58 protein-coding genes and 1 tRNA gene (2 of these 59 only partly in view) are annotated in these 55,945 nt (G+C 70.7%); 25 read left to right on the forward strand and 34 right to left on the reverse strand.

Annotated elements, in window-relative coordinates; genetic code table 11:
• The 3 genes from fbaA to NW895_RS24945 form a co-directional block, all read right to left on the reverse strand.
• On the reverse strand, positions 1–28 hold the 5' portion of the coding sequence (gene fbaA, locus NW895_RS24935; RefSeq protein WP_289938174.1) for a class II fructose-bisphosphate aldolase. It extends 1,004 nt beyond the left edge of the window; only the first 28 of its 1,032 coding nucleotides appear in the window; it begins with the start codon at positions 26–28; its stop codon lies off the left edge, out of view.
• Positions 29–164: 136 nt separating this feature from the next.
• Positions 165–713: an orotate phosphoribosyltransferase gene (gene pyrE, locus NW895_RS24940; RefSeq protein WP_289938175.1), complete on the reverse strand. Its 549-nt coding sequence runs from the start codon at positions 711–713 to the stop codon at positions 165–167.
• Between the two features lie 57 nt (positions 714–770).
• Complete coding sequence (locus NW895_RS24945; protein WP_289938176.1) at positions 771–1,559, reverse strand: aldose 1-epimerase; 789 nt, start codon at positions 1,557–1,559, stop codon at positions 771–773.
• A 130-nt stretch (positions 1,560–1,689) separates the two neighbouring features.
• On the opposite strand from NW895_RS24945, the gene NW895_RS24950 reads away from it, so the two are divergent.
• Entirely contained in the window at positions 1,690–2,148 is a 459-nt protein-coding gene (locus tag NW895_RS24950; RefSeq protein ID WP_289938177.1) for a MarR family winged helix-turn-helix transcriptional regulator, read from the forward strand.
• Between the two features lie 21 nt (positions 2,149–2,169).
• Here NW895_RS24950 and NW895_RS24955 read toward each other — a convergent pair whose 3' ends face one another.
• From NW895_RS24955 to NW895_RS24970, 4 genes are all read right to left on the reverse strand, one after another.
• Positions 2,170–2,376 carry a hypothetical protein gene (locus tag NW895_RS24955; protein WP_289938178.1) on the reverse strand — a complete coding sequence of 69 codons (207 nt, stop codon included), beginning with the start codon at positions 2,374–2,376 and terminating at the stop codon, positions 2,170–2,172.
• Positions 2,377–2,397: 21 nt separating this feature from the next.
• On the reverse strand, positions 2,398–3,720 hold the full coding sequence (locus tag NW895_RS24960) for a diaminopimelate decarboxylase (protein WP_289938179.1): 1,323 nt from the start codon (positions 3,718–3,720) through the stop codon (positions 2,398–2,400).
• Between the two features lie 370 nt (positions 3,721–4,090).
• The gene (locus NW895_RS24965) at positions 4,091–5,761 is read right to left on the reverse strand and encodes a helix-turn-helix domain-containing protein (RefSeq protein WP_289938180.1); all 1,671 of its coding nucleotides are present in this window, start codon (positions 5,759–5,761) and stop codon (positions 4,091–4,093) included.
• Between the two features lie 40 nt (positions 5,762–5,801).
• Positions 5,802–6,992 carry a pyridoxal phosphate-dependent aminotransferase gene (locus tag NW895_RS24970; RefSeq protein WP_289938181.1) on the reverse strand — a complete coding sequence of 397 codons (1,191 nt, stop codon included), beginning with the start codon at positions 6,990–6,992 and terminating at the stop codon, positions 5,802–5,804.
• Between the two features lie 173 nt (positions 6,993–7,165).
• Between NW895_RS24970 and NW895_RS24975 the strand changes: the two genes are divergently transcribed.
• Positions 7,166–7,903 (forward strand): VOC family protein, encoded by a 738-nt coding sequence (locus NW895_RS24975; protein WP_289938182.1) that lies wholly within the window; start codon positions 7,166–7,168, stop codon positions 7,901–7,903.
• Positions 7,904–7,989: 86 nt separating this feature from the next.
• Here NW895_RS24975 and NW895_RS24980 read toward each other — a convergent pair whose 3' ends face one another.
• Positions 7,990–8,514, reverse strand: coding sequence for a VOC family protein (locus NW895_RS24980; RefSeq protein WP_289938183.1), 525 nt, complete (start codon positions 8,512–8,514; stop codon positions 7,990–7,992).
• Between the two features lie 267 nt (positions 8,515–8,781).
• Between NW895_RS24980 and NW895_RS24985 the strand changes: the two genes are divergently transcribed.
• From NW895_RS24985 to NW895_RS25005, 5 genes are all read left to right on the forward strand, one after another.
• Complete coding sequence (locus tag NW895_RS24985) at positions 8,782–9,138, forward strand: hypothetical protein (RefSeq protein ID WP_289938184.1); 357 nt, start codon at positions 8,782–8,784, stop codon at positions 9,136–9,138.
• 439 nt (positions 9,139–9,577) lie between these two features.
• Positions 9,578–10,183, forward strand: a complete 606-nt coding sequence (locus NW895_RS24990; RefSeq protein ID WP_289938185.1) for a DUF2617 family protein — start codon at positions 9,578–9,580, stop codon at positions 10,181–10,183.
• A gap of 61 nt (positions 10,184–10,244) precedes the next feature.
• Complete coding sequence (locus NW895_RS24995) at positions 10,245–11,900, forward strand: polyamine aminopropyltransferase (RefSeq protein WP_289938186.1); 1,656 nt, start codon at positions 10,245–10,247, stop codon at positions 11,898–11,900.
• A gap of 67 nt (positions 11,901–11,967) precedes the next feature.
• Complete coding sequence (locus NW895_RS25000) at positions 11,968–12,819, forward strand: SRPBCC domain-containing protein (protein ID WP_289938187.1); 852 nt, start codon at positions 11,968–11,970, stop codon at positions 12,817–12,819.
• A 332-nt stretch (positions 12,820–13,151) separates the two neighbouring features.
• The gene (locus NW895_RS25005) at positions 13,152–13,454 is read left to right on the forward strand and encodes a hypothetical protein (RefSeq protein WP_289938188.1); all 303 of its coding nucleotides are present in this window, start codon (positions 13,152–13,154) and stop codon (positions 13,452–13,454) included.
• Positions 13,455–13,465: 11 nt separating this feature from the next.
• On the opposite strand, the gene NW895_RS25010 is transcribed toward NW895_RS25005, so the two are convergent.
• The 4 genes from NW895_RS25010 to NW895_RS25025 form a co-directional block, all read right to left on the reverse strand.
• The gene (locus NW895_RS25010) at positions 13,466–13,996 is read right to left on the reverse strand and encodes a YbjN domain-containing protein (RefSeq protein WP_289938189.1); all 531 of its coding nucleotides are present in this window, start codon (positions 13,994–13,996) and stop codon (positions 13,466–13,468) included.
• Between the two features lie 323 nt (positions 13,997–14,319).
• The gene (clpB, locus tag NW895_RS25015) at positions 14,320–16,917 is read right to left on the reverse strand and encodes an ATP-dependent chaperone ClpB (protein ID WP_289938190.1); all 2,598 of its coding nucleotides are present in this window, start codon (positions 16,915–16,917) and stop codon (positions 14,320–14,322) included.
• A 469-nt stretch (positions 16,918–17,386) separates the two neighbouring features.
• On the reverse strand, positions 17,387–17,722 hold the full coding sequence (locus NW895_RS25020) for a hypothetical protein (protein WP_289938191.1): 336 nt from the start codon (positions 17,720–17,722) through the stop codon (positions 17,387–17,389).
• Between the two features lies 1 nt (position 17,723).
• Positions 17,724–17,924, reverse strand: a complete 201-nt coding sequence (locus NW895_RS25025) for a hypothetical protein (RefSeq protein ID WP_289938192.1) — start codon at positions 17,922–17,924, stop codon at positions 17,724–17,726.
• A gap of 134 nt (positions 17,925–18,058) precedes the next feature.
• Here NW895_RS25025 and NW895_RS25030 point away from each other — a divergent pair, with 134 nt between their 5' ends.
• Positions 18,059–19,042, forward strand: a complete 984-nt coding sequence (locus tag NW895_RS25030) for a helix-turn-helix transcriptional regulator (protein WP_289938193.1) — start codon at positions 18,059–18,061, stop codon at positions 19,040–19,042.
• Here the strand turns inward: NW895_RS25030 and NW895_RS25035 are convergent.
• Entirely contained in the window at positions 19,005–20,045 is a 1,041-nt protein-coding gene (locus tag NW895_RS25035) for a helix-turn-helix transcriptional regulator (RefSeq protein ID WP_289938194.1), read from the reverse strand. The two genes, NW895_RS25030 and NW895_RS25035, sit on opposite strands and share 38 nt — an antisense overlap.
• A gap of 336 nt (positions 20,046–20,381) precedes the next feature.
• Between NW895_RS25035 and NW895_RS25040 the strand changes: the two genes are divergently transcribed.
• From NW895_RS25040 to NW895_RS25050, 3 genes are read left to right on the forward strand one after another with little or no spacing between them, the layout of a single operon-like run.
• Positions 20,382–21,923: a circularly permuted type 2 ATP-grasp protein gene (locus NW895_RS25040; protein ID WP_289938195.1), complete on the forward strand. Its 1,542-nt coding sequence runs from the start codon at positions 20,382–20,384 to the stop codon at positions 21,921–21,923.
• Entirely contained in the window at positions 21,920–22,852 is a 933-nt protein-coding gene (locus tag NW895_RS25045; protein WP_289938196.1) for an alpha-E domain-containing protein, read from the forward strand. The genes NW895_RS25040 and NW895_RS25045 overlap by 4 nt, the downstream gene beginning before the upstream one ends.
• 1 nt (position 22,853) lies before the next feature.
• A complete protein-coding gene (locus tag NW895_RS25050; RefSeq protein ID WP_289938197.1) occupies positions 22,854–23,696 on the forward strand; it encodes a transglutaminase family protein in 843 nt (280 codons plus the stop codon).
• 48 nt (positions 23,697–23,744) lie between these two features.
• On the opposite strand, the gene NW895_RS25055 is transcribed toward NW895_RS25050, so the two are convergent.
• On the reverse strand, positions 23,745–24,848 hold the full coding sequence (locus tag NW895_RS25055; RefSeq protein WP_289938198.1) for a substrate-binding domain-containing protein: 1,104 nt from the start codon (positions 24,846–24,848) through the stop codon (positions 23,745–23,747).
• A 292-nt stretch (positions 24,849–25,140) separates the two neighbouring features.
• On the opposite strand from NW895_RS25055, the gene NW895_RS25060 reads away from it, so the two are divergent.
• A complete protein-coding gene (locus NW895_RS25060) occupies positions 25,141–26,862 on the forward strand; it encodes a PA14 domain-containing protein (RefSeq protein ID WP_289938199.1) in 1,722 nt (573 codons plus the stop codon).
• A 61-nt stretch (positions 26,863–26,923) separates the two neighbouring features.
• On the opposite strand, the gene NW895_RS25065 is transcribed toward NW895_RS25060, so the two are convergent.
• From NW895_RS25065 to NW895_RS25085, 5 genes are all read right to left on the reverse strand, one after another.
• Positions 26,924–27,373 (reverse strand): helix-turn-helix domain-containing protein, encoded by a 450-nt coding sequence (locus NW895_RS25065; protein ID WP_289938200.1) that lies wholly within the window; start codon positions 27,371–27,373, stop codon positions 26,924–26,926.
• 5 nt (positions 27,374–27,378) lie between these two features.
• Positions 27,379–28,551, reverse strand: coding sequence for a molecular chaperone DnaJ (gene dnaJ / locus NW895_RS25070; protein ID WP_289938201.1), 1,173 nt, complete (start codon positions 28,549–28,551; stop codon positions 27,379–27,381).
• Between the two features lie 36 nt (positions 28,552–28,587).
• Positions 28,588–29,259: a nucleotide exchange factor GrpE gene (gene grpE, locus NW895_RS25075; RefSeq protein ID WP_289938202.1), complete on the reverse strand. Its 672-nt coding sequence runs from the start codon at positions 29,257–29,259 to the stop codon at positions 28,588–28,590.
• On the reverse strand, positions 29,256–31,100 hold the full coding sequence (dnaK, locus tag NW895_RS25080; protein ID WP_289938204.1) for a molecular chaperone DnaK: 1,845 nt from the start codon (positions 31,098–31,100) through the stop codon (positions 29,256–29,258). The genes grpE and dnaK overlap by 4 nt, the downstream gene beginning before the upstream one ends.
• Positions 31,101–31,194: 94 nt before the next feature.
• Positions 31,195–32,259 carry an MraY family glycosyltransferase gene (locus NW895_RS25085; protein ID WP_289938206.1) on the reverse strand — a complete coding sequence of 355 codons (1,065 nt, stop codon included), beginning with the start codon at positions 32,257–32,259 and terminating at the stop codon, positions 31,195–31,197.
• A 239-nt stretch (positions 32,260–32,498) separates the two neighbouring features.
• Between NW895_RS25085 and NW895_RS25090 the strand changes: the two genes are divergently transcribed.
• Positions 32,499–34,781 (forward strand): (Fe-S)-binding protein, encoded by a 2,283-nt coding sequence (locus tag NW895_RS25090; RefSeq protein WP_289938207.1) that lies wholly within the window; start codon positions 32,499–32,501, stop codon positions 34,779–34,781.
• Positions 34,782–34,892: 111 nt separating this feature from the next.
• Here the strand turns inward: NW895_RS25090 and NW895_RS25095 are convergent, their stop codons facing one another.
• Positions 34,893–35,471, reverse strand: a complete 579-nt coding sequence (locus NW895_RS25095) for a TetR/AcrR family transcriptional regulator (RefSeq protein WP_289938209.1) — start codon at positions 35,469–35,471, stop codon at positions 34,893–34,895.
• A 71-nt stretch (positions 35,472–35,542) separates the two neighbouring features.
• On the opposite strand from NW895_RS25095, the gene NW895_RS25100 reads away from it, so the two are divergent.
• Entirely contained in the window at positions 35,543–36,136 is a 594-nt protein-coding gene (locus NW895_RS25100; RefSeq protein ID WP_289938210.1) for a dihydrofolate reductase family protein, read from the forward strand.
• A gap of 135 nt (positions 36,137–36,271) precedes the next feature.
• Complete coding sequence (locus NW895_RS25105) at positions 36,272–37,465, forward strand: serine/threonine-protein kinase (protein ID WP_289938211.1); 1,194 nt, start codon at positions 36,272–36,274, stop codon at positions 37,463–37,465.
• A gap of 65 nt (positions 37,466–37,530) precedes the next feature.
• Here the strand turns inward: NW895_RS25105 and NW895_RS25110 are convergent, their stop codons facing one another.
• Positions 37,531–37,857: an antibiotic biosynthesis monooxygenase gene (locus tag NW895_RS25110; RefSeq protein WP_289938213.1), complete on the reverse strand. Its 327-nt coding sequence runs from the start codon at positions 37,855–37,857 to the stop codon at positions 37,531–37,533.
• A 193-nt stretch (positions 37,858–38,050) separates the two neighbouring features.
• On the opposite strand from NW895_RS25110, the gene NW895_RS25115 reads away from it, so the two are divergent.
• From NW895_RS25115 to NW895_RS25135, 5 genes are all read left to right on the forward strand, one after another.
• Positions 38,051–39,283: an FG-GAP-like repeat-containing protein gene (locus NW895_RS25115; RefSeq protein WP_289938330.1), complete on the forward strand. Its 1,233-nt coding sequence runs from the start codon at positions 38,051–38,053 to the stop codon at positions 39,281–39,283.
• A 190-nt stretch (positions 39,284–39,473) separates the two neighbouring features.
• Positions 39,474–40,952, forward strand: a complete 1,479-nt coding sequence (locus tag NW895_RS25120; RefSeq protein ID WP_289938215.1) for a VCBS repeat-containing protein — start codon at positions 39,474–39,476, stop codon at positions 40,950–40,952.
• A gap of 99 nt (positions 40,953–41,051) precedes the next feature.
• Entirely contained in the window at positions 41,052–42,488 is a 1,437-nt protein-coding gene (locus tag NW895_RS25125) for an FG-GAP-like repeat-containing protein (protein WP_289938217.1), read from the forward strand.
• A 35-nt stretch (positions 42,489–42,523) separates the two neighbouring features.
• A complete protein-coding gene (locus NW895_RS25130; RefSeq protein ID WP_289938219.1) occupies positions 42,524–43,951 on the forward strand; it encodes an FG-GAP repeat protein in 1,428 nt (475 codons plus the stop codon).
• A gap of 90 nt (positions 43,952–44,041) precedes the next feature.
• On the forward strand, positions 44,042–45,049 hold the full coding sequence (locus NW895_RS25135; protein ID WP_289938221.1) for a Yip1 family protein: 1,008 nt from the start codon (positions 44,042–44,044) through the stop codon (positions 45,047–45,049).
• A 78-nt stretch (positions 45,050–45,127) separates the two neighbouring features.
• Here the strand turns inward: NW895_RS25135 and NW895_RS25140 are convergent, their stop codons facing one another.
• On the reverse strand, positions 45,128–45,631 hold the full coding sequence (locus NW895_RS25140) for a phosphoribosyltransferase (protein ID WP_289938223.1): 504 nt from the start codon (positions 45,629–45,631) through the stop codon (positions 45,128–45,130).
• Positions 45,628–46,203: a dCTP deaminase gene (gene dcd / locus NW895_RS25145; protein ID WP_289938225.1), complete on the reverse strand. Its 576-nt coding sequence runs from the start codon at positions 46,201–46,203 to the stop codon at positions 45,628–45,630. The genes NW895_RS25140 and dcd overlap by 4 nt, the downstream gene beginning before the upstream one ends.
• A 560-nt stretch (positions 46,204–46,763) precedes the next feature.
• Between dcd and NW895_RS25150 the strand changes: the two genes are divergently transcribed.
• Positions 46,764–46,837: transfer RNA gene (locus NW895_RS25150), tRNA-Gly, on the forward strand.
• Between the two features lie 49 nt (positions 46,838–46,886).
• Here the strand turns inward: NW895_RS25150 and NW895_RS25155 are convergent.
• From NW895_RS25155 to NW895_RS25200, 10 genes are all read right to left on the reverse strand, one after another.
• A complete protein-coding gene (locus NW895_RS25155; protein WP_289938226.1) occupies positions 46,887–48,044 on the reverse strand; it encodes a tyrosine-type recombinase/integrase in 1,158 nt (385 codons plus the stop codon).
• The gene (locus NW895_RS25160) at positions 48,044–48,256 is read right to left on the reverse strand and encodes an excisionase family DNA-binding protein (protein ID WP_289938227.1); all 213 of its coding nucleotides are present in this window, start codon (positions 48,254–48,256) and stop codon (positions 48,044–48,046) included. The genes NW895_RS25155 and NW895_RS25160 overlap by 1 nt, the downstream gene beginning before the upstream one ends.
• Positions 48,253–49,554 carry a replication initiator gene (locus NW895_RS25165; protein WP_289938228.1) on the reverse strand — a complete coding sequence of 434 codons (1,302 nt, stop codon included), beginning with the start codon at positions 49,552–49,554 and terminating at the stop codon, positions 48,253–48,255. Before NW895_RS25165 ends, NW895_RS25160 begins: the two co-directional genes overlap by 4 nt.
• 141 nt (positions 49,555–49,695) lie before the next feature.
• Complete coding sequence (locus NW895_RS25170; RefSeq protein ID WP_289938230.1) at positions 49,696–49,941, reverse strand: SpdD protein; 246 nt, start codon at positions 49,939–49,941, stop codon at positions 49,696–49,698.
• A 25-nt stretch (positions 49,942–49,966) separates the two neighbouring features.
• A complete protein-coding gene (locus tag NW895_RS25175; RefSeq protein ID WP_289933436.1) occupies positions 49,967–50,161 on the reverse strand; it encodes a hypothetical protein in 195 nt (64 codons plus the stop codon).
• A 15-nt stretch (positions 50,162–50,176) separates the two neighbouring features.
• The gene (locus NW895_RS25180; RefSeq protein WP_289938231.1) at positions 50,177–50,368 is read right to left on the reverse strand and encodes a mobile element transfer protein; all 192 of its coding nucleotides are present in this window, start codon (positions 50,366–50,368) and stop codon (positions 50,177–50,179) included.
• 12 nt (positions 50,369–50,380) lie between these two features.
• Positions 50,381–51,052, reverse strand: a complete 672-nt coding sequence (locus NW895_RS25185) for a DUF2637 domain-containing protein (RefSeq protein ID WP_289938233.1) — start codon at positions 51,050–51,052, stop codon at positions 50,381–50,383.
• A gap of 84 nt (positions 51,053–51,136) precedes the next feature.
• Positions 51,137–52,513, reverse strand: a complete 1,377-nt coding sequence (locus NW895_RS25190; RefSeq protein WP_289938235.1) for an FtsK/SpoIIIE domain-containing protein — start codon at positions 52,511–52,513, stop codon at positions 51,137–51,139.
• Positions 52,513–52,869 carry a hypothetical protein gene (locus NW895_RS25195; RefSeq protein ID WP_289938236.1) on the reverse strand — a complete coding sequence of 119 codons (357 nt, stop codon included), beginning with the start codon at positions 52,867–52,869 and terminating at the stop codon, positions 52,513–52,515. The genes NW895_RS25190 and NW895_RS25195 overlap by 1 nt, the downstream gene beginning before the upstream one ends.
• 166 nt (positions 52,870–53,035) lie before the next feature.
• A complete protein-coding gene (locus tag NW895_RS25200) occupies positions 53,036–53,755 on the reverse strand; it encodes a GntR family transcriptional regulator (protein ID WP_289938331.1) in 720 nt (239 codons plus the stop codon).
• Between NW895_RS25200 and NW895_RS25205 the strand changes: the two genes are divergently transcribed.
• From NW895_RS25205 to NW895_RS25220, 4 genes are read left to right on the forward strand one after another with little or no spacing between them, the layout of a single operon-like run.
• On the forward strand, positions 53,669–53,911 hold the full coding sequence (locus tag NW895_RS25205; RefSeq protein WP_289938338.1) for a hypothetical protein: 243 nt from the start codon (positions 53,669–53,671) through the stop codon (positions 53,909–53,911). The genes NW895_RS25200 and NW895_RS25205 overlap by 87 nt on opposite strands.
• Positions 53,908–54,339, forward strand: a complete 432-nt coding sequence (locus NW895_RS25210; RefSeq protein WP_289938238.1) for an NUDIX hydrolase — start codon at positions 53,908–53,910, stop codon at positions 54,337–54,339. The genes NW895_RS25205 and NW895_RS25210 overlap by 4 nt, the downstream gene beginning before the upstream one ends.
• Positions 54,340–54,385: 46 nt before the next feature.
• Positions 54,386–54,817: an ATP-binding protein gene (locus NW895_RS25215; RefSeq protein WP_289938239.1), complete on the forward strand. Its 432-nt coding sequence runs from the start codon at positions 54,386–54,388 to the stop codon at positions 54,815–54,817.
• Positions 54,814–55,191, forward strand: a complete 378-nt coding sequence (locus tag NW895_RS25220; RefSeq protein ID WP_289938241.1) for a hypothetical protein — start codon at positions 54,814–54,816, stop codon at positions 55,189–55,191. Before NW895_RS25215 ends, NW895_RS25220 begins: the two co-directional genes overlap by 4 nt.
• Before the next feature lie 327 nt (positions 55,192–55,518).
• On the opposite strand, the gene NW895_RS25225 is transcribed toward NW895_RS25220, so the two are convergent.
• Positions 55,519–55,945 carry the end of an AAA family ATPase gene (locus tag NW895_RS25225; protein WP_289938242.1) on the reverse strand. It continues 1,652 nt past the right edge of the window, so 427 of the gene's 2,079 nt are visible here — the last part of the coding sequence; its start codon lies off the right edge, out of view; the stop codon is at positions 55,519–55,521.

Raw genomic sequence — 55,945 nt, forward strand, 5'->3', positions numbered from 1 at the left:
TGTAGACCTCGGGAGTTGCGATGGGCATCTGTCCGCTCCTCGTATGTGCGGGTTGGCGTACTGCGTTCTTTACGGCCCTGACCTAGACCTTGGGGTGCGACGTCATCGTCGGCCCCATCTTTCCAGACTCGGCCGGAAGGTCCATGCCGCCGTCCAGTCCCTGGTCAGTCGAGGCCCAGGTCGTCCTTGGAGTACGCGTAGAGGTACGGCACCCCGGCCCGCTCGGCGACCGCCTCGGCCGCGCCCGTCGCGCGGTCCACGATCGTCGCGACCGCGACGACCTCGGCGCCGGCCTCGCGCAGCGCCTCCACGGCGGTCAGCACCGAGCCGCCGGTGGTGGAGGTGTCCTCCACGGCGAGGACGCGGCGGCCCTTGACCTCCGCGCCCTCGATGCGCCGCTGCAGCCCGTGCGCCTTGCCCGCCTTGCGCACCACGAAGGCGTCGAGCACCTTCCCGCGGGCGGCGGAGGCGTGCAGCATCGCGGTCGCCACCGGGTCGGCGCCGAGCGTCAGACCACCGACGGCCTCGAAGTCCAGGTCGGCGGTCAGGTCGAGCATGACCTGACCGACCAGGGGGGCGGCCACGCCGTCGAGGGTGACGCGGCGGAGGTCCACGTAGTAGTCGGCTTCCTTGCCCGACGACAGGGTCACCTTGCCGTGCACCACGGCCTTGTCCTTGATCTGCTGCAGCAGCGCGCCGCGTACGTCACTCATGCCCGCCAGCTTAGGGGTCCTTTCACTATGAGCGTCCGATCAGAGTGAAAGGACCCCTTAGAGGCGCCGCCAGCTCCAGGTCGTCGTGGCCTCCAGCGGCTCCAGGAGCGTGACCAGGCGCGGCAGGGTGTTCAGCCCGTTGGGCGGGCCGGTCTGCGGCTCCACGCACACGGCGGCGTCCTGCTCGTCGTACACCACGACCCACTGCTCGGGGCTGGTCACCGTCAGCGCCAGCTGCCCCGGCCAGGTGAGGGTGACGTCCACCCCGCCCGGCATGCCGAAGCAGTCGTCCCAGGGGCCGGGCCGGGGGTCGACGCGGTTGCCGGTGGGCAGGTGGTCGTCGCCGCGTTCCTCCTGCCAGGAGGGGCTGAAGTCGATCCGCACGTCCTCCCCTCCCAGGTTCCGGTTGAACCACGGGTGCCAGCCGATCTGGGCCGGGAAGGAGGACTCGGACGTCTCCACGGACATCGTCAGCGTCACGGAGTCCTCGGTGAGGCCGACGACCTGGGTGACACGGCCGGGGTAGGGCCAGGGGTCGGCCAGGTCGTACGTGATCACCGCCTCGTCCGCCGTCGTGCGGGCGATGTTCCAGGCACCGTCGCGCGCGGTGCCGTGGATGGCGTGCGGTGGGGAGTTGAGCGGCATCTGGTGGACGACGGCACCGTCCATGAAGCGGCCCTCACGGATGCGGCCGCACCAGGGGACCATCGGAAAACAGCCGTAGCGGTCGCCCTGGCGGAGCAGTTCGACTCCGCCGACGCGGAGTCCTCCCAGGCGTCCGCCGTTGCCCGGCAGCACGGTCAGCTCCGCGTCACCCGCGGTCAGCGTGATGGTTTCGTCACTCACGTTCATCGACCCTACTGGGGTGATCAAGAGGGCGCCGTCGATCCGGCCGACCCGGCCTTGACCTCAAGTGAGGTTGAGTTTCTACGGTCGGCCTCGTCGAACCAGCGCAAGCCAAGACGGAGGACCGGCCATGGAGTACTCGCACAGCGACGCCGAACTGCTCCGGCAGCCCATCGGCTACTGGAGCTGGGCGGCCTACAAGGCCGTCGTCACCCGCACCCGGAACGCCCTCGCCGACATCGGCACCACCCAGCCGCAGTGGTGGGTCCTCGCGCAGGTCGCACGCGCCGAGACCGCCAGAACCCGCGACGAGGTGTCCCGCCTCCTGCGCAACTACCTCGACACGGGCCCGGACACCATGGAGGCGGAGATCGACCGGACGATCGCCCAGGGCTGGATCACCGAGGACGCCGGCGGACGCCTGGCCCTCACGGCCGAGGGCCGGGCGTTCTACGACAAAGCCGCGGCCTTGCAGGACGAGCTGTGGGCGGAACGGCACGCGGGCGTCTCCGACGAGGAGTACCTGACCACCCTCAAGGTGCTGCAGCGATTCATCCACAACACGGGCGGCCGTGCCTGGCACCACTAGCCCCCCGGGAGCCGCTGCCGCCTAGTCGATGATCTGGTTGAAGAACAGGACGGCCATGGCGCTCGCGCCGCTGCCGACGCTGACCGCGAGGGGCCAGGCGTTGCCGGCCAGCGCCGACAGGACGGCGGCACCGATGCCGACCAGGGCGGCCAGCAGGAAGACCATGGCGGCACGCTGGCTGAGCAGTGGGCCGTTGCCGTCCCGTCCCGGGCGGTTCTGCTGGGCCACCTCAGTGCTCCTTGCGGCGGGTCAGCGGTGCACGAGGTCGCCGTGCCGGAGAGCGGGCACGGTCCCGTCGTACGGCTCCTGCGCGGGACGGACCAGCTCGAAGCGCACCTCGTCCCCGTCGGTCCGGACCCCGTACACGGCCGGCTCGGGCAGGCTGTTGTAGTGGAACGGCGTCGAGAAGTAGTACGCGCCGGTGTCCGGGAGGACGACGATGTCGCCGGGCTCCAGCGACGGCAGCGCACGGTCGCGGGCCAGCAGGTCGCCCGCGAAGCAGGCCGGGCCGGCGATGTCCTGCCGTACCGGGGTGCCGTGCTTGACGCCGCCGTCCGGCCCGTGGGCGGTGATCCGCAGCGGCCAGGCGTCGGGGTTGAACACGGTACGGGTGGCGACCTGCACCCCGGCGTGGGTGACGGCGATGGAGCGGCCGCCCGCGCTCTTGGTGTACTCGACGTGTGCGGCGGTGAAGCCGTTCTTGGCCAGGACCGAGCGGCCGAACTCGGTGACGATCTCGTACCTGCCGGAGAACAGGTCGGGCACGTGCTCGTTCAACTGGTCGACGTACGCGTCGAAGCCGGGAGTGACCTCGTCGCCGGCGAAGTTGACGGGCAGCCCGCCGCCGATGTCGATGCCGGTCACCTGGGGCTCCTCGCGCCCGCGGTTGACCTCCTCGGCGAACTCCACCGCCTGCGCCACCGCCTGGGCCATCAGCTCCAGCGGGCAGCCCTGTGAGCCGGCGTGCGTGTGCACCCAGGTCAGCCACGGGCGCTCCCGGTACGCCTCGATCAGCCGGTGACGGCTGCCCGGATCCGCCAGGGGGATGCCGAACTTCGACGTCTGCGTGGCCGTGCTCATCGCGGCGATCGTCCCGCCGCCCAGCTGGGGGTTGACACGCACGCCGATCCGCGAGCGGGGCGTGTCCCCGGCGAGGAGGGTGTCGATCCGGGACAGTTCCTGGAAGTTGTCCACGTTGATCATGACGCCGAGGCTCAGGGCCCGCTCCAGCTCCGCGCGGGTCTTGGCCGGTGAGTCGAACACGATGCGGTCCGGCTCGAACCCCGCCGCCCGTGCCCGGTCCAGCTCGCCGCCGGTCGCCACCTCGCAGCCCATGCCGAGGCTCCGCAGCTCCGCCAGCACGGGCACGAGACTGTTCGCCTTCGCCGCGAAGGCGTGCAGGACGCGGGGCCCGCCGGGGAACGCCCGGTGCAGCGCCCCGACGGTGTCCGCGAGGCCGTCGAGGTCGACGAACCCGGCCAGCGCGGACCGCTCGGGGTCCAGCACCCCCTGCCGTACGGCGGCCCGCAGGATGCGCTCACGTCGCGCGGCGGCTTCGGTGACGTCGGTCATGGTGTTCCCCCTGGTGGCGGTTTGGCGTGAACGGAACCCCAGGCTGCCCGGCCCCGCCTCGGGGCGTCTTCGTGGAGTACGGAGAAGTCGGAACCGCGGGGAGCCCCTCCGGGCCAACGCCCCCGGCCGCACGCTCCGGTCGTTGTGCGCGGCGACGAAGAAGGGACGGTTCCGTGGTACCGACGGCCAAAGGACTGGCGAACCCGGCCCCGTCGGCGGCGGCCGTCAAGCCCTGCACCACCCGCCGTGGCGAACGCGGCCCGCCGGACGTAGACCCCGGTTTCGGCGCCCCCGGCCGGCGCCGGGCGCAAGGCGGCGTCGGCCATCTCGGCGTGCCGGCGGCCGGAGGGCGTGGCGCGGTGGCGTCCTGTCAGGGCTGGGTCGGGCAGGGAGTTCCCTCCCCGTTCTCGCGGTCGCGCAGGCGTAGCTGGATCTGGGCGAGCAGCCGGGCGTCGGGGTCGTCGAGGTCGATGCCCGACAGGGCGGTGATGCGGCGCAGCCGGTACCGCAGGCTGTTGGGGTGTACGCCCAGGGCGCGGGAAGCGGCGGGCACGTCGCCGAAGTGGTCGAGGTACGCCCGCAGTGTCTGCACCAGGCAGCTCCCGCTGTGCTCGGCGTCGAAGGCCGCCAGCCGGGCCACGGGCGTCCGCGGTGGCAGCGTCACCTCGCGCAACGCGTCCAGGACCTGGAGCATGCCCACCGTCTCCACGACGTCCTCGGTGCTCGCGACGGCACGGGAGCCCCCGGCCGCCAGCAGCGCGTCGAGGGCCAGCTCGGCCGACCTGCGGGACTCGGGCAGCCGGGCCAGGCCCGGGACCACGTCGCCCAGACCGACCCGCACGGTCGCCCGCAGTGTGACCGAGAGGCGTTTCGCCAGCGCCGCCCCCAGCTCCGCCAGCCGGGCGCCGGCCCGCTGCGGATCCTGGTCCAGCGGGCCCAGCACCACCAGCGCCCTGTCCCTCACCGGCACGACGACGGCCTCGTGGCCGTGGGCGGAGCAGTGCAGCGCGAGCAGGCCGGGCAGCCGCAGGGCGTCGTCGCCGCCCCGGGACCCGTGGTGCACCGCGAGGACGGCACAGGCGTCCCGCACCGGCAGCGAAGCACGTTCCGCCAGGACCTCGGGCGACCCGCGCCCCTCCAGTACCGCGCGTGCCGCGTCCTCCACGAGCCGGGTGTCCACACCGCGCGTACGGTGCCTCAGCAGATGCGGTGCCGCCGCCCGGGCCGCCGTACGCAGGGCCTCGGACGCGTCCGGGGCGAGCGGCCGGCCCGCGACCGCGGCCACCCAGATGGACCCCAGTACCTCACCGCCCGCCCGCACGGCCGCCACCAGGCGCTCCGGGTCGTCGCCCTTGGCCGGCCGGTACAGGACGTCGTCCGCGCCCCACAACGCCCGGAAGAAGCCGGCCTCCCGCATCGCCGCGACCCGCGACGGCGGCACGCGGCGCCCGAGGATGGTCAGCCGGCGCTGTTCGTCCACGTCCTGCTCGGTCGAGGAGTAGGCCAGCACCCGGGACTCCGGGTCCTCGATCGTCACCGAGCCCCCCGTGAGCGCCGCCACCGCCTCGGCCAGCCGCTCCAGGTCCCCGAGCGCGACGGCCTGTGCCGTGGGGCCGGGAGGTACCCCCGCCGAGGCCAGCCCGGCCCGCACCACCCCCACCAGCTGCTCCCAGGTGCACCACGCCGTACGGAACAGGACCGCGGTACCGGCCTCCGTGGCGGCCGTCCGCAGCCCGGAGCCGGCGGGACCCGGCCCACCCGGGCCGAAAACCACCCCCGCCGCGTTCCCCTCGCCCGCTCGGCGCAGGACGTCCACGGCGTGCGCCGACCGCGCGTCGACGCCCACCGCGAGCAGCAGCTCCCCGGGCCGGATCCCGGGGTCCAGCGGATCCAGCACGGTGACACCGGTGACGGCCCCCGCCAGACCGGCGGGAGCCATGTGCAGCTCCAGCGCTCCCGCACCCACCACGGACAGCAGCCGCTCCAGCGTCACCTGCGCCGGCGAGGCGGCACCCCAGTCCGGTAAGACATGCCCGCCCATCGGCGTTCCCCCTCCGCCCTCGGCCCTCCGCGCCGGCAGATCAGCCCGCCAGCGCCTTCAGCCGGCTCACCGCTTCCTCCAGCACATCCGTCTGCTTGCAGAACGCGAACCGGACGAACGGTGCTCCCTCCTCGCGGTGGTCGTAGAACACGCCGTTCGGAATCGCGACGACCCCGGCCCGCTCCGGCAGGGTGCGGCAGAAGGTGAAGCCGTCGGCTTCCCCCAGAGAGCGGATGTCGGTGGTGATGAAGTACGTGCCGGCGGGGCGGAAGACCGTGAAGCCCGCCTCCTCCAGACCGGCCGCCAACAGGTCCCGCCTGGCCAGCATGTCCGCGCGGAAGGAGGCGAAGTAGGAGTCGGGCAGGGCCAGAGCCTCCGCGACCGCGTACTGGAACGGGCCCGACGAGACGTATGTCAGGAACTGCTTCGCCGAGCGGACCGCCGCCACCAGGCCGGCCGCCGCCGTCACCCAGCCGACCTTCCAGCCGGTGAAGGAGAAACTCTTCCCGGCCGACCCGATCGTCACCGTCCGCTCCCGCATCCCCGGGAACGTCGCCAGCGGCACGTGCTCGGCCTCGTCGAACACCAGGTGCTCGTACACCTCGTCGGTCACCACCAGCAGGTCCCGCTCCACCGCCAGCTCCGCGATCGCGGTGAGCTCCTCGCGGGTCAGGACGGTGCCCGTCGGGTTGTGCGGGGTGTTGATGAGCAGCAGGCGGGTGCGGTCGGTGACCGCGTCGCGCAGTTCGTCGAGGTCGAGGCGGAAGCTCCCGTCCCCCGGGCGCAGTGTCACCGGCACGCGCGTGCCGCCCGCCATGGCGATGCAGGCCGCGTACGAGTCGTAGTACGGCTCGAAGGCGATGACCTCGTCTCCGGGCTCCAGCAGCGCCAGCAGCGAGGCGGCGATGGCCTCGGTGGCCCCGGCCGTGACCAGCACCTCGGTCTCCGGGTCGTACGACAGTCCGTACCGGCGCAGCTGGTGCGCGGCGACCGCGGTGCGCAGCTCGGGGACGCCCGGGCCGGGCGGGTACTGGTTGCCGCGCCCGTCGCGCAGCGCCCGCACGGCCGCCTCGCGTACCTGCTCCGGGCCGTCGGTGTCCGGGAAGCCCTGTCCCAGGTTGATCGCCCCGGTCCGCACGGCCAGCGCGGACATCTCGGCGAAGATCGTCGTCCCGAACTCGGCGAGCCGGCGGTTGAGGAAGGGGCGTGCGCTGGAGGTCATGCCGGTCATCCTGCGCCGAAGCGCTGGACTTCCTCAACTGTGCTGTGCCGACGGGCGCCTGCGCCGGTACTCAGGACACCGTCTCCGAGCAGGGGCAGGGCCGTCGCCGACGGTCGTCATCCTGGTCGAGCACATGTCTGATCACGGTGTCCCGGGCCGGCAGTCCTTCTAGGATCTGCGGCATGGCAACCCGACTCGTGCAGATCAACATGAAGGCCCAGGACGACTCCGCGCTCGGCCGGTTCTGGGCGGAGGCACTCGGTTGGGGTGTCGACAGCGAGGGACCCGGCGTGACCAACCTCGAACCCGTGGGCTTCGCCTACCCCGACCCCGTGGCCGTCTGCATCGACATCGTCGCCCGCCCGGAGCCCAAAACGGTCAAGAACCGCGTGCACCTCGATCTGGCCACCACCTCGACCGCCCATCAAGCGGAGTTGGTCGCGCGCTTGAAGGATCTCGGCGCGACACTCGCCGACGTGGGGCAGGGCGACGTCCCCTGGACAGTGATGGCCGACCCGGAAGGAAACGAGTTCTGCGTCCTGGAGCCCCGCCCGATCTACCAGGACACCGGGCCGATCGCCGCGGTGGTGGTCGACTGCACCGACCCACGAGGGATGGCCCGGTTCTGGGGCGAGGCGATGGACTGGACGCTGCACGAGGTCACCGACGACCACGCGACCATGCGCTCCTCCGCAGGCGTCGGCCCCTACCTGGAGTTCCTCCGCACCCCCGACACCAAGAGCGTGTGGAACCGCGTCCACCTCGACGTCTGCCCCTACCCCGGTGACGACCTGGCCGCGGAGGCAGCCCGACTGCGCGCCCTGGGCGCCACCGACCCTGGTATCGATCAGTCCGCACTCTCCTGGACGGTTCTGGCCGACCCGGAAGGCAACGAGTTCTGCCTCCTCACCCCTCGCTGACCTTGAGCAACGCGTCCGGCCGGTTCGGGTGCAGCGGTAGTCATCGGCGATGCCCGTCGCAGTCAGCACCACGAGCCCGGAAGGGCTCAGTGGGTCGGGCGCCGCGGGGCACTCGCCACCCCTGAATCCCGGCCGCTCAGCGCGGCATCCAGCGTCTCCTGGGCCATGCGCATCGCCTCGGCGTACTTCGGCTCGACCATACGCTCCCAGGTCCGGTCCGGTGCGACGTCCTCGACCCGGCTCACCACCCACCAGATGTTGCCGAACGGATCCCGCACCCGGCCACCGCGATCCCCCCACGCGCTGTCAGCGGCCTCGGTGATCACCTGTGCCCCGTGCGCAACAGCAGCGGCCATGGCAGCGTCCGCGTCCGGGACGTAGACCCGCAGCAGCGAGGGCATCGCCGGCCAGTCGGGCCGTCGGTCGAAGGCCAGCACCACCGTGTCGCCGACACGGATCTCACCGTGGCCGATGGTGCCGTCCTCGACCGGCACCCGTGCGAGTTCCTCGCCATCGAACGCGGCGGTGATGAAGTCCAGCAGCGCACCGGTGTCGTCGGTGACCACCCACGGCGCAACGCTGGTGTAACCCTCGGGTGCGGTGTGCCTCATCGGTCTCGTCCCCTCGTGCGGTCCTTCGCGATGTGACGACCCTAGGGGCCGATTAGGACCATTACTGACCTAGATCGCGCACGAGACCAGCAGCATCCTTCTAGACGGCCCAGTGAGCCCCGGACCCTCTGAAGTTCCTCAACTCTGCTTTGGGTCGAGTGGGGGGCGGGCATCTCCCGGTCACGCAACGAGCGAGGCGCCCACGGGGGGCTGCTTCGGGGGAACTCACCGGGGGATTTCCGGGGGAATCGGAAGGAGGGTGGCGCCATGGTCATCGGCATCATCCTGGCGATTGTCATCGCTGTCGTGGTGGGGACGATCGTCGCCGCCGTGCGCAGCAGCCGGCGGAGCACGGTCCGGATGGCGGGCCACGGCGGCAGGGGAGGGTACCGCTCGTCGGGGAGCAGCCACGACAGCGGCAGCGACAACAGCTGGTGGGTGGCCTCGGCCGGTGCCGTGGCGAGCGACAGCGGCGGCGGCTCGGACGGGTCGTCCGGCGACCACTCGGGCGGCCACTCGTCGGGCCACTCCTGCGGCTCCAGCTCCTCCTCCTGCGGCTCCAGCTCCTCCTGCGGGGGCGGGTCGTCCTGCGGGGGCGGTGGCGGATGCGGTGGAGGCAGCTGACACGGGGCAGCTGAGCTCCGCCGAGGGGGAACCGCATCCGCACAGCGGGGTCCGTGCCAGGCACGGGCCCCGCGTTCTTGTTCCGGTTCCGTGTTCCGGTTCCGTGTTCCAGTCCCGTGTTCCAGTTCCGGGTTCCGGTTCGTGACGTACGCCGGTTTGCGACCACGCCGGGCGCACGCCTGAACGGGCCTGGCGTACGCCGTGGTTGAACAGTTGAGCTGATAAGCCCTCTGAAGGATGGAAACCCTACGAACTTGGGTAAAAACGCTGTGACGGCGCCCCAGTTCATGATTCCCTCTCCTTCACCAACGCAGCCCCTCGGACCTCCTGCGGACATCTCTCCCGACGGCCGACTGGGCTGACCGGGCCGCATCCCCCGGCGTGACAGGGGACGCAGGACCCACACCTTCCTCTCCTTGTGTGCTTGCGGAGCCGATCCATGCTCACGACCCTGAACACCGCCTACACCGACACGCGTGCGGCCGACCTCGCCTGGGCCCTGGGGCGCGAACCGCTCCCCGCTCTGGCCACACTCGACCTCGAACTGAGCGGCGCCAAGCTGCAGTTGCGCCTCCTCGGCGCGTCCCACCAGGTACTTCTGGAAGACGGGAAGGGCAGTTGTTCGGAGACGGTGGCGTGCATCGCGGGCAGCAGCACGCCGCTTCCCCTGGGCGTCGCCAAGCGGGTGGGCGACTGGGAGTACGAGTTCGCGGCCCGTGTGGAGGTGCTCTCCCCGGGCTCCTTCGCGGGCCGCGCCCAGGAGTTGCTGGCCCTGGTCTCCGACCACCCCCACGGCCTCGCCGGCGTCTTTCCGGGCAGCCCGCACGCCTTCACGGCGATGCTGGCCCAGCGCCACGAGGGGCAGGTCCACTGGCGGACCTGGCACGCCTATCCGCAGGACGGGCAGCTGGTGGCGACCAGAACCCGGGTGGGCGCCCGGGTGCGGTTCGGCCGGCCCGCGGCGGCACCGGCCGAGGCCCCGGCCAACGGCCGAACCGGGGCGGGTGGCCCGACAGCGGCACCTCAAACCCCCCGCCGCACCTGACCGACCGTTTTCACACGTGTGGGTGACAAAGCGCAGCGCGGCTGTGACGTAACGTCACAGCGTGATCGAACAGCACGCGCCCGCCCCGCCCGGCACTCCGCCGCACCGGGGCGGTCCCGGCGGCCCCGGTGCCCCCGCGCGGCTGCCCGTCCGGCCGGGCACAGGCAGGTTTCTGGTGCTCGCGGGCGTGTTCGTCTGCGCGGCCTGCGGGCTGGTGTACGAACTCGAACTGGTCGCCCTCGCCTCGTACCTGATCGGCGACTCGGTCACCCAGGCGTCCGTCGTCCTGTCCGTCATGGTCTTCGCGATGGGCATCGGCTCCCTCGCCGCCAAGCGGCTGCGCCGGCTCGCGGCGGCCGGCTTCGGCGCGATCGAGGCGACCCTCGCCCTCGTCGGCGGCTGCAGCGCGCTGGCGCTGTACGCCGTCTTCGCCTGGACCGGCGACTGGGGCGGGCTGTGGGCGAGCGGCCCCCGCTGCCTCCTGGTCGCCTTCTCCCTCACCATCGGCCTGCTGATCGGCGCCGAGGTCCCGCTGCTGATGGAGCTGATCCAGCGCATCCGCCGCCAGGACGCGGGCGGCGCCGTGGCCGACCTGTTCGCCGCGGACTACGTGGGCGCTCTGGTCGGCGGCCTGGCCTTCCCGTTCCTGCTCCTCCCGCTGCTCGGCCAGTTGACCGGCGCGCTGATCACCGGCGCGGTCAACGCGGTCGTCGGCGGCGCCCTGGTCCTCGGCCTGTTCCGCCGTGATCTGACCCGTCGCGCCCGCTGGCTGCTGCTGGCCGCCAACGCCACCGTGCTCGCCGTCCTCGCCTCCGCCGCCGTCCTCGTCGACGACTTCGAACGGGCCGCCCGGCAGGCGGTGTACGGCCAGGACGTCCGCGTCGCGCTGCAGACCGAGGTGCAGGAGGTGGTCCTCACCGGCGGCACACGGGGCCGCCCGTTCGGCCTGTTCCTGGACGGCCGGCTGCGGGTCAGCGGCCGGGACGAGCGCCGCTACCACGAGGCGCTGGTGCACCCCGCGATGACCGGCCCGCACGCGCGCGTGCTGATCCTCGGCGGCGGCGACGGCCTCGCCGCCCGGGAGGTGCTGCGGTATTCGGGCGTACGCCGGGTCGACGTCGCCGAGATCGACCCGGGAGTGGTCCGGCTGGCCCGCCACGACCCCGCCCTGTCGGCGCTGAACGGGCACGCGTACGACGACCCGCGCGTGCGCGTGACGACGGCGGACGCCTTCTGCCTGCTGCGCGCAGCGCCGCCGGCGACGTACGACGTGGTGGTCGCGGACCTGCCGGACCCGGGCATCACGGCCAGTACGAAGCTGTACTCGCAGGAGTTCTACGGCCTGGCCCGGCGCGTGCTCGCCCCCGGCGGCCGGCTGGTGGTGCACGCCGGACCCGTCTCCTCACGCCCGCGGGCGTTCTGGACGGCGGAGTCGACGCTCCGCGCGTCCGGGTTCCGCACCGCGCCCTACCGCGTGACCGGCAGCGACACCGGCTTCACGGCCGGTCCCGACCGCACGGCCGCCCACCCGTCCGGCGCCCCCCGGGACTGGGGTCTGGTGCTGGCCGCCCGCACGGCCCCGCCGCTGCGTCTCGCTCCGCGGGGCCCGCACCCGCGCACCCTCACACAGGCCCGGCTGACCGCCGACGCCCGCGAGGCGTCCCGTACGCGCGTGCCGGGTCTGCCGCCGTCGACGCTGCTGCATCCCCGGTACTGAGGGTCGGCGGGGTGACTTTCCACCGACCGGGGTGCAGCCCGGCGCCCACTGGGTAGGCTCCGGAGCTATGGAGCATGAGGTGTTCGTTCCGGTTCCGGCCGAGCGGCTCAGGGAGGTGCTGGCCGACCCCGCGCGGGTCGCCCGGGCGGTCCCCGGGCTCCAGCAGGACGCCGGTGCGGAGCCGGTCGCGGGGCGGCTGAAGGTCCGCGTCGGCAGCCACTCCGTGACGTACCGCGGCTCCGTACGGCTGTCGCGGCGGGACGACGGTGCGTACGCCGTCGAGGGCGAGGGCACCGAGGCCCGCGGCACCGGCTCGGTCAAGCTCGCGCTCACGCTCCGCGTCCGGGACACGGACGACGGCTCCACCCTCACCTTCGACGGGACGGCCACGGCGGACGGGCGCGTCACGGAGCTGCCCGCGGAGGCGGTCGGCGGGGCCGTGACCCGGCTGCTGAGCCGTTTCGCGGAGAACCTGGGGGCGGTCGCGGAGGAGGTGCCGAGCGCACCGGAGACGGCCGAGTCCCTCGCCACCGAGGACTTCGAGCCCGCGGCGACCGGCGACTTCGAGGCCACCCCGGACGCCGACGACGCCCCGGTTCCGGCGCCCACGGAGGAAGCAGCCCCGGTCCCCCCGCCCTCCCTCGACCCCACCGCCGACGAGGACGACACCGCGGGTGGTGTCTCCGGTGACTTCGCGGAGGCCGCCGAGCCTCCCGCCGAGGCGGCGCACGCACGGCGCACCATGATCGGACGCAGCGCGGAGGAGGTGGACCACGCTCCACCACGCGGCCGCTACGCCCCCGTCCCCGCCCCCCAGGCGGTCACCCGCTCCACCCCGCTGCGCTGGGCGGCCCCGGCGGCGGCCGTGCTCCTGGCATCGGCGGTCGTGGTGAACCGGGTCCTGCGCAAGCGGCGCTGACCAACGCCGAGGTGCTCTGACCGATCCTGCGGCCGTTTCCGTCGGCGCACCCCGCCCGGCACCCGCCCGGCATCCGGCCGGCGGCATGAGCGCGGCGGGCCCGGGCGCTGCCCGTGCGGCGTCTGGCTGCCGCACCGCGCAGCCACTCCTCCGCCGCCGAGGCGGCAGAAGCCGACGAAGCCGCTATAGCCGCCGTAGCCGCCGGGCCGCGACCCAGGCGGCACTGCCCCGGCCGTGAGCGCCAAGCCCGCGGGACGGTGTGGCGGGCCGGCGCCGATCCCGTCCGCGCCCGTCTCCCGCGGCACCCGCGCCGACGGTTGGGCGCCGGCCCGTTGGACGGGCGGTCAGCCGCGGCCGACGGCCCCGGCCGGGCCCACCCCGCCCACCCCTTCACGGACCTCCCGGCCCGCAGGACGCCGGTCCGGCCGAGCGGCGAGCGCGGCGCCCCGTCCACAGCCTGTGGACGGCCCGGCCGCGCCGTGCGCCAGGTCGGTCGGGACCGGGTCGCGGGCCCTGCCACGGACGGCGAGAGCCCGGCCCGGCACGGGACCGTGATGGTCGTCCGTGCCCTGGCCGGGCTCTCCCCCGCGTCCGGCGCGTACCCGGTCGTACCCGCCGACGCTCCGCTGTGGTGACGGGCCGAGGACTACTCCTCACCGTCCTCCGGCTTCTCCGCGTCGTTGATCTCCTGCTCCAGGCCGAGCTGCTCGATGAGCCACTTGTCGAACTCGATGGCGGCCCGTACCCAGCTGACCGTCGAGGAGACGAAGTGCTCCAGGCTCACGCCCATGCCGATCAGCATCTGCGCCTCACCGATGAGGCGGACGGTGCCGTCGTCGTGGGTGTGGCTGTAGACCTTGGGCCACAGGGTCCGCCGGTTCCAGTCGTCGATGGACTCCAGCAGCTGCGGCTTCTCGTCGATCTTGTGGGGCCGGTCGTAGAACGTCCGCACCGAGAAGACCTGCTGGTCACCCTCACCGCGGAACATGAAGTACGTACGGAACTGCTCCCACGGCGCCGCGAGGTCACCCTCGTCGTCGACGACGTACTTGAGCTCCATCTGGTCGAGGAGCTGCTTCACGAGATCCTGATCCGGGACGACGGGGCCCGCCGGTCCTTGGGGCTGCGGCTCGGGCTGGCCCCCGAAGTTCGGAATCGAGGACGGGTCGATGCTCACCGTGATTTTCCCTTCGTACGGATCCCGCCATCCTCCCTCATCCGGGGAGGGGGGTGGCAAGCCCAGCCGGGGGCTGTCAGCCGTCGGCTGACATGATTTGGCCGGTCGGGGCAGGTCCGTGACGTTGGGGGGCGGCTCCGAGGCCCTGGGCTTCGCCGGGGCCGAGCTGCCGCGAGATGCCCGGGACGTGCACGCGACAGGACTGGCGGCACATCGAGTACGACGCGGATCTGTGTCTCGATCCGCGCTACGCCGACGGCCCCTGCCGGACGTGGCACGGGCTGGTCCCCACCCGTGCCACACGGTCGCCCGCGCCGTCCCGGTCAGAGCGTCCTGCCGGTCGCCGGGCCCACGATCAGCCCCTCGTCGAACCGGTCCACCCGGACCGTGTCGCCGTCCTTGATCTCGCCGGAGAGGATCTCCTTGGCGAGGCGGTCGCCGATGGCGGTCTGGACGAGGCGGCGCAGGGGGCGGGCGCCGTAGGCCGGGTCCAGGCCCTCCTCCGCGAGCCATGCCAGCGCCTCCGGTGTGATCTCCAGGGTGAGCCGCCGCTCGGCGAGCCGCTTCGCGAGGCGGTCGATCTGGAGCTTCGCGATGCGCTCCAGCTCGGGCTTGGTCAGCGCCGAGAAGACCACCAGGTCGTCGAGACGGTTGAGGAACTCCGGCTTGAAGGAGGACCGGACCACCTCCAGCACCTGTTCCTTCTTCTCCGCCTCACTGGTGATCGGGTCGACCAGGAACTGGCTGCCCAGGTTCGACGTCAGCACCAGGATCGTGTTGCGGAAGTCGACCGTACGTCCCTGACCGTCGGTCAGCCGTCCGTCGTCCAGCACCTGCAGGAGGATGTCGAAGACCTCGGGGTGGGCCTTCTCCACCTCGTCCAGCAGCACGACGCTGTACGGGCGCCGCCGCACCGCCTCGGTGAGCTGGCCGCCCTCCTCGTACCCGACGTAGCCGGGCGGGGCGCCGACCAGGCGGGCCACGCTGTGCTTCTCGCTGTACTCCGACATGTCGATGCGGACCATCGCCCGCTCGTCGTCGAAGAGGAAGTCGGCGAGCGCCTTGGCGAGTTCGGTCTTGCCGACACCGGTCGGGCCGAGGAAGAGGAAGGAACCGGTGGGCCGGTCGGGGTCGGAGATCCCGGCCCGGCTGCGGCGCACGGCGTCCGAGACGGCACGCACGGCCTCGCTCTGCCCGATCAGCCGCTTGCCGATCTCGTCCTCCATGCGCAGCAGCTTCTGCGTCTCGCCCTCCAGCAGACGGCCGGCGGGGATGCCGGTCCAGGAGGCGACGACGTCCGCGATGTCGTCGGAGCCGACCTCCTCCTTGACCATGGTGTCCCGGGCGACCTCCTCCTCGGCCTCGGAGGCGGCCTCCAGCTCCTTCTCCAGGGCGGGGATCTCGCCGTACAGCAGCTTGGAGGCGGTGTCGAAGTCGCCGTCGCGCTGGGCGCGTTCGGCCTGCCCGCGCAGGTCGTCGAGCCGTTCCTTCAGCTCACCGACCCGGTTCAGGGACTGCTTCTCCTTCTCCCAGCGGGCGGTGAGGCCGCGCAGCTCCTCCTCCTTGTCGGCGAGGTCGCGGCGCAGCTTCTCCAGGCGCTCCCGGGAGGCCGCGTCGGTCTCCTTGCCGATCGCCAGCTCCTCCATCTTCAGCCGGTCGACGGCACGCTGGAGTTCGTCGATCTCGACGGGGGACGAGTCGATCTCCATGCGCAGCCGCGAGGCGGCCTCGTCGACGAGGTCGATGGCCTTGTCGGGGAGGAAGCGGGAGGTGATGTAACGGTCGGAGAGGGTGGCGGCCGCGACGAGCGCGCTGTCGGCGATCTGGACCTTGTGGTGGGCCTCGTACCGCCCCTTGAGTCCGCGCAGGATCGCGATGGTGTCCTCGACGGTCGGCTCGGCCACCAGCACCTGCTGGAACCGCCGCTCCAGCGCCGGGTCCTTCTCGATGCGTTCCCGGTACTCGTCCAGGGTCGTCGCACCGACCATGCGCAGCTCACCGCGCGCGAGCATGGGCTTGAGCATGTTGCCCGCGTCCATGGCGGAGTCGCCGCCGGCGCCCGCGCCGACGACGGTGTGCAGCTCGTCGATGAAGGTGATGATCTGCCCGTCGGAGTCCTTGATCTCCGCGAGCACGGTCTTCAGGCGCTCCTCGAACTCACCCCGGTACTTGGCGCCCGCGACCATCGCGCCCAGGTCGAGCGCGACCAGCCGCTTGTCCCGCAGCGACTCGGGCACGTCACCCTTCACGATCCGCTGGGCGAGCCCCTCGACGACGGCGGTCTTGCCGACGCCGGGCTCACCGATGAGGACGGGGTTGTTCTTGGTCCGCCGGGACAGCACCTGCACCACCCGCCGGATCTCCTGATCGCGGCCGATGACCGGGTCCAGCTTGCCCTCGCGGGCGGCGGCGGTGAAGTCGGTCCCGAACTTCTCCAGGGCCTTGTACTGCCCCTCCGGGTCGGCGGTGGTCACCCTGCGCCCTCCCCTCGCCTTCTGGAAGGCCTCCTGCAGCTTCTTCGCACTGGCGCCCTGCCGCTCCAGCACCTCGGCCGCCTGGCCGCCCTTCGCGGCGATGCCGATGAGCAGGTGCTCGGTGGAGAGGTACTCGTCCCCCAGCTCCTGGGCCCGGGTCTGCGCGTCGGCGACGACCGCGAGCATCTCACGGTTGGGCTGGGGCGGCGCGACGGTGGACCCGGTCACGCTGGGCAGCCCGGCGAGGATCTTCTCCGCACCGGCGCGTACGGCCGCCTGGTCCGCGTCGGCGGCGGCGAGCAGGTCGGTGATGTTCTCGTTGTCCTGCCCCTGGAGCAGAGCCAGGAGCAGGTGGGCGGGGGTGAGGTCGGGGTGTCCCTCGGTCACGGCCCGGTTGCTGGCCGCGTTGATCGCGTCCCGGCTCCGGTTGGTCAGCTCGGCGTCCACGTTCGCGTTCTCCTCCTTGCGTCAGCTGTCTCCAGCCGTCCTGATGCCGTCTCCCAGTGCTGACTCAATCAACGTACACAAAGTTGAGTCTATTCCACTCAAGGGCAGGCCGGGAGGGGTGGCACAGGGGCAGGGCCTGAGGGCACCCGGCACGCGGTACCCGCCGGGGTACCGATCGGGGGCACCGGGCGGGGTACCGGTCGGGGTACCCGTCGAGCTGAGATACGACGCCGAGGCGCGAGCGGCTCGGGGGATCGCGGACAAGGCGATCAGGAAGGCGCGGAACACGCTTGACGGCCGGCGATGACGGCGGTGACCGGCGATGACCGGCGGTTTTCAGCCACTGACTGATTGTGGCGATACCGCGAAAAGTCCCCGCAAAACTGCAGCGGCGTCACCGTGTTCAGGTCACGGTGACGCCGCTGCGGGGGGAAGCACCTGAGCGATCTGTTACGACGGGGGAATCGCGTCAGGCACTGCGGGGGGTGGCTGAGATGGTCCGTGTCGCAGGGGAGCCGGACTCCACCTGCTGATGGTCTCGCTGGTCAAGGTTCACAAAGATCATTCCGTACCGGATGGCACACCGCACAGGCTGCGGCGCCCCCCGAGGCCGCCGCAGACACCGGTACGCCCGCACGTCTCCGTCCTCGTCCCGCGTGACGACGACCGGCTCACCGAACACGGTCACCATCAGCGAGTCACCGCTGTGGGGGATGGCGGTGACCAGGTCGATGAAGTGCCAGCCGGACCGGTAGGCCGAGGCCATCTCACGGCGGAAGGAACGGTCGTCGGGTGGAGTGGTCACGTCAACGCTCCGCGTCCACGACGACCGACGGCCAGTGACTGTCCGCCAGAACGTCGCCCTTCGCGTCGTTCGCCACGATCGACGGCCAGTGACTGTCCGCCCGAGTGTCGCCCTTCGCGTCGGAGTAACCGCTCAGCGCTCCGAAAACCGCGACGGCGGAGAGGGCGGCAGCAAGCACCGAGCGAAGCAGTCTCTTGCACATAGTCGGCTTCGTCCTCACTTGTAAGTGTCCTCTTCCCCCGTCAGGTAAGACGATGGCTCATTCGAACACGTCATGGCCACACAATCGGTGCATCATGTTCCTGCATGTTCAGGACCCTGGGGGGTGGAGATTTGATGGCAAATCAGACTAAGGCGACGCATCCCCATGCGGTCACCGAACTATGCGAGGAAGGTGGCCGACTTTATGCGGACGCCCTGCGCGCAGGCCGGATCGCCCGCACGGATGTGGAATCCGCCCCGTGTCTGGTGGAGTTCGCCCTTCTCAACCCGGATCCGGACGACGAGGACTGGCTGCGCCCGGTGCCACCGTCGGTCGCACTGGCCCAGCGTCTGCACCCCATCGAGCGCGACATCACGGAACGCCGGCGGTTGTCCATCGAACTCGCGGACGTCTTCGAGCCTTTCATGGCCCTCGGCACCCAGGTGACGGCGACCGACCACTCCATCACCGTGCTGGAGGGCAGCGACCGGATCAACGCCGCCCTCAACCTGGCCACGGCCCAGTGCCAGAACGAGATGCTCAGTATCCAGCCCAGCGACGACCGCTTCTCCGAGCGCAGTCTCGCCCAGGGGCTCGAACGGGACAGGGCCCTGATCGAACGCGGAGTCCGGATCCGGACGCTCTACCAGCACACGGCGCGCTACAGCCCCCAGAAACTGGCCTACGTGGCCCAACTCGCGAACGGCAAGGCGGAGTACCGCACGATCGACCAGGTGGTGGAGCGTCTCATCGTCTGCGACGAGAGCGTCGCGTTCATTCCGGCCCGCGATGACCAGCAGGTCGCCCTGGAGCTCCGTCATGCGGGACTCGTCCGGTACCTGGTCAAGGTCTTCGAGTTCATGTGGAGCCGGTCCGTGCCGCTGAGCGCCGGAGCCCCGTACGAACCGGCCGCGGGCGGTATCACAGACATCCAGCACTCCATCGCCAAACTCCTCGTGGAGGGCCACGTCGACGAGGCCATCGCCCGCCGCCTCGGCATGAACGTACGCACCTGCCGCGCCCACATAGCCAAGCTGGCGTCGGCCCTGGGCAGCGGCAGCCGGGCCCAACTCGGCTATCTCATAGCCCAGTCCGGGATCCTTGATCAGGAACGCTGAGGGAGGAGGCCGAGGGGCGGGGCGGTCCGTCGAGGCCCGCCTGGGCGATACGGACGCCCAGTTGCGTACGGCTCGCCGCACCCAGCGTCTCCGACAGGCGGGCGATATGGGCGCGGCAGGTGCGGACGCTGATGCCCAGCCGCTCCGCGATCACCGCGTCCTGGTGCCCCTCCGCCAGCAGCGCCGCGATGGACCGCTCACGGTGGGAGATGCCCTCGATGCCGGTGTCGGGGAGCGGGGCCGTCAGGGGTATGGCGAGCCGCCAGAGCCGCTCGAAGACCGTGACCAGGTACTCGATCAGCGCCGGATGCCGTAGCTCCAGCGCCATCGTGCGGTCGGCGTTCGCCGGGATGAAGGCCACCGTGCGGTCGAACAGGATCAGCCGGTCGATCACCTCGTCCAGCGTCCGCGCCTCCACCGCGTCGCCCATCAGCTCCAGATAGGTCAGCAGCCCCTGCCCGTGCCGGGCCACGTGCGTGTACAGGTCCCGCATGCGCACACCGCGCCCGCGCAGCGCCAGCGCCCGGTGCAGGCCCTCCGACAGCTCGTGCTCGCGCCGGATACCGCCGGGCTGCACGGTGAGCACCTCGGTCGTGCACGCCTGGGTCGCCTCGTCCATCGCGGCCTGGATCCGGGACAGCCCGTCCAGGACCCGGATCGCCGAGCCCTCCGCCGCCGCCGGCGCCGACCGCACCTGGCGGCCGAGACCGGCGTACCACTCGAAGGCGGCCACCGCCGAGCCCACCCGCCGCTGACTCGCGCTGACCTCGTCGTACATCCCGCGCAGCAGCCGCGTCATGACCTCCTGCGGGGAGGTCGGCACCAGCCAGTCCATGTCGTCGGGGTCGGGGTGCAGCAGGGCCAGTTCCAGCAGGCAGGGCACCGGCTCGGCGTCCCGGCGCGGCACGCGGCCCCGCCGTACGGCCCGGGAATACACGCGATCCCCGGCCTCGCACAGCCGGTCGGCACCGTGTGGATGCTCGTCCGTCCCGTGCCCGGCCATCGCCCATCCCACCCCCGGTTCCCGCCTCGTTCCGCGAGCGCAACTATGCGCGGACAGGACCCGCTCCGCAACACGGCTCCGCGCCCCCTGCACGTCCCGTCAATCCGCTTGGGCCCCATATGTCCGCCCGTCGGCAGGTAACGCCGCAGCCAGGACGACGGCGGTTCCGTCGGGCACGACGAGAGCATTGATGCTGTGGCCCGCCCACCGCGGCGATCCCGGTACGGTCCCCCAGGACCGCAGGTCCCGCCGAGGGGCACCGGACCGATCACCGACGTCAACTTCCGGAAATGCCGAAGTGATCGGCGCGTTACGTACCGCCTCTAGCGTCCCCCCATGGCGGACATATTTGACGCGTACGCGTTGGCCGACGCGTGGGACGAGATGTTTGTGCGGCCGGGTGAGGTCAGGACCGCCTATGAGCCGGTGCTGGCGGCGCTGCAGCCGATCGAGCCAGGGGAACTGAGGTTCAGGGCGGACCAGATGGCCCGGGCGTTCACCGACCGGGGCGTGACCTACGCCTTCGCGGGTGAGGAGCGGCCCTGGCCGCTGGATCTCGTCCCCCGGATCCTGGACGCCCTGGAGTGGGATTTCATACAACGCGGGGTCGCCCAGAGAGTCAGAGCCCTGGAGGCGTACCTCGCCGACGCCTACGGCCCCTGCCGCGCCTTCGAGGACGGCGTCGTCCCCTGGCGGCTGCTGCTCAACTCGCCCCACTTCCACCGTGCGGCCCACCCCGTCGAACCCCCCGGCGGGGTCCGGATCCACGTGGCCGGAATCGACCTCGTCCGGGACGAACGGGGCGACTTCCGGGTGCTTGAGGACAACGTACGAGTACCCAGCGGGGTGTCGTACGTCATCGAGAACCGGCGGGCGATGACCCGGATCTTCCCCTCCCTCTTCGCCGAGCAGCACGTCCTGCCCGTCGACGGCTACGCCCACCGGCTGCTGGCCGCGCTGCGCGCCGCCGCCCCCGACGGGACCGCGGACCCGAGGGTCGTGGTCCTCACCCCCGGCCCGAACAACGCCGCCTACTTCGAACACGCCCTGCTGGCCCGGCTGATGGGCGTACAGCTCGTCGAGGGGCACGACCTGGTGTGCCGGAACAACCGGGTGTGGATGCGGACGACACGCGGCGAGGTGCCCGTGCACGTCGTCTACCGGCGCCTGGACGACGACTTCCTCGACCCGCTCCACTTCCGCCCCGACTCGGTGATCGGCTGCCCGGGCATCATGAGCGCGGCGATGGCCGGAAACGTCACCCTCGCCAACGCGGTCGGCAACGGCATCGCGGACGACAAACTGCTCTACACCTACGTCCCGGACCTCATCCGCTACTACCTCGGCGAAGAACCGGTTCTGCCCAATGTCGAGTCGTACCGGCCGGACGAGCCCGGCCAGCTGGAGGCAGTCCTCGACCAGATCGGCCAGCTGGTCGTGAAGCCGGTCGACGGAGCCGGCGGACAGGGCATCGTCATCGGGCCCAAGGCCGACCGGGAGACGCTGGAGCGGGCCCGCAGGGCCGTCGCCGCCGACCCGCGCGGCTTCATCGCGCAGCGGCCCGTCGCCCTGTCCACCTCCCCCACCCTCGCCGGTGAGCGAATGGCTCCGCGCCACATCGACCTCAGGCCGTTCGCCGTCAACGACGGCAACGACGTCTGGGTACTGCCCGGCGGCCTCACCCGGGTCGCGCTGCAGGAGGGCAACCTGATCGTCAACTCCAGCCAGGGCGGCGGCTCCAAGGACACCTGGGTGCTGGCCGAGGGCCCGGCCGAGCCCCCGGAGCCCGTCAGCGCGGGCGGCCCGCCCGAGGTCGCCCCCCGCCAGCTCGGTCCCGACGGCACCCCCACCGTCGTACAGGAAGGGGCGCAGCAGTGAACGACGTGATCCTCTCCCGGATAGCCGAGGCGCTGACCTGGACCGGCCGGTACGTCGAGCGGGCCGACGCCACCGGGCGCATCCTGGACGCCTATCTGCACCGCATGCTGGAGGACCCCTGGCGTGACGAGGACGCGGCCTGCCGGTCGCTGTACGCGATCCTCGGCGTCGACGCGGGCGCCGGCCCCTGCGACATGCAGCAGGTCCTCGACCAGCTGGCCTTCGATGCCCGCTCCACCGGCTCCATCGAGGGCGCGCTCGGTGCCGCCCGCCTCAACGCGCGCAGCGCCCGCGAGGCGGTGTCGTCGGAGATGTGGGAGTGCCTCAACTCCACGTGGCACGCCCTGGAGGACCAGCGGCTCGCGGCCCGCCGCACCGGCCCGTACGCCTATCTGGAGCTGGTGCGGCGCCGGGCGGCCCTCTTCTTCGGGCTCGCCGACTCCACCATGAGCCGGGACGACAGCTGGCGGTTCGTGGTGCTGGGGCGGAGCCTGGAGCGGGTGGACATGACCGTACGGCTGCTGTCGGTGCGGGTGCTGGACGCGGCGCACGCGCCCGACTGGCCGACGCTGCTGAGCGCCAGCGGCGCCGACGAGGCGTACGCGCGCGTGTACGGCGGGTTCGGCGACACCCCGCGCGTGGCCGAATTCCTCATCCTGGACCGTGACTTCCCGCGCTCGGCACTGCACGCGCTGACCACCGCCGAGGAGTGCCTCACCGCGCTCGGCCGCCCCCGCCAGGACCCGGCGCGCCGCCCGATCGGCCGGATGCGCACCCGGCTGGAGTATCTGGACACGCATGCGCTCGAGGAGCAGCTGCCCGCCCTGCTCAGGGACCTGCAGCAGTCCTGCATGGCGTCCGCCGACGCGGTGGCGGAGCGCTTCTTCCCGTACCAGGGGCCCGTCGAGTGGGCCCAGGAAGGAGCCTGAGATGGCTCGTCGCCTCCGCATCCGGCATGTCACCCGCGTCTCGTACGCGCAGGCCGCGGTCTCCTCGCACAACGAGGTCCGCATGACCCCGCTGACCCTGCCGAACCAGACCACCCTGGACGCCCGGGTCACCGTCAGCCCGGCCACCTCGACCTGGTCGTACTGGGACTACTGGGGCACGCAGGTCACCGGCTTCGACCTGATGGATCCGCACGCCGACCTCACCATCACCGCCTCCAGCCTGGTCGAGACGTCCCCGGCGGGTCCGCTTCCCGAGCCGCCGACATGGGCGGAGCTGACCGAGCAAGCCACCGGCTCCCGCCTGCTGGAGTACGCGGGCCCGACCTCCCGTACGACGGTCCCGCAGGAGCTGGTGGAGAAGGCACGGGAGGCGGCAGCCGGCCTCGACCCGCACGAGACCGCCCTCGCCGTGTCCGCCATGGTCGCCGACCGGGTGTCCTTCCTCCCCGGCGTCACCAATGTGAACACCTCGGCGGCCGAGGCATGGGAGCAGGGCGCGGGCGTCTGCCAGGACATCGCCCACCTCACCCTCGCCCTGCTGCGGGGCATCGGCCTGCCGGCCCGGTACGTCTCCGGCTACCTGCACCCGGAACGGGAGGCCGAACTGCACCGCTCGGTGGCCGGTGAGAGCCACGCCTGGATCGAGTACTGGGCCGGCGACTGGTGTGGCTACGACCCCACCAACCGCACCCGCGCGGACGAGTCCCACGTCGTGGTGGGCCGGGGCCGCGACTACGCCGACGTCACTCCGCACAAGGGGGTGTACCGGGGCGTGGCCGGCGGGCCGCCGGAGGTGACGGTGGAGTTCACCCGGGTGGCGTGACGGACCAGGCGCTCAGGCCGGGGGCTGAGCGGCGCCCCCCGCGACCGGTTACTTCAGACCGGCCGCCGCACAGGCGGCCTCGTACTTCGGGGTGCAGATGTCGGACTTCGTGTAGATGCCGTCCGCGATGACGGTGTCCTCGATGTTCGACTTCGTCAGGGCGACGACGGGCACCAGCTGCGCGGGGATGCCCTTGTCCGTGGGGCTGTCGACCCTGTCCCGGGTCAGGGCGTCGAACTGGATGTCCCGGCCCTGGACCCTCGCCACGGCCATCTCCGCGGCGGACTCCGCCTCCTGCGGGTACGACTTGTACACGCTCATGTACTGCTCACCGGCGATGATCCGCTGCACCGCGGGCAGCTCCGCGTCCTGGCCGGTGATGGGCGGCAGGTCGGTGACGCCCGCGGCCTTGAAGGCCTTGATGATGCCGCCCGCCATGCCGTCGTTGGCCGAGTAGACGGCGTCGATGTCGCCCTTGCCGATCGCCTCGATCGCCTCGGTCATGTTGGCCTCGGCGTTCTCCGGCTTCCAGTCCTTGGTGTCGAAGGACTGGGCGATCGTCACCTTGCCGTTCAGCTCGGACAGCGCACCGGCCTTGAACTGCTTGGCGTTCGGGTCGGTGGGCGAGCCGTTCATCATGACGATCTTGTCGGCGGTGCCGGCGTTGCCGAGGGCCTCCATGAGGGAACGTCCCTGCACCTCGCCGACCAGCTCGTTGTCGAAGGAGATGTACGCGTCGATCGGGCCCTCGGCCAGCCGGTCGTAGGCGATGACCGGGATACCGGCCTCCTTGGCCTTCTTCACGCCCTCCGCGATGGCGTGCGAGTCGACGGCGTCCAGCACGATCACATCGACCCGGTCGTCGATCATCTTCTGCAGCTGGCTCGCCTGCTTGCCGGCGCTCGCCTCGGCGTTGGCGTACTCGACATGCCCCTGGTTGTCGGTGAGGGAGTCGACCTTCTTCTTGAAGATCGGGTAGTCGAAGTTCTCGTAGCGGGTGTTGGCCCGCTCCGGAAGCAGCAGTCCCACCGTGATGTCGTTGCCCTTGGTCGGGCTCGCCTCGCTACTGCTCTCCGATGCGTTCAGCACGCCACAGCCGGCGAGCGAGAGGATCATCGTGGACGAGGCCATGGATATGGCGATACGACGCATGGGGGAGCTCACTTCTGATGCCTTCCGGACGCGGGCGCAGCATTGCGACCCAGATGACTGAAAAGCCAACGCGGCGGTAACCCCCAGCGTCAAGACGAACCACTTAACGAGATGGCAACATCACACTCCGCAGCATTGTGAAGGAGTGGCGGAACCACCTCCAAGCAGCGCTTACAGGCCACCCATCAAGTGCTTCCCATCGGACGGCAAAACTTCATACAACCAACCCCCTTCCTCATGAGTCGTGATCTCGAAGGCCCCGTCGGCCCTCCCGATTCGACCAGAGGAACGAATGAATCCAGCCAGACGCACGACCGCGGCGACCGCGACCGCCCTCGTGCTCGCCACCGCGGGCGGCCTGCTCTCCCTGACCGCCACCCCGGCCTCCGCGGCCGTGACATGCACCTCTCCGGTCTACAAACGGCAGTTCTTCGCCAACACCACCTTCTCGGGCACGCCGAAGAAGACCGACTGTGACACCGCGATCGACCAGGACTGGGGCACCGGCGCGCCGGCCTCCGGCCTGCCGTCGAACAACTTCGGCGTCCGCTGGACGGTGACCAGGGACTTCGGCTCCGGCGGCCCGTTCTCCCTCGCCGCCTCGGCGCAGGACGGCATCCGGGTCTACCTGGACGGCGTCCGCAAGGTGGACCTGTGGAAGAACGTGTCGACGACGGTGAAGAAGACCGTCAACGTCACCGTCCCGTCCGGCAAGCACACCCTCCGCGTCGACTTCGTCAACTGGTCCGGCACCGCGAACGTCAAGTTCACCTACACGCCCCGCACCTCCGCCGACGTCGACACGGTCAAGCCGCTCGCTCCCACGGGCGCTTCGGTCACGTACGACGCGGCGACCGGCAAGGCCAGGCTGACCTGGGCCAAGAACAAGGAGATGGACCTCGCCGGCTACCGGGTCTACCGGCGGCTCAAGGGCACGTCGTTCGGGAGCACGCCGCTGGCCACGACCACGTCCGTCTCGTACACGGACTCGACCCTGCCGGTGACGGGCGAGGCTTACTACTACGAGGTCCGCGCCTTCGACAAGGCCGGCAACGAGTCGGCGGGCACGGCGGACCAGCTCGTCACCACCGCCGACCGGGTCGCGCCCGGTGTGCCGGCCGGCGTGGAGATCACCGACGCCTCCGAGGCGGGCGGCCTGCGGGTCGGCTGGAGCGCCGTGGCGGAGGCGGCCACGTACCGGGTGTACCGGGCGGCGAGCGCGGACGGCACGTACACCCTCCTCGGCAGCACGGACCAGCTCTCCTACCGGGACGCCTCGGCGGCCGTGCGCACCAAGTACTACTACCGGGTGAGCGCGCTCGACGCGGCGGGCAACGAGTCCGCGCGGTCCACCGCCGTCAGCGGCACGCGCCGGGACGACACCCCGCCGCCGGCCGTGACCGGGGTGACCGTGACGCCGACCGAGTACGGCTTCGAGGTGCGCTGGGACGCCAACCCGGCTACCGACCTGGCGAGCTACGTGGTGCGCCGGGGCGAGTTGTGGGGGGACGAGGAGGAGCAGGTGTGCTCCCTCTACCCGGGCTTCTACGTGTCGGCCGACACGACCTCGTACGAGTACGTCACCGACCCGGACGGCGAGGAGTCCTGCTTCATCGTCGACGCCGTCGACGAGGCGGGGAACTCCTCCTTCAAGTGGACCGGTGAAGCCCAGATCGTGACGGCGACCGAGTTCGACATGACGCCGAGCGTGGCGACGCCCGAGGGCTCCCCGCTGACCCTGGACGCCACCGGCGCGGAGGGCGACGAGGGCAACCGGCTCACGTGGTACGGGCTCGCCGAGGACGCGGCGGAGCAGGCCGGCGGGTACCGCGTCTACCGCTGGAACCCCGCCACCTCGCAGTACGAGAAGATCGCCGAACCCGGCCCCGGGGCCGTCGAGTACTTCGACACCACCGCCAAGCGCGGCACCACCTCGTACTACTGGGTGACCGCCGTGTCGGCGGACGGCACCGAGTCCCTGCCCGCGGGAGACTCGGCGACCACCGCGCCCTGACCCGAGCAGCACGAAGGGGCCGGGAGATCGCTCCCGGCCCCTTCCCGCGTACGTGGAGGCGTCAGTCCGACTGCTGCCGCTTCGGCCGCCACACCACCAGCGCGCTGGTCTGCTGGACCTCCTGGTAGGGCACCAGGTCCCGGCGGTACGAGGCGTGCACCGCCGCCTCGCGCTGGCGCATCGCCGCGGCCGCGCCGTCGAGGGCGTCCTGGAGTTCGGCCACGCGGGCCTGGAGCGCGGCGACCTGGTTCTCCAGTTCGATGATGCGCTTGATGCCGGCCAGGTTGATGCCCTCGTCCTGCGACAACTGCTGCACCTGGCGGAGCAGTTCGATGTCGCGGGCCGAGTAGCGGCGGCCGCGGCCGGCCGTGCGGTCCGGGGAGACCAGGCCGAGGCGGTCGTACTGACGCAGCGTCTGCGGGTGCAGGCCGGAGAGCTGGGCGGCGACCGAGATGACGTAGACCGGGGTGTCCTCGGTCAGTTCGTACGGATTGCGCCGACGGCCGTCCATCTCGATCAAGCTCCCTTCGCGGCCTGGAACAGCTCCGCCCGCGGGTCCTCACCCGCGGTCGCCTCGCGATACGCCTCGAGCGCGTCACGAGCCTTCCCCGACAGGTCCTTCGGGACACTCACCTCGACGGTGACCAGCAGATCGCCGCGGGTGCCGTCCTTGCGGACCGCACCCTTGCCCCGAGCCCGCATCGTACGGCCGTTCGGCGTGCCCGGTGGCAGCTTCAGCGTGACGGGCGGGCCGCCCAGGGTCGGGACGCGGACCTCGCCGCCGAGGGCCGCCTCGGGATACGTGACCGGGACGGTGACGGTGAGGTTGTCGCCCTTGCGGCCGAACACCGGGTGGGCGTCGACGTGCACGACGACGTACAGGTCGCCCGCCGGGCCGCCCCGCTCGCCGGGCGCGCCCTTGCCGCGCAGCCGGATGCGCTGCCCGTCGGACACGCCCGCCGGTATGCGGACCTGCATCGTGCGCGACGACTTGGCCCGTCCGCTGCCCTTGCAGACCTCGCAGGGGTCCTCCGCGATCAGGCCGCGGCCCTTGCAGTCCGGGCAGGGGTCGGTGAGCGAGAAGCCACCGCCCGAGCCCCGGGCCACCTGGCCGGTGCCGACGCAGGTCGGGCACACGCGCGGCGTGCCGTTCTTGTCGCCGGTGCCGGAGCAGGCCTTGCAGGGCGACTGCGAGGACATCCTGAGCGGCACGGTCGCGCCCTCGATGGCCTCCGTGAAGCTGAGCGTGACCTCGGACTCGATGTCCTGGCCGCGCCTCGGCTGGGTCCGCGTGGTGGCTCCGCCGCGGTTGAACAGGCCCCCGAAGACGTCACCGAGCCCGCCGCCGAAGCCGCCGGCTCCCCCGCCGCCCTGGGCCCCTCCGAAGAGGTCGCCCAGGTCGAAGTTGAAGGAGCCGCCGCCCGCGCCCGGCCCCGGGCGGAACCCGCCGTTGCCGAAGAGGGCGCGTGCCTCGTCGTACTCCTTGCGCTTCTTGGGGTCACCGAGGACGTCGTTCGCCTCGGAGATCTCCTTGAAGCGCTCCTCCGCCTTGACGTTTCCCTTGTTGGCGTCCGGGTGGTACTCGCGGGCGAGCTTCCGGTACGCCTTCTTGATCTCGGCCTCGGTGGCGTCCTTCGGGACGCCGAGGACCTTGTAGTAGTCCTTCTCGATGAAGTCCTTGGTGCTCATCCTCGACGCCCCTCCTTCCCTGTCTCGGTGTTTACGTCAGCCCTCCTCCGGGCCACCGTTCTCCTTGTCGTCCGCCGTCTCGGACTGCGCGCCCTGCTCGTCGGCCGGCTTGACCGTCTGCGCACCCGGCTGCGGCTCGGCCACGGCCACCCGCGCGGGGCGGATGGTGCGCTCGCCGATGCGATACCCGGGCTGCAGGATCGCCACGCACGTCGTCTCGGTGACGTCGGGCGCGTAAGAGTGCATCAGGGCCTCGTGGATGGTCGGGTCGAAGGGCTCGCCCTCCTTGCCGAACTGCTGCAGGCCCATCTTCGCGACGGTGGTCTCCAGCGACTCCGCGACGGACTTGAAGCCGCCGACGAGTTCGCCGTGTTCCCGCGCGCGGCCGATGTCGTCGAGCACGGGCAGGAGTTCGGTCAGGAGGTTCGCGATGGCGATCTCCTTGACCGCGATCCGGTCACGCTCGACCCGGCGGCGGTAGTTCTGGTATTCGGCCTGGAGGCGCTGGAGGTCCGCCGTGCGCTCGTTGAGCGCCGTGCGCACCTGGTCCAGCTGGGCCACCAGCCCGGCGTTCTGGCTCGCGTCCCCGGCCGGGGCCGCCTGCTCCTCCGGGGAGGAGGAGGCGGCCTTCGACTCGGCGTCGTCGGGGGTGGCGCCGGAGGGGACGTCGGGCTGCTGCTCTTCGAAGCCCGGGTTCTCCTCCGTCACGCGGCACCATCCTTCCGCTCGTCGTCGACGATCTCGGCGTCCACCACGTCGTCGTCCGCCTTGGCCTCACCGGCACCGGCGGACTCGCCGCCGGCGGCCTGGGCGCCCTGGGCGTCGGCGTACATGGCCTGGCCGAGCTTCTGCGAGACGGCCGCGACCTTCTCCGTGGCGGAGCGGATCTCGGCGGTGTCCTCGCCCTTGAGCTTCTCCTTCAGCTCGTTCACCGCGGCCTCGACCTCGGTCTTGATCTCGCCGGGGACCTTGTCCTCGTTGTCCTTGAGGAACTTCTCGGTCTGGTAGACGAGCTGCTCGCCCTGGTTGCGGGACTCGGCGGCCTCGCGGCGCTTGTGGTCCTCCTCCGCGTAGCGCTCGGCCTCCTCGCGCATGCGGTCGACCTCTTCCTTCGGGAGCGAGGAGCCGCCGGTGACGGTCATCTTCTGCTCCTTGCCGGTGCCGAGGTCCTTCGCCGTGACGTGCATGATGCCGTTGGCGTCGATGTCGAAGGAGACCTCGATCTGCGGGACGCCGCGCGGCGCCGGCGGCAGACCGGTCAGCTCGAACATGCCGAGCTTCTTGTTGTAGGCGGCGATCTCGCGCTCGCCCTGGTAGACCTGGATCTGCACCGACGGCTGGTTGTCCTCGGCCGTGGTGAAGATCTCCGAGCGCTTGGTCGGGATCGTGGTGTTGCGCTCGATCAGCTTGGTCATGATGCCGCCCTTGGTCTCGATGCCGAGGGACAGCGGGGTGACGTCGAGCAGGAGGACGTCCTTGACCTCGCCCTTGAGGACACCGGCCTGGAGCGAGGCGCCGATGGCGACGACCTCGTCCGGGTTGACGCCCTTGTTGGCCTCCTTGCCGCCGGTCAGCTCCTTGACGAGCTCGGCGACGGCGGGCATACGGGTCGAGCCGCCGACGAGGACGACGTGGTCGATCTCGCTGATGGAGATGCCGGCGTCCTTGATGACGTTGTGGAACGGCGTCTTGCAGCGCTCCAGCAGGTCCGCGGTCAGCTGCTGGAACTGGGCGCGGGTGAGCTTCTCGTCCAGGTGCAGCGGGCCCTCGGCGGAGGCCGTGATGTAGGGCAGGTTGATCGAGGTCTCGGTGGACGAGGACAGCTCGATCTTCGCCTTCTCGGCGGCCTCACGCAGACGCTGCAGGGCCATCTTGTCCTTGCCCAGGTCCACGCCGTGGCCGGACTGGAACTGCTGGACCAGGTAGTCGACGATGCGCTGGTCCCAGTCGTCACCACCGAGGTGGTTGTCACCGTTGGTGGCCTTCACCTCGACGACGCCGTCGCCGATCTCCAGCAGCGAGACGTCGAAGGTGCCGCCGCCGAGGTCGAAGACCAGGATGGTCTGGTCGTCCTTGTCGAGGCCGTACGCCAGCGCGGCCGCGGTGGGCTCGTTGACGATACGGAGCACGTTCAGGCCGGCGATCTCGCCGGCCTCCTTGGTGGCCTGACGCTCGGCGTCGTTGAAGTACGCCGGGACGGTGATGACCGCGTCGGTGACCTTCTCGCCCAGGTAGGCCTCGGCGTCCCGCTTCAGCTTCTGCAGCACGAAGGCGCTGATCTGCTGGGGGTTGAAGTCCTTGCCGTCGAGGTTGATCTTCCAGTCGGTACCCATGTGGCGCTTGACCGAGCGGATGGTCCGGTCCACGTTGGTGACCGCCTGGCGCTTGGCCACCTCACCGACGAGGACCTCACCGTTCTTGGCGAAGGCGACGACGGAAGGCGTGGTCCTGGCGCCCTCGGCGTTGGTGATGACGGTGGGCTCGCCGCCCTCCAGAACGCTGACGACGGAGTTAGTCGTGCCCAGGTCGATGCCGACCGCACGTGCCATGGTTGATTCCTCCAGCTGACTTGAGTGGAACGGACTCAAGTGTGCACGACACCCCCCGCGCGGTCAACAGACCTGAGTCAGCCAGACTCAACTCTTATCCGCTCCTTACACGCAACGGGCCGGTGACCTGCGAGGACGCGGTGGCGTACGGCTGCACCCCCGTCGCCCGAACGGGGAAACCCGCCGTCCTGCGAGCCTCGGGCACGCGGATCCGCAGCAGGCCCAGGACGAGGGCGAGCGCACCGCCGGCCACCCACAGCACGGTCCCCTCCCCGGCCCGGCCGGTGTGCACGAGCACTGCGACGAGTACCCCGCAGAACGCGCCGATGCCGAGCAGCACCGTCACGCCCGGCGCCGAGAGACCGATCCGCCGCAGCCGGTGCCCGAGATGGTCGGGGCCGCGCCGGGACAGGGGCCGCCCGGCCAGCCGCCGGGACGCGACGACGAGGAGGACGTCGGCGCACGCCGGGGCGGTGAGCGCGAACAGCACCGCCGCACTGGAGGAGAGTCCCTGCCCGGCCCGGGTGAACACCGCGGCCGAGGCGAGCACGAAGCCCGAGAACAGGGACCCGCACGCACCGAGCGCGATCCGCGCGGGATGCCAGTTGTGCAGCAGGAACCCGGTCAGCGCGGCGGCCAGCGCGCTCAGCAGCACCGCGAGCCCGTCCAGCACCTCGGCCGCCGCGCACACCCCCACACCGAAGGCGGTCACCACACCCACCGTGCCCGCCAGCCCGTCGGCATGGTCGAGCCCGCGGAAGGCGGTGGCGACCAGGGCGATCCAGCCGACGGCGAGGATCCCGGCCGGCACCCCGGTCTCGCCGTACGGCACCACGAACGCCGCCGCGAGGGCCGTACCGACGAGCAGGACCCGCCGCCGGATCCGCACCACGTCGGCCACCAGCCCGAGCAGGGCGACGGCACCCCCGGCGACGAGCAGCCCGCCGATCCCGGACCCGAGCGGCGCGACCCCCGTCCACTCCCCGGCGCCCGCGACCAGCCCGGTGACGAGCACGACGGCCACACCCCCGAACAGCGGCAGCGGCCGCTGCCGCCGCCGGTCGCAGATGCCGAGGCGCAGGGCGAGGCCGCGGAGCAGCGTCGTGAGGAGGGCGGCGAGGAGGAAGGCGGCGGTCGCGGCGATGATCCCGTAGAGCACGGCTCTAAATTAGGACGGAAGGTATCAATTCAGTGCGAATAACACGATCTGATTTTCCTGTCCACTCGAAAGAGGGCCCGGCTCGGAGAGAGGCAACCCTCAGCGACACAGATCACCGCACGTCTGGCTACAGTGCGGCGGAGGATGGGGGTAGTCTCGAACGGACTGCATAAGTTACCGCTTAGTAATGACCTGATTCTGACCCTCGCAGAACCGCCTCGCAGGCCCGAGGAGCCCCCATGCAACTCGCCGCGATCATCGTGTCGCTGGTACTGACCGTGGTCGGCGTCGCGCTGCTCGCACGCGCCATCGGCCAGTTCGTCCGGTACTTCAAACTGGGCCAGCCGGTGCCGGCCGGCAGCCGGACCGACAACCCCTACCAGCGCAGTGTGACGCTGGTACGGGAGTTCCTCGGCCACACCAGGATGAACCGGTGGGGCATCGTGGGCGTCGCCCACTGGTTCGTGGCCATCGGCTTCCTGACGCTGCCGCCGACCATCGTCACCGCCTACGGCCAGCTCTTCCAGGCCGACTGGACGCTCCCGGTGCTCGGCGGTTTCCTGCCGTACGAGCTGTACATCGAGTTCATCGCCGCGATGACGACGCTCGGCATCGCCACGCTGATGGTCATCCGCCTGCTGAACCTGCCCTCGCGGCCGGGCCGCAAGTCGCGGTTCGCGGGCTCGAAGATGGGCCAGGCGTACTTCGTCGAGTACGTCATCCTCACCATCGGCCTCGCCATCTACGTGCTGCGCGGCCTGGAGGGCGCGCTGCACCACGTGGACCACTACGAGGCGGCGTACTTCGCCTCGTACCCGCTGGTCCTGGCGTTCAAGGGCCTGAGCGTCGCCGCGCTGCAGAACCTCGTCTACTTCTTCGCCATGATCAAGCTGGGCACGACCATGATCTGGATGATCACGGTCTCGCTCAACACCAACATGGGCGTGGCCTGGCACCGCTTCCTCGCCTTCCCGAACATCTGGTTCAAGCGCAACGCGACGGGCGAGACGGCCCTCGGCGCCCTGCAGCCGATGACGAGCGGCGGCGAGCCGATCGACTTCACCGACCCCGGCGAGGACGACGTCTTCGGTGTCTCGCAGGTCGAGCAGTTCTCCTGGAAGGGCCTGCTGGACTTCTCCACCTGCACCGAGTGCGGTCGCTGCCAGTCGCAGTGCCCCGCCTGGAACACCGGCAAGCCGCTCTCCCCGAAGCTGCTGATCATGTCGCTGCGGGACCACGCCCACGCCAAGGCGCCGTACCTGCTGGCCGGCGGCGGCAAGACGATGGAGGGCGAGGAGAAGGCGAGCGAGGAGCAGCTCAAGGACGTGCCCGCGGCGGCTCTGGCGGAGGCCGAGCGGCCTCTGGTGGGGTCGGTGGAGGACAACGGCGTCATCGACCCGGACGTCCTGTGGTCCTGCACCACCTGCGGCGCCTGCGTCGAGCAGTGCCCGGTGGACATCGAGCACGTCGACCACATCGTCGACATGCGCCGCTACCAGGTCATGATCGAGTCGTCGTTCCCCTCCGAGGCGGGCACGATGCTCAAGAACCTGGAGAAGAAGGGCAACCCCTGGGGCCTGGCCAAGAAGCAGCGCCTGGAGTGGACCAAGGAGGTCGACTTCGAGGTCCCGGTCGTCGGCAAGGACATCGAGGACCTGTCCGAGGTCGAGTACCTGTACTGGGTCGGCTGCGCGGGCGCCCTGGAGGACCGCGCCAAGAAGACGACGAAGGCCTTCGCCGAGCTGCTGCACATCGCGGGCGTGAAGTTCGCGATCATGGGCGGCGACGAGAAGTGCACCGGTGACTCCGCCCGCCGCCTGGGCAACGAGCCCCTGTTCCAGGAGCTCGGCATGGAGAACGTCGCCGCGCTGAACATGGCCTTCGGCGAGGACGACGAGGACGAGTCGACCAAGAAGCCGAAGTCGGCGAAGAAGATCGTCGCCACCTGCCCGCACTGCCTCAACACCCTCGGCAACGAGTACCCGCAGCTCGGCGGCGACTACGAGGTCATCCACCACACCCAGCTGCTCCAGCACCTGGTGGACGAGGGCAAGCTGATCCCGGTGACCCCGGTCGAGGGCATCATCACCTACCACGACCCGTGCTACCTGGGCCGCCACAACAAGATCTACACGCCCCCGCGGGAGATCATCGGCAAGGTCCCGGGCCTCAGGAACGAGGAGATGCACCGGCACAAGGAGCGCGGCTTCTGCTGCGGCGCCGGCGGTGCCCGGATGTGGATGGAGGAGCGGATCGGCAAGCGCATCAACAACGAGCGCGTCGACGAGGCCCTCTCCCTCAACCCCGACATCGTCTCGACGGCCTGCCCGTTCTGCCTGGTCATGCTGACCGACTCCGTGAACGGCAAGAAGAACGACGGCAAGGCCAAGGAGTCCATCCAGGTGGTGGACGTCGCCCAGCTGCTGCTCGACTCCGTCAAGACCCCGGTCCCGGACGACGACGAGCCCCCGGCGGGTTCGGCGGATTCCGAGAGCGAGCCGGAGCCGCAGCCGGTGAAGTAGCCGGTCGCCCCGCACCACCGACGCCCCGTGCCCCCCCTTTCGGGCACGGGGCGTCGTCGTTCCCTCATCGGCCTTCCCCTCATCGGCCGCACCGGCCGGCGCCTCAGCCGCCTACTCCGCCCCCACGATGCGCTCGACCGCAGCCGTCACCAGCTGTTCGCGCTCCGCCTCCGGGTAGACGTCCGGCAGGGTGAGCTGCTCGACGATCAGCCAGTTCAGAGTGAGCACGAGCAGCTTGACGGCCGTGGCGTCGCCGGGAAGGCCGGAGGCCTCGTGGTAGGCGACGTTGGCGTCGACGTCGGCCCGGACCCGCTCGGTGAGGACCCTGCGCAGTTCCGGGCGACGGGTCGCCTCCAGACGCAGCTCCAGCAGCGCGAGGTAGCCGGTGCGGAAGGAGGCGACGCGGCCGACGACACCACGCATCAGCTCCACGTACGTCTCCCGGTCGCGGCCGGCCGCCTGCTGGCGGGCGATCTCGGCCTCGTCGGGCTGGAGGCGCTCGTAGACACGGGCGCCGGCCTGGGTGAGCAGGTCGTCGCGGCTGGCGAAGTAGTTGGACGCGGTGCCGACGGGTACGGCGGCCTCGGTGTCCACCGCCCGGAACGTCAGGCCTCGTGCGCCCTCCCTGGCCAGCACCTCGATCGCAGCGTCGACCAGGGCCGCGCGCCGCTGTTCGTTCCGCCTCACCATTGACACCACTCCAGTCGTAGTACTAAGTTCAAACCACTTCAGCCAGAGTACTACGTACGGAGTAAAAAGATATGCGAAAGCTCGCGTACTACATCGCCGTCACCCTCGACGGCCGGATCGCCGGCCCGGACGGCGAGTACGACTTCTTCCCCGGGGGCGAGGAGCAGCAGGCCGCCGCCTACTCCTCCTGGATGAACGCGCTGTACCCCGAGACCGTCCCGACCGCCTACCGCGCCGCCGTCGGCGTCGCCGACGCGCCCAACCGGCGCTTCGACACCGTCGTCATGGGCCTCGGCGCCTACCGCCCCGCCTTCGACCAGGGGATCACCAGTCCGTACGCGCACCTGCGCCAGTACGTGGTCTCCAGCACGCTCAAGCCCGACATCGACCCGGCCGTCACCGTCGTCCCGGCCGACCCGCTCACCCTCATCCGTGAACTCAAGGAGGAGGAGGGCTCCGGCTTGGACATCTGGCTCTGCGGCGGCGGCAAACTCGCGGGCACCCTGCTGCCCGAGATCGACGAATTACTGATCAAGAGCTACCCCGTGGTCGCCGGCGCCGGGATCCCCGCCTTCGACGGCACCTTCGACCCCACCGTCTTCGATGTCGCCGAGCGCACCGCCTTCCCGAACGGTGTCACCTTCACCCGGCTCAGCCGCCGTTGACCGTGCGTCAGGGCCACCGTACGTAACGTGTTGGTAACCGGAGAAATTATCCTCTTTCCCGGCTTTTCCGGTGGGTAGTGATGATGTGAGCGATCTGCGGTGGGGGCCGCAAGACGCTTCGACCCGGGGGGCCGCGTGATTCTGTCGGGCTACAACATCAGCAACCATGTGATCGCCAAGGGAGGATTCGGCGAAGTACGCCTGGGCGTGCATCTGCGCACGGGAGAGAAGGTGGCGGCCAAACTGCTCCTCGGCCGCTGGAGGGAGCACCCGCACCACGCGGTGCACGAGGCCCGTTTCACCCGTGAGGGGAACATCCTCCACAAGCTGTCCGACCATCCCCACATCGTGTCTGTGCTCGACATCGGCCTCATCGCTGAGAGGGGCGGTTTCGTGCCGGTGCTGATCATGGAGCTGTGCGAGGGCAGCAGCCTCGACCAGATCGTCAGGACCGCGGCGCCGCTGCCCTGGACGATGGTCGCCGACATCGGCCGACAGATCTCCGCAGCGCTGCACAGCGCACACACCGCCGCGGTCGTGCACCGCGACATCAAGCCGTCCAACGTCATGTTCGACCGGTCCAGCGGCCTCGTTAAGGTGCTGGACTTCGGAATCGCACGGTTCATGGAGGCGGCCGACGCCGCCCTGACCCACCCGCCGACCGTGGTCACGACGACCAGCGTGCTTCCTCCTCTGACGAAGTGTTACGCGTCACCGGAACAACTGCGGTACGAAGACCTCGACGGACGCAGCGACCTCTTCTCCCTCGGCGCGGTGCTGTTCGAACTGCTGACGGGGCGGCTGGCGTACCGCAGTCACCGGCGGGACAGGCTGCCCGTCTTCCCCGACGGCGACGGCACGCCGGACGCACTGCGCGCCCTGGTGCACCAGCTGTTGGCTGTCGACCTCGACAAGCGCCCGCAGAGCGCCCACGAGGTGTACCGACGACTCACGGACATCCGCGTCTCGGCCGCCGAAGCCCGCATGCCGGAAGGACGGCCCCGACGTCCGCGTCTCCTCGCGCTGGAGGCGGAGTTCGCCGAGGTGATCGGGGTGGTCGAGCTCCGAGAAGGGCCGCTGCACGACGTGTGCCTTGAGCTGCGTGAGGGCCACGCGAAGGTGGCCAAGCGGGCCGGCGACCCCCGAGCGACCGAGCTCGCGGAACTGGTGCGGCGGGACCGCGAACGCGTCCGTGCGGGCACCCGCCACGGGAGCCGCCTCCGGCACCGGCAGGACCGGGAGCAGGAGGCGCCCGAAGGACGGAGCCCTCACGCACCCACACCTGAGGAAATCGAGTTCTACGGACTGATTCCCCCACCGATGGTCTAGAACAGAGGACCGGCGCCCCCGTGGCCCTTCCGGCCACGGGGGCGCCGCCGTTTCCCGCCGCAGCCCTATGCGCCCTTCGGCCCCGCCTGCTGCACCACCTCGAAGGACCACAGGGTGGAGCCCGAGGCCGCGGGCCTGGGCCGCTCCGCGCCCTCGCCGCCGCCCTGGTGTGCCGCCTTCATCGGGCCCTCCATCCAGGCCTGGAACGACTCCTCGTCACGCCACCGCGTGTAGACCAGGTAGGTGTCGGTGCCCTCGACCGGGCGGAGGAGTTCGAACCACTCGAAGCCGTCGGAGTTCTCGACGGCGTGGGCCCGGGAGGCGAACCGCTGCTCAAGAACCTCCCGCTGCTCGGCGGGGACGGTCAGTACGTTGATCTTCACTACGCTCATGGCCCCATCCTGCCCGGTGCCGCGCCGGGTCCGACCGGGACACCCCCCTCCACTCGCCCGTCGGCATGTGCCAGAACGCATCTGTCACCCCACCTCGAACACGTGCATCATTACTGAGTCGTTGTCATGGGTGCTGACGAGGTGAACGGTGCGCACGCGAAAAGTCCGGGCGGGAACGACGGCCGTCGGCTGCCTGCTGCTGCTCGCCGCGTGCGCGCAGGGGCCGGCCACGGAGCACCCGCCCGTGCAGGCCGCCAAGGCCCCGACCACCCTGCCCGTGCCGCGCGGAGACGGCAGCACGACCCCCGACGACTTCAACGGCGACGGCCACCGCGACCTCGTCCTCAACGACCTCGTCAAGGCGCAGAGCCACGCCGACGACGCCGGCGTCGGCATCGTCTACGGCTCGGCGCGCGGACCGGTGCCGGGCGCCCGGCAGCTGCTGAGCCCCGCCCGGAACGCGGCCCGGACGCAGGGACAGCCGCCCGCCGTCTTCGACGCGGAGGCGAGCTGCGACCTCGACGGCGACGGCTTCACCGACCTGGTCCTCACCACCGATCCGCCCTACGACGGCCAGGGGCGGCCGCCGGTCCCCCTGCAGCTCCTCTTCGGCTCACCGAACGGGCTGACCGGCCGGGCCGTCAAGCTGGTCGTCCCCGCCGCGGCCCGCCTCGGCAACGACTGGCCGGACCAGCCGGTGTGCGGGGACTTCGACGGCGACGGCGACGAGGACCTCGTGGTCCACGCCTCGGGCGGTCACCTCAGCTACCTGCGCGGCCCCTTCACCCGCAAGGGCGCCCCCCGCGCGGCCGGCGCCCCCGTCCCGGCGCCGGGCGAGGTTCCCACCGGCCCGGCGGCCGACGTCGACCGTGACGGATACGACGACCTGGTCGTCCGTACGACGCAGGGCACCGGCCCCTCGGCGGTGGTGCTCGGCGGCCCGGCGGGACCGACCCGTACCGGGACCGTCCTGCCGTCCGGTGCCGACGTGGCGCTCGGCGCCTTCGGCCGGGGCGCGGCACTGGACGCGGCCGTGGGCGCGATGGGCGGCACCGCCCTGCGCTACGACCTCCCCACCGCCGTACGCGGCTCCCTCGCCGCCCCCGGTTCGAAGCTCGACGCCGCCGACCTCGACGGGGACGGCCGGAGCGAGCTGATCTCCAGCGGTTCCCGGCTGCGGGTGTTCCGGGGACGTGCGACGGGCCTGACGGCCGAGGGCGCGGTGACCGTCGAGCCGCCGGCCCAGGGCACCACGCGGCTGCTGGCCACCGGCGACTTCGACGGGGACGGCAGGGACGACCTGGCGGTGCGCACCTACCGGGGCGAGACGAGGGACACGGTCGCCGTCTACCGCGGGGCGAAGAAGGGGCTGGTGGCGGCCGAGCCGGCGGTCACCTTCTCCACGTCGGAGTTCCTCGGCCGCTGAACGGTCACCTGCGCCTCAAGTCGCTCACGAATTTACCGAACTCACGTACAACCCTTACGCCTCGACGCAGGTCTCCTGATCGCCGACCGCCCCGTGAACCCACCGAGAACGCCCGGCGAACACGGACGCTCCGGCACCCCATCGACTGCGGATGCCAGCCAGGCATCCCCGCATGCCGCAGGAGAACTGCATGCACAGACCCATGCGACTCGCCCTCGCGACGGCCGCCGCGGCCGCGCTGACGGGCGGTCTGCTCACCTTCTCGGCCGCGACGGCGACGGCCGCGGACTCCACCCACGTCCCGCAGGCCGACTTCAACGGCGACGGCATCGGTGACGTGGCCTTCTCCGCCGCCGGCGCGTACGTGAACGGCAGGAAGGGCGCCGGCCAGCTGGTCGTCCTGTACGGCACCGCCACCGGCGTGTCCTCCGCCAAGCGGTCCGTGATCAGCCAGAACACCGCCGGGAGCCCGGGCACCGCCGAGGCCGGCGACGCGTTCGGCGCCGAGACCGCCTACGCCGACTTCAACGGCGACGGTTACGACGACATCGCCGTCTCCGCCCCCTACGAGGACGTCGGCAGCGACACCGACGGCGGCGGTCTCGCCGTCCTGTGGGGTTCGGCGCAGGGCATCACCGGCACCGGTGTCACCATCGCCGACCCGGCCCCCTCCCAGCACGACGCGTGGGGCAAGAACCTGGCCGCCGGCGACTTCGACGGCGACGGCACGGCGGACCTGGCCGTCGGCAACACCTCGAACATCATCTACGTCTACAAGGGCGGCCTCACCGCCTCCGGCACCGGGGTCAAGGGCCGCTACACCGTCAAGCCCGACATCAAGTCCGGCGGCACGGCCCGCGGCCCGCTCAACCTCACCGCGGGCGACGTCAACGGTGACAAGCGCACCGACCTGGTGGTCGACGGCTACGAGACCGACACCGAGTACGGCTGGAACACCAACTACCTCGTCCCCGGCACCGACGGCGGCCTGTCCGCCGGCGACGCCCGGCCGCTCAAGGCGGGCGTCATCACCGGCATCGGCGACATCAACGGCGACGGCTACGGCGACATCGTCACCGGCATGTACTGGAACAAGACCGACGACGACGGGATGTCCCTCCCCGACGCCTCGGACGGCGGCAAGGTCTGGGTCACCTACGGCGCCGCGGACGGCGTCGGCTCCACCATCGGCGTCACCCAGAACACCGGCAACGTCCCCGGCACCTCCGAGAAGAACGACTACTTCGGCTACGACCTGGACCTCGGGGACGTCAACGGCGACGGCTACCAGGACGTCGTGGTGGGCGTGGCCGGCGAGAACATCGGCACCGCCACCGACACCGGCCAGGTCATCGTCCTGTACGGCTCGGCCTCCGGCCTGAACACGGCCTCCGGCGCCCAGGCCTTCGCACAGAGCACCCCGGGCGTCCCCGGCGAGGACGAGAAGTACGACATGCTCGGCGCCGACGTGAAGCTCGACGACGTCACCGGCGACGGCAAGGCGGACCTGCTGGCCGGCTCGTACGAGAACGACGGCAACGGCGCGGTGCTCTACCTGCCCTCCAACGGCACGAAGATCACCACCACCGGCTCCCGCACCGTCTCCCCGAGCACCTCGGGCGTCTCGACCACGGGCACCCCGGGCTTCGGCGCCAACTTCGCCGACTGAGCAGTCGTACCCGGCTGCACGAGCCGAATCCCGCCGCACATCCCTCCACGGCCGGGCCCCCGGGCCCGGCCCCGAAGCCCCTTTCTCCGGAGCCCCGCCTTGCGCAAGCGCACCCTTCTGCTGGCCGCCACCCTCACCACCGGTCTGCTCACCGCCCTGCCCGCCACCGGCGCCTCGGCCGCGCCCTCCGGCCTGGCCGGCGACTTCAACGGTGACGGCTACCGCGACGTCGCCATCGGTGCCATGAGCGCCGACGTCGGCTCGGTGCAGAGCGCCGGTGCCGTCGTCGTGCTGTACGGCTCGTCGTCCAGCGTCTCGGCCACCCGCAGGACCGTCATCACCCAGAACTCCACCGGCGTCCCCGGCACCGCCGAGTACGGCGACCGCTTCGGCAGCAGCCTCGCCACCGGCGACCTGAACGCCGACGGCTACGCGGACCTGGTGGTCGGCTCCCAGTTCGAGGCCATCGGCGACCGCGACGGCGTCGGCACCGCCACCATCATCTGGGGCGGTTCCTCCGGCCTGTCCGGCGGCGCCGCCCTGCCGCAGCCGTCCTCGCTCAGCGAATGGGGCGGCTACGGCTCCGCCATCGCCACCGGCGACTTCAACGGCGACGGCAAGCTGGACGTGACGGTCACCGGCCAGAGCCACATCCACCTGTACCGCGGCCCGTTCACCCGCACCGGCACCCCGCTGAGCCACACCGGCGTCGGGGAGCTCGGCGGGGCGTACGAGGTGACCGCGGGCGACCTGACCGGCGACGGCGACGCGGAGCGCGTCTACCCGTACCTCGTCGACGGCGACCCCGGCGGCGCGATCCAGTACTTCACCCACGACCCCGGCAACTGGGACGCCCACCCCGAGTCGGACTACGCCCTGGTCGACCTGCCCGACGCGGACGGCGAGGAGGCCGTCATCGCCGACGTCAACGGCGACAAGTACGGCGACCTCGTCCTGGGCGACTACACCGACCCGCGCGCCGACAAGCCCGGCGGCCACAAGGGCGGCCAGATCACCGTCTGGTACGGCGGCGCGAACGGCCCCGACCCGGCACAGAAGCCCACCGTCATCCACCAGGACACCACCGGCGTGCCCGGCGCGGGCGAGGCCGACGACCACTTCGGCTCGGCGCTGTCCGCCGGCGACGTCAACGGCGACGGCTACGCCGACGTGGCGGTCGGCGCTTCCAACGAGGACCTCGGCTCGGTGCAGGACGCCGGCTCCGTCACCATCCTCCTCGGCTCGGCCTCCGGACTTACCGGCACGGGCGCCAAGTCCTACTCCCAGGACACGGCCGGCGTGCCCGGCAGCTCGGAGTACATGGACTCCTTCGGCCAGACGGTCCGCCTGATCGACCTCGACAAGAACGGCAAGGCCGACCTCGTCACCGGCGCCGGCTACGAGAACGGCTACGGCGCCGTCACCGTCCTGCGCGGCACCTCCACCGGCCTGACCACCACGGGCGCGAAGCTCATCTCCGCCCGTGACGTGTCCCTCAAGGGCGGCGCCGACTTCGGCTGGGCCATCGCCCAGTGACACCACCGCAGATCCCGTCTCCCACAAGGAAGCCCATGCGTCTGCGCACCACCGCCGTCCTCCTCGCGACGGCCATGACCCCGCTCGCCCTGGCCCTGACCGCGCCCACCGCACACGCGGTCACCGCCGCCGCCCCGTACGACTTCAACGGCGACGGCCGCCGGGACGCGGCGATCGGCGCCCCGGCGGCCACGGTCGCCGGCCAGGCGAAGGCGGGCGCCGTCTCCGTCGTCTACGCAGGCACGAGCGGCCTCAAGGCCTCGACGCACACGACGATCACCCAGAACACGGCCGGCATCCCCGGCACCGCCGAGACCGACGACGCCTTCGGCGCGGCCGTCGCCTCCGCCGACCTGAACACCGACGGCTACGCCGACCTCCTCGTCGGCGCGCCGGGCGAGGACAGCAGCGACACCGACAACGGCACGGTCGTCATCGTCTGGGGCGCCAAGTCCGGCCTGTCCGGCGCCCGTACGCTGTTCAGCTTCTTCGACCGGGACTACGACCGCTACGGCCAGGCCCTGACCACGGGCGACTTCGACGACGACGGGGACACCGACGTCGCGGTCGGCTCCACCGGCCCGACCACCCTCTCCGTCGTGAACGGGCCGATCACCAGGACCGGCGCGCACAACGGCGGCGGCGGATCGCAGTCCCACTGGAGCTGGTCCCCCTCGTACGGCGTCACCCACCTCACCTCCGCCGAGACCAGCGGCGACGGCCACGGCCGGGTGGTCATGCACGGCCGTGCCGTGGACACCGACGACGCGATCACCGACGTGGCCGACCTGCGCATCGGCAACTACACCGACTGGCTGCAGAACCTGCCCGCCGGGTACGTCTCCGCCGTCGGCGACATCGACCGCGACGGCCATGCCGACTTCGCCGTCGGCAACGACCGGGAGCCCTCCGCCGACCCGTCGGGCGCGAAGGGCGGCAAGGTCACGGTGGTGTACGGCGGCCCCGACGGGGTGGCCACGGACCGCGCCCGGCTCGTCCTCACCCAGGACACCGCGGGCGTCCCCGGCGCGTCCGAGGCCGGCGACCGCTTCGGCAGCGGCGTGGCGCTCGGCGACGTCAACGGCGACGGCTACGCCGACCTCGCCGTCGGCGCGGCGGGCGAGGACTCCGCCGCGGGCGCCGTCACCGTCCTGTACGGCTCGGCCTCCGGCCTGAAGACCACGGGCGCCACGACATGGACGCAGAACACGGCGGGCGTCCCCGGCGGCTCCGAGAAGGGCGACCGCTTCGGCACCCGCGTCCTGCTCGCCGACCACACCGGCGACCACCGCGCCGACCTCACCGTCTCCGCACCGGGCGAGAACTCCGGCGACGGCGCGGTGTGGACCCTGCGCGGCACGCCGACCGGCCTCACCGCCACCGGCGCGACCAGCTTCGGACCGGCGGCGACGGGAGTGCCCACGACGGGCAGCCCCGGCTACGGAACGACGCTGGGCGGCTGACCCCGCCCACCGCTGTGGCGGGGCAGACGCTCCCCCGTACGGCCCAACCCTGACCGCGCACGGGGTACAGCCCGTCATCCCCCTTAGGGGATGTCACAGCTCGGCCGCAAAGCCGGGCCCGAAAGCCCGGGCCCGGCACGTCACTTGCCGGGACCAGGTACGTTCGAAGACGTGGCTGGATTCAGGATCGGACGCGGCCGGGACAACGGCGCTCCTCAGACGCGACCGCAACACCCCCCGCACGGACAGCAGACGCCGCAGGGACCGTCGTACGGCTACCCCCCGGCGCCGCAGCCGTACCCGCAGCAGCAGCCGTACGGCGGCGGCAGCGGCGGCGGCCCATGGCCGCAGGCGAACGGCGGCGGATACGGCGGCCAGGACGAGCCGGAGTACTTCGGCGACGGCGCGTACCCGCAGGGCCAGGGCCCGGCCGGCCCGCAGGACCCGTACGCGGCCAACAACCCGGGCCACACCCAGGCGTTCTCGGTCGGTGAGGACCCGTACACGCAGGGCGGGACGTACCGCGCGGGCTCGGCCGCGCCCCCGGGCCCGATAGGCCCGCGCCTGCACTGGAAAGAGCTGCTCAGGGGCATCGTCCTCGCCCCGAACCAGACCTTCCTCCAGATGCGGGACTACACGATGTGGGGCCCCGCCCTCATCGTCAGCTTCCTCTACGGCCTCATAGCCGTCTTCGGCTTCGACGGCGCCCGCGAGGACGCGATCAACGCCACGCTCTCCAACGCGGTCCCGATCGTCCTGACGACGGCCGTGGCGATGGTGCTGAGCGCCTTCATCCTGGGCGTGGTCACCCACACCCTGGCCCGCCAGCTCGGCGGCGACGGCGCCTGGCAGCCCACGGTGGGCCTGTCCATGCTGATCATGTCCCTCACGGACGCCCCCCGCCTCGTCGTCGCGATGTTCCTCGGCGGCGACGCCCCCTTCGTCCAGATCCTCGGCTGGGCCACCTGGGTCGCGGCCGGCGCCCTCCTCACCCTCATGGTCAGCCGCTCGCACGACCTGCCCTGGCCGAAGGCCCTGGGCGCATCCGCGATCCAGCTGATCGCACTGCTGTCGATCGTGAAGCTGGGCACCTTCTAGGCCCCGGCCCGGCACGCGCGAGGCCCCCGGCCAGGAGCAGCCGGGGGCCTTCTCCGTCTTGTCCTCCCGCTCCGTGCTTCAGGCGTCGAGCACCTGACCGGCCCGCCGGACGACGGGCGGCTCCACGGACCACGGAAAGTTGATCCACTCATCGGTCCGCTTCCACACGTACTCGCACTTGACGAGGGAGTGTGACTTCTCATAGATCACGGCGGTGCGCACCTCGGCGACGGCGTCGAGGCAGAAGTCGCGCACCAGCTTGAGCGTCCTGCCGGTGTCGGCGACGTCGTCGGCGATGAGCACCTTCTTCTCGGAGAAGTCGACGACGTTGGGCACCGGCGCGAGCATGACCGGCATCTCCAGGGTGGTCCCCACGCCGGTGTAGAACTCCACGTTCACGAGGTGGATGTTCTTGCAGTCCAGGGCGTAGGCGAGCCCGCCGGCGACGAAGACACCGCCGCGCGCGATGGACAGGACGATGTCCGGCTCGTACCCGTCGTCGGCGACGGCCTGCGCGAGCTCGCGCACGGCGACGCCGAACTGCTCGTAGCTCAGGTTCTCCCGTGTCCCGCCGCTGCTCATACCTGGGTCCGGTGGAAGTTGACGAAGGACCGGGAGGCGGTCGGCCCACGCTGCCCCTGGTACCGCGATCCGTACCGCTCACTGCCGTACGGGTACTCGGCGGGCGAGGTGAGCCGGAACATGCACAGCTGCCCGATCTTCATGCCGGGCCACAGCTTGATCGGCAGGGTGGCGAGGTTGGACAGCTCCAGGGTCACGTGCCCGGAGAACCCGGGGTCGATGAACCCGGCGGTGGAGTGCGTGACGAGCCCCAGCCGCCCCAGTGAGCTCTTCCCTTCCAGCCGGGACGCGAGATCATCGGGGAGCGTGATCACCTCGTAGGTGCTCGCCAGCACGAACTCCCCGGGATGCAGGATGAACGGCTCGTCCCCCTCGGGCTCGACCAGCCGCGTGAGATCCACCTGCTCGACGGACGGGTCGATGTGCGGGTACCGGTGATTCTCGAACACCCGGAAGAACCGGTCGAGACGCACATCGACGCTCGACGGCTGGATCATGGATTCGTCGTACGGATCGATCCGCACCCGACCGGCGTCGATCTCGGCCCGGATGTCCTTGTCTGAGAGAAGCACGCCCCGAGGATACGCAAGGCGCGCGGAGCAGCCACAATCATGACGACTGACTCCACGCGCCTGCGTCCTGCGGTTACCTGGCCGATACAGAGAGCTACCGGCAGTACAGGGAGCTACCGGAACTAATGCTTCCCCACACTCACCGGCACGACGCTCCGAAGCCGAGCGCATCGCGGACAGCGGAGGAGCCGCCCTGGACCGAGTCGCTCGGCCTGCTGCATCGGGAACGAAGCGGTGGTGAACACGTGCCCATCGGCACAGCGGACGACGGTGCGCTCCATCAAGTCCTAGAGTCCCTTCCCCAAGAGCCGCGTCTGGCTAACTGCCCTGACGACAAAAGCCACATTACGGGATCAAAGGAACGACTCTCCAGGCGGCACTCCGCCCCACCCGGACCCTCCCCGAAGCCACCACGGTACGCCCCAACTCCGCTTCCCCGCAGCCCGGTCACCCCTCACGCACACACACGACAACCCCACAGCTTCAGCGCCGGGGGCCTGGGATGAGGTACAGTGAGCGAGCGTTCGGACACCGGCTCCTCAGGGGCCCGTCCGTCTTACGCGGGTGTAGTTTAATGGTAGAACATCAGCTTCCCAAGCTGAGAGCGCGAGTTCGATTCTCGTCACCCGCTCCATGATGAAGGCCCAGGTCAGAGACCTGGGCCTTGTTGTTGTGTGCGGTGATCAGTGGCCGCGTGCCAGATTCGTGCCAGAACGCTTCTGGGCGGCATCGGCCCTGGCCTTCCGTACGGTGGCGTCGAGGCTGGCGGCGACCTCTTCCTGTCGCTCCTCGTCGGAGTGCTGGTAGATCAGCGCGGCCTTCTCGGAGGACTGCCCGGCGCGGACCATGGTGTCCTTCAGCGTGGCCCCGGACCGCGTGGAAAGCGTGTGCCCGGTGTGCCGGAGGTCGTAGAACCGGAAGCCCTCGGGCATGCCGACGATTTCCCGCGCCTTCCGCCACCTCCGCCCGAAGGTGCTGCGCCGGAAGGGAGCGCCCTTCTCCCCGACGAAGAGCAGCCCTTCGGGGCCCGGCTCGGCGTAGGACTCCAGATGCCAGCGGAGCTCCCGGCGGAGGAACGCGGGAAGAATCACAGTCCGGGTGCCCGCCTCGGACTTGGTGTCGCCCTGGACGCGTCGCCCGTTCATCCGCTCCGGCTCGGCGAGACGGACCCGGAGGCGCAGGTTGTCGAGGTCGACGTCCCGGCGCCGGAGGCCGGCCAGCTCTTCAGGCCGGAGCGGGCCGTAGGCGCCGAGGTAGACCATGAGCCGCCACCGCATGCCGACCGCATTGGCCAGCGCGTCAACTTGGGCGACGGTGGCGATGCGCCGCTCAGCGGCCTTCTCTTTGCCAGCGCCCTTGATCCGGCAGGGATTGCGCGTGATCAACTCGTCGTCCACGGCCGTCTCCATGATGGCCTTGAGGAGCCGGTACGCCTTGGCTGTGATCGTCTTGGCGCCTGTGATCCGCAGCCGTTCGGCCCGCCACTCGCGGACACGCGGCGCGGTGATCTCGTCCAAGTCCAGGTCCGCGAAGGCGAATAGATGCTTGTTGAGCAGGTAGCGGTAGAGGTCCTGCGTCAGCGGCGCGAGCTCCCTTTCGTCCACCCACTTCTCGGCGTAGGCCCGGAAGCTCACCGCGCCTGCATCGGGGTCACGCCACTCACCACGGCGAATCTCGGTCTGCTTTTCGGCGAGCCAGTCGTCCGCGTCCGCCGTCGTCTCGAAGGTGAAGGGAGCCGGACGCATCACCCCGTCGGGCCCCGGATAGCGCGCCTGGTACCGGCCGGAGGGAAGCCGTCTGATGGCGCCAAAGCGGCGACGCCTGCCCTTTCCGTTGGCCATCAGGCAGCCCTCCTGTTGCTCGGGCGAGGCCGCCTCAGCGGTTCGACGGTGCGGGACTGGATGAACTCCTCGACCGCGCTCTCGGGGATGCGCACATGCCGGCCGACCTTCACGTACCGGATGCGCCGTTCCTCGATCAGCCGCCGGGGGAATCTGGCGGTCGTGCCGAGCAGCTCGGCGACCTGGTCGACGGACAGGTAGCGGTCGGTCATGCGGTGGGCTCTCCTTCCGTTCCGGGGGCGGGTTCGAGGGATGCGGCAAGCCAGGCTTCGGCGTCGGACAGGCCGGTTCCAGCGAAGACCCAGTGGGCGAGGACGTACGTCGTGTCGGGCTCGGGACCGTTGGCCGCTGCTGCGGCTTGGGCGCGGCGCCATTCGGCGCGGGCGTTGCGGAGGGCACAGAGGGTGGTGGAGTAGCGGCGGGACTTGGTGGAGAAGTGGCCGCGGAATCCGAGCATGTGGGCCCAGGCGCGCAGGCGGAGGTGTTCGAGGTCCTTGCGTGCGCCGAGGGTCCAGGCGGTGCGGATGAGGCGGCGGGCGTGGTCGCTGATGTCGAGCTGGGCGAGTTCGGCGGCGAACTTCAGCGGGCGGTCGAGAGCTCCCGTCGCGGTCTCGGCACCCTTAGTGGCGTATTTGGCGATGTAGGCGGCGACGGCTCGTTCGGTGAGTTCCTGGCCGTTGTTGAAGTCGGCGGAGCGGATGGTGCGTACGTCGAGTTGGCGCCCGAAGGCGAACCTGTGGGTGCGGCCGTCGACGGTCGGGCCGTCCACGCGGACCTTGGCGGCAGCCGTCTCGATGGCGTCGGTCAGTAGTTCGGCGGTGGCCCAAGCAGGGGGTGGAGTGTCGCCGCCGCTGGGGCCGTCGATGCGGATGACGGCATGGAAGTGGACGGCGCCGCGCTTTTGGTACTCGGCGACTTTGGCGAAGGACACGCGGGCGTGTTCGCGGAAGCGCCGTTGTGACAGGCACGCGCGCTTGGCGACCTCTCGGCGGAGGTAGGTCGAGAAGCGCCGCCAGAGGGGGCCAGCGTGTGCGTTCCACAGGACGGCGGCCTCGTAGTCGTAGGTGTCCGAGTCGAGAGGGGTGCCGAGTGCATCGTCGTCCTGGTCGTGGCGGACGCCGCAGCGGCAGGGGCGCCCGCTGGAAGGGCGGTTGTGGACCGGGCCGAAGCTCGGGGCGGTGAAGGTGGCGAAGACGCGCGGGTGGGTGGCGACGTGTTCGGGGATGCCCTTGCCGCCGCGCAGGCCGGAGGTGATCAGGTGGAAAGTGTCGCGGCGGTAGACCTCGGCGCAGGCCGGGCAGCGGGTGGTGCGGCGGTTGTTGCAGCGGACGAGGAGCTGTCCGGCCGGGAGGCTGGTCGAGTCGAGGTGGTGGAGGACGCGGCCGATCTCGCCGGTTGCGGTGTCGACGTCGTACTCGGTGCGGTGGCCGTCCAGGCGGATCGGGTTGGTGCAGCCGCCGAGCCCGGAGAGCTGGCGGAGGATACCCGGCAGGGTGCCGTGCTGGGCCATCCTTGCGAGTTCCGGGAGCGGGGGCGGGGTGGTGCGGGTGAAGATGGCTTCTCTCCTTCTGACTGGCTCGGTCAGGAGTGATGGGCCCCCGGGGCGGCGGATGCTTGGCGGTGTCGTGCCGCCCCGGGGATCAGGTGCCGTTCAGCGGCGGTGGTGCTCGCGGAGCAGGGAGCGCAGGACCACGGCGGCAATGGCTACGGAGATGGCCGAAACGGCGACGGCCGTCACGAGCGCGGTGAGGACCACGCCGCCAGCGACCACGGCCGCTACCGCGCCGGGACTGATCGACACCGGCGGAAGCGAGCGGTGTACGGGTGCCGGGTCGGTCGGTGCGTGGGTGTGTGCGGTGGGCGGGGTCGGGGTGTCGGGGTACTTGGGCAGGAACACAGCTTGAGACTCCTTATCTACTCGTCTAGGCGTGTGAGCCGTTTATGACGTCCACACCGGAGCGCGTGCCGGACTCGATGGCGGGCGCGAGGAAGGTGCGGGAGAGCCAGAAGCCGAACAGGGCGATCAGGACGACGATCCAGACGCGGACGCCGAGGAACTTGACCGCTCCCCATGCGAAGAAGCCCAGGACGACGACGAGCGGCAGGCTGACGGTCACGGTTGGCGGATCCTTTCAGCGGACGGGGCAGCGGTGAGTGCGGGCGGCCAGCTCGGCGGCCGCGCGGCTGTCGTAGTCGGTGGAGAAGCCGCAGCGTGGGGCGATGCAGGCGGCGGTGTGCTTCTCGCGGCCACGGCCGTCGTAGTACGTGCCGACCTGGACGGGGCCGATGCGGACGACGTTGCGGAAACGGCGGTTGGCGGTCACGCAGGTCTCCTGTCAGAGGTGGGCGGCGATGGCTTCGGCCATGGGCGCCGGGACGCCGAGGCGAGCGCGGAGGGTGGGGGTGTCAATCGGTGTTCCGGTGCGGGTGTGGTGTTCGGCGGCGACCTTGCGGGCGTGTGCGACGAGGGCGGCCGGAACGGGCACAGCGGAGCGCTCAGGCGGTTCATGTTCGATGGCCGGTCGCTGGGGCGAGGCTTGCTCTACGGCCGGTCGGGCAGGCGGCTCGGGACGGAGTGCGGGTTCGTCCGCCTGGCCATGGACCTCGATGTCCTTGTCGGGTTCGGCGGCGTGATCGAGCGTCTTCGGTGCGGAGTGGGCGAGTAGCGTGCCGCCGAGGAATGCGACCGCAGGCCACCCAGCGACGAGGATGCGCAGCCAGGCCGGGACCTTGCTCATGTCGAGGAGGCCGGCGGTGGCCACATTCGCGCCGAGTGAGGCAGCGAGCGCGATGACGAACCAGCACCACCCGGCCGCTTTCGCCTCCCCGGAGCGCAGCCGACGCCAGGCGGCGACGAGCAGCAAGTCGACCGAGATCGGGTAGGCCCACGCCTTCCACCCGTCCTGCCCGGCCGCCGAGGCGATGTCGTGCAGGTGGGCGAAGGACAGCGCGGCAGCGATGACAGCTTGGACGAGCACCGCGTCAACGCGGGCCAGTTGGGCGCGCATGATGCGGCTCCTTCCGGATTCAGGCATGCGAGGGGTAGGGACCTGGCGTGAGACGGTCACGCCGACCGGGATTGGTAGAGGAGTTCAGCCGGTCGCCGGGCGCGGCGAGACGACCGGGGCCAGGCCGCCGACCGGCTGTACGGCCACCTCAGGCAGGAAGGGCTTGAGCGCAGGCAGGTCCGGCACCAGGTGCCCGAACTCGCGGCAGATCTCGGCGGCATCGCCGAGGGACAGGTACGGCGTGCGGATGCGTGACCAGCCGCCGGAGGTGTCGCCCGCGACGGCGAGACCGGGCCGTTCGGGGGCGATGGCGCAGGCGGCCAAGACCGCCTCTGGGGCGATGTCGCCGAGCGCCATCTTCGCGGAGGCTTCGTCGTTCACTCGGTGGCAGACGCGGCCGGTCAACTGGGCCCGCAGCATGGTCGCGCCCTTGCCCAGCTCGGCGCCGAAGCGCTGCCCGCACACTTCCAGGTAGATCCCGGCAGCCCGGCCGAGTTGGGCGAGCCGGATGAGCTGGGTGACCATCTCGTCCCGCCGTTCCTCGTCCGTCCTCGTAGCGACGAGGAAGAGTTCGGCCACCTCATCGACGAACAGCACAACGGGCACCGGGCGTTCATGCTCGGGCAGACCCCAGATGTCTGAGGTGATCTCCTCGGCCGGAGTGTCCGGGGCGATGCCTTGCCGGGCCTTGATCAGGTCGTATCGGTCCTCCATTTCCTTCACGAGCACGGGCAGCAGCTCCGCGGCTTGCTGCGGATCGGTCGCCAGCGCGGAGAGCCGTGACGCGAACGGCGCCAGCTCCACACCACGCTTGCAGTCGATGCCGACCAGGGCGACCGGCTGAGGGGAGAGTCCGGCGATCAGGTGCCGCAGGTACATGGACTTGCCCGACAGGGTCGCGCCGAGCGTGAGTTGGTGGGGTACGGCCCGGTAGTCGCGTACAAACGGCATGGCATCCTCCCGCAGCGCCACCGGCACCTGAAGGAGCCCGGCATCCACCTTGCGAGGCATCCGTACCCGCCGCAGCACATCGAAGCCGACCAGCCGCAGCTCAACCACACCGGGCTTGACCGTGGTCACGTACACGGCGTGAACGCCCCAGGCGTGCCGCAGCCGTTCCGCGGAGGCGGCGACATCGGCCGGTTCCTGCCCCGGAGCGAGCCGCAGACGGAGCCGTAGCCCGGTCGACGTCGGTCGGATGAGGCCCCGACGTGGCGGTACGGGACGGACCTCCCGCCGAGTGGTGGCCTTGACGGAGAGCAGCCGCAGCCGGGACGGCGCCACTGTCAGGCCGCACGCCTCCATGACCGAGCCGTACGAACTCAGCAGCCGGGCCGTGGCAATCGGCAGGCCGACCGTGGACCAGTACACCCCGGGATGCTTGGCCCGGGCGTAGGCGGCCCCGCCGCCCAGCGCGGCGACAGGGCCACCCACCTCCACAAGCGTCGCCAGATCGGTCATCAGGCGGCGGCCCCCGAAGCGGCCGGGAACGCGGCCGGAGTGACTGCGGCGGCGCGGTAGGCGATGCCGTGCCGCTGCTGTCCGTTGAACACGCTCTCCCACGGCCGGGCCACCAGCCCCGGCAGCGAGACGGGCGCCCCGAGCGTCAGCCCCTCGGACACACCGCTCTCCGGAACAGTGACCTTGATCAGCGACGACTCGCCGTCCTCGATGTAGACGACGCCGATCGTCATCAGTGCCTCACCACTGTTTGCGTCCTTGGCGATCTCGCCCGTCTGCCGGTCACGGACCTTGGGCTCGGGCGCCTCGGTCAGCAGGATCGTCGCGGCCGAGGTCTCTACACGGATGGTGCGCAAGACTTCTTCCCATCTACTCGTCTATACAAGGTGCGTGATTCGAACCCGATCTCCCGGGAACGGCAACCACCTTGCCACACAACTTGCCCACTCGTCTATACGAGTATTCGTGATGGGGTGTACGAGTTCGGAGAAGCGTCCCCGCGCACCACCGCAGCTCACGCGCTCACGTCGCTGGGAGCTGGTACGACAACACGTACGCGTCCGCCGCCATGACCGTGTCGCACACCTCCACGGCCCGCCCTTCGGTGTCGAACGCGGTCCGGATGAGGTGGATGACCGGCACGCCGGAGGCCAGGCGCAGCGTTCGGACCTCGTCGGGCGAGGGCATCCGGGCGCGGATCTCCTCCTCGAAGTGGTCGAGATGGTGGCCGAGCTCTTCGAGGCGGGCGTAGATGCCGCCGGGCCCCGGGTTCGGCTCGGCGATCGGCGTGCCCCGCGCGATGTCGAGCGGCAGGTAGGAGGTGGCGAACTCGACCGGCCGCCCGTCGAGAAGGTACCGGCGCCGCCGGGCCAGCACACGCCGCACCGAACCGAGCCGGGTGGAGATGTCCTGGCTGGCCTTCTCCTCCTTCACCTCCAGGCTGTCGACCTGCGGATGACTGCCGGCCGCATCAGCCTCCACGATGAACGCGGACTTGCCCTGCTCCCGGTGCCGCCGGGCGAACCGGTCGGAGGCGAGCCGCCGCACGGGCGGGCGTGGTCGCACAAAGACACCCTTGCCGTGCTCGGCATGCACCAGGCCCTCACCCTGGAGGATGGAGAAGGAGTTTCGAACCGTCATACGGGAAACCCCGTAATGCTCGACAAGCTCAGCCTCCGAGGGCAGCTTTTCGCCCTCGCGGAATCGCCCACGGTCGATCGCTTCACGCAGCTGGTCGGCGATCTGCCGGAAGACCGCACGATCGCTCGTGGGGTCGAGATCACCGAGGAGGCCCGAAGAAAGAGGGCTCACGTGTACTCCTTTAGATATCTAGACGAGTGGGCGATTGTTGTTGCTACGGTGGAGAGCCTAGCCATCCGAGAGGGCCGAGGAACGTGAGCACAGAACGCCCGCACTCCGTAAGCGTCGCCGGGGTCGTCGTCGACGACCAGGGCCGGGCCCTCCTGATCCAGCGCCGCGACAACGGTCACTGGGAACCCCCGGGCGGAGTCCTCGAACGCGAGGAAACCATCCCCGAGGCGCTGCAACGCGAGGTCCTCGAAGAGACCGGCATCAAGATCGCACTTCCTGCGACCCTGACCGGCGTCTACAAGAACATGAAGGGCTTGATCGTCTCCCTGGTCTTCCGCTGCGAAGCCGCCGACGGCACGCCCACCACCGGCGATGAAACCCGCGCGCTGCGCTGGGCCACCCGCGAGGAAGTCGCCGAGCTTGCCGACGAGGCCTACGCGATCCGCGTCCTGGACGCACTCGACGCGGCGTCCCCGCCCGCCATACGCGCCCACGACGGCGTGAAACTCGTCTAGCCCGAACCCGCTGCACATGGCGGCCCACCTGCATGAAGGAACTTGTATGCACGAGTATACGAGCACTACCCGAGTCTGGGGGCTCAGTTGCCCAGGATTTCCAGAAGAGGTCAGCAGAGCCCGCCGCTGGACCCGCGACATCCTTCGAGGCTCGCCCCTGGCGGACGACGCGGAACTGATCGTCAGCGAACTGAGCGCGAACGCGATCCTCCACACCGCCAGCGGCCGGGAGACCGGCGCCTTCCATTTGGCACTCGCGGTCTCACCTCAGGTGATCGCACTCTCGGTCACGGACGACGGAGGCACCGGCACGGCCCCGAAGGTCAAGCACCAGGACCAAGACGCCGAGCACGGTCGAGGACTCGGCATGGTCAGCGTGCTCGCCCACCGAGTCGTGGTCCACCGCAGCCAGGCCGGCCACACGGTCACCGCGGAGCTCTTCACCACCACTCGGCGAGGAGACCACCCGTGCCGATGAACACCACCCAGCGCGGCTACTGGTGCGAGTGCTGGACCGAAGACGTCACCGGACAACAACCACCAGCATTCATCGCATCCTTCGACGCCCACACAGCACCCCAGGCAGACAGATGGATCGCGGTCATCCTCCGCACCATCACACCCATGCTCGACCCCGAAGCCTGCGACGCGGCATGGGACTGGCTCTACGACGGCCGCATCGAGACCCGGCGGGCACTCCTACGCGCAGAACCCTGCACAGTGACGATCAGTCAGGCCGAAGTCCGTGTCACATGGACGATCCGACCAGTGCTCTTCCTGCCCCTCGCACACCGCCAGGTCATCGAGCTCCCAGCGTGCGCATACGAGTTCAAACCGCGCCCCACAGACTGAGTTACAACCTTCTCTACGGGTTCAAGTGCGGCTCGCTCCGCTCACCGCGCGCGGCCCGGCCCCCGGCCGGGCCTGCGCTCCTGTCTCCGCCCCGCTCCAGCCCGGCCGGCGCCCGTCCCGCGCTGCACAGCAATCAGCCGTCCGGAGAAGGGCTGCGTCGTGGCTGGAGCGGTCGGCTCCGCGGCTTTGCGGAGCCACTTTGATCACGGCCTCAACGTCGGGCCTTACCGGGTAGGTGCACAGACTGCCAGACGCGCCGGAAGCGTATGGGGGCCATGATCACTCGCGCCAAGCAGCACCCCCAAAGCCTCTATCGTGATGATCCCGTTACGGACTTCTAGCGCTTGACCCGCCAACGCGTCGAGCGCTAGCGAAATCCATTTCGTTATGAAATTCCTCGGAATTTACATGCAGGTTTAGCTGCGTGACGTTTGGCAAACTCGACCGGCTGAAGTACCTCTCTCCAAGGAGGGAACTATTTCTTACGACAGCTTGCATGGAACGCACTCCGTGAGTGAAGTCCGAAATGCGCAAGAAAGCATTCAGCACATCTTCATCGATGGCCTTATGGCCGTCTTGCCCCTTCGGGAATAGCGAAGTCTCCCTCTCTAGGAATGTTCTGAGTAGTATCGCTCTCCTAATAACCCAAAAAGGATCGTCAGATCGCTTTTCAATCCCCTGCAATTCCATGGTTCCGCGAACTCTGCTCAGAAAATCCGGACCTTTGGCGGCTCTATACTCAGCATTGCTTTCT

The organism is Streptomyces sp. S.PNR 29, assembly GCF_030386795.1.
Classification (GTDB): Bacteria; Actinomycetota; Actinomycetes; order Streptomycetales; family Streptomycetaceae; genus Streptomyces.

Bases quoted from the DNA above. Each gene is read 5' to 3' on its own strand.
- NW895_RS24980 (WP_289938183.1), bottom strand. From the start codon at position 8,514: ATGAGGCACACCGCACCCGAGGGTTACACCAGCGTTGCGCCGTGGGTG.
- NW895_RS25185 (WP_289938233.1), bottom strand. From the start codon at position 51,052: ATGCGCGCCCAACTGGCCCGCGTTGACGCGGTGCTCGTCCAAGCTGTC.
- NW895_RS24990 (WP_289938185.1), top strand. From the start codon at position 9,578: ATGCTCACGACCCTGAACACCGCCTACACCGACACGCGTGCGGCCGAC.
- NW895_RS25035 (WP_289938194.1), bottom strand. From the start codon at position 20,045: ATGGCCGGGCACGGGACGGACGAGCATCCACACGGTGCCGACCGGCTG.
- NW895_RS25220 (WP_289938241.1), top strand. From the start codon at position 54,814: ATGAACACCACCCAGCGCGGCTACTGGTGCGAGTGCTGGACCGAAGAC.
- NW895_RS25215 (WP_289938239.1), top strand. From the start codon at position 54,386: ATGCACGAGTATACGAGCACTACCCGAGTCTGGGGGCTCAGTTGCCCA.
- NW895_RS25000 (WP_289938187.1), top strand. From the start codon at position 11,968: ATGGAGCATGAGGTGTTCGTTCCGGTTCCGGCCGAGCGGCTCAGGGAG.
- NW895_RS25025 (WP_289938192.1), bottom strand. From the start codon at position 17,924: ATGTGCAAGAGACTGCTTCGCTCGGTGCTTGCTGCCGCCCTCTCCGCC.
- NW895_RS25205 (WP_289938338.1), top strand. From the start codon at position 53,669: ATGCTCGACAAGCTCAGCCTCCGAGGGCAGCTTTTCGCCCTCGCGGAA.
- NW895_RS25040 (WP_289938195.1), top strand. From the start codon at position 20,382: ATGGCGGACATATTTGACGCGTACGCGTTGGCCGACGCGTGGGACGAG.
- NW895_RS25055 (WP_289938198.1), bottom strand. From the start codon at position 24,848: ATGCGTCGTATCGCCATATCCATGGCCTCGTCCACGATGATCCTCTCG.
- NW895_RS24975 (WP_289938182.1), top strand. From the start codon at position 7,166: ATGGCAACCCGACTCGTGCAGATCAACATGAAGGCCCAGGACGACTCC.
- NW895_RS25190 (WP_289938235.1), bottom strand. From the start codon at position 52,513: ATGACCGATCTGGCGACGCTTGTGGAGGTGGGTGGCCCTGTCGCCGCG.
- NW895_RS25095 (WP_289938209.1), bottom strand. From the start codon at position 35,471: ATGGTGAGGCGGAACGAACAGCGGCGCGCGGCCCTGGTCGACGCTGCG.
- NW895_RS24950 (WP_289938177.1), top strand. From the start codon at position 1,690: ATGGAGTACTCGCACAGCGACGCCGAACTGCTCCGGCAGCCCATCGGC.
- NW895_RS24965 (WP_289938180.1), bottom strand. From the start codon at position 5,761: ATGGGCGGGCATGTCTTACCGGACTGGGGTGCCGCCTCGCCGGCGCAG.
- dnaK (WP_289938204.1), bottom strand. From the start codon at position 31,100: ATGGCACGTGCGGTCGGCATCGACCTGGGCACGACTAACTCCGTCGTC.
- NW895_RS25050 (WP_289938197.1), top strand. From the start codon at position 22,854: ATGGCTCGTCGCCTCCGCATCCGGCATGTCACCCGCGTCTCGTACGCG.
- NW895_RS25120 (WP_289938215.1), top strand. From the start codon at position 39,474: ATGCACAGACCCATGCGACTCGCCCTCGCGACGGCCGCCGCGGCCGCG.
- NW895_RS25130 (WP_289938219.1), top strand. From the start codon at position 42,524: ATGCGTCTGCGCACCACCGCCGTCCTCCTCGCGACGGCCATGACCCCG.
- NW895_RS25155 (WP_289938226.1), bottom strand. From the start codon at position 48,044: ATGGCCAACGGAAAGGGCAGGCGTCGCCGCTTTGGCGCCATCAGACGG.
- NW895_RS25090 (WP_289938207.1), top strand. From the start codon at position 32,499: ATGCAACTCGCCGCGATCATCGTGTCGCTGGTACTGACCGTGGTCGGC.
- NW895_RS25140 (WP_289938223.1), bottom strand. From the start codon at position 45,631: ATGAGCAGCGGCGGGACACGGGAGAACCTGAGCTACGAGCAGTTCGGC.
- NW895_RS25160 (WP_289938227.1), bottom strand. From the start codon at position 48,256: ATGACCGACCGCTACCTGTCCGTCGACCAGGTCGCCGAGCTGCTCGGC.
- dnaJ (WP_289938201.1), bottom strand. From the start codon at position 28,551: ATGAGCACCAAGGACTTCATCGAGAAGGACTACTACAAGGTCCTCGGC.
- NW895_RS25060 (WP_289938199.1), top strand. From the start codon at position 25,141: ATGAATCCAGCCAGACGCACGACCGCGGCGACCGCGACCGCCCTCGTG.
- NW895_RS24970 (WP_289938181.1), bottom strand. From the start codon at position 6,992: ATGACCGGCATGACCTCCAGCGCACGCCCCTTCCTCAACCGCCGGCTC.
- NW895_RS25100 (WP_289938210.1), top strand. From the start codon at position 35,543: ATGCGAAAGCTCGCGTACTACATCGCCGTCACCCTCGACGGCCGGATC.
- pyrE (WP_289938175.1), bottom strand. From the start codon at position 713: ATGAGTGACGTACGCGGCGCGCTGCTGCAGCAGATCAAGGACAAGGCC.
- NW895_RS25110 (WP_289938213.1), bottom strand. From the start codon at position 37,857: ATGAGCGTAGTGAAGATCAACGTACTGACCGTCCCCGCCGAGCAGCGG.
- NW895_RS24960 (WP_289938179.1), bottom strand. From the start codon at position 3,720: ATGACCGACGTCACCGAAGCCGCCGCGCGACGTGAGCGCATCCTGCGG.
- NW895_RS25065 (WP_289938200.1), bottom strand. From the start codon at position 27,373: ATGGACGGCCGTCGGCGCAATCCGTACGAACTGACCGAGGACACCCCG.
- NW895_RS25030 (WP_289938193.1), top strand. From the start codon at position 18,059: ATGGCAAATCAGACTAAGGCGACGCATCCCCATGCGGTCACCGAACTA.
- NW895_RS25135 (WP_289938221.1), top strand. From the start codon at position 44,042: ATGTCACAGCTCGGCCGCAAAGCCGGGCCCGAAAGCCCGGGCCCGGCA.
- NW895_RS25165 (WP_289938228.1), bottom strand. From the start codon at position 49,554: ATGGCCCAGCACGGCACCCTGCCGGGTATCCTCCGCCAGCTCTCCGGG.
- NW895_RS24985 (WP_289938184.1), top strand. From the start codon at position 8,782: ATGGTCATCGGCATCATCCTGGCGATTGTCATCGCTGTCGTGGTGGGG.